Raw genomic sequence first — 46626 nt, 5'->3', positions numbered from 1 at the left:
GGGCGGGGGTGGGTGGAGTCAGACATATCCATTACCTCTGCTAGGTCAGACAGCTTTCTCAGGGCTGTTGGCGTCGGGAGTTAAGAAACCCCACCTAGAGGGCCGGACGTATTCCCCTTTCGGGTCTTGTATTAGTCCACTCCCGACATAACAGAGGTTTTTGCGTGCGCGAGTATGCCGCGAGCACAAAAAAGCCGCTGAACTTTCGGGAGCGGTCTAGCCGCTAGGTGATTGAGCGTTTCTTAGGCGCCGGGTACGGAGGCTATGGGCGCACCCGGAAAGTGGCAATGCAGTTACCGCGTGGGAAATGGCTGATCGGCGAGCGGAAACGTGAAGGCAGCGTAGGGTGGATGACGCTCTTTTCATCCACCAGATGAGGCCCGAACCCGCCTCATTCTCCCCAGCGAATAGCGTCGTCCACCAAGCCATCACCGGCCCAATCCAGCGGGTAAATGCCATCCCGCACCGCCCGGTGAAAACTCGAATACGGCCAATCGCACACCCGCCGCACATGCCCGTGTTTCACCGGGTTGATGTGGATGTATTCGAAGTGCCGTTGGTAATCGAGGTCGTCGCGGATCAGGTGTTCCCAATAGCGGCGTTGCCAGATGCCGCGTTCGCCCCGGGTGCGTTGAGCCTCGGTGCGGGATTCGGTGTTGGCCAGGCGTTTGGAGAAGGCGAATTTGATCGAGCGCCAGCGCATGGCGAAGTCGTCGTCGCCCGGTGGCAGGGTCCAGAGGCAGTGCATGTGTTCGGGGAGCACGACCCAGGCATCGATATGGAAGGGGCGGCGGTGTTTGACCGCCTGTACCACGGTGCGCAGCAGGTGGATTTCGCGGACCAGCAGGTCGCTGTGCCGGTTACGCAGGTTGACGGTGAAGAAGTAGGTGCCCCCGCGCATCCGGGCGCGACGGTAGTTGGACATGACCCCTCCTTGAGCCATTGGTGTTGCGGGTGGAAGAGCTGGTGGATGAGAAGAGCGTCATCCACCCTACGCGTTGAAATTGACTCTCAATATGGCTGTCAGAATATATATTTCTTCTACTATGGAACGTTCGTGAGTCGCTCTGAGCTTGAGTTTAGGATGGTTATTTTTGTGTTATTTATTTTGATGTGAGCTTTCTGGAATTGATGGGACTTGATCAATTGCTTTATTAATATGCCTGCTCTTTTTGGGTTTGTATTTTTGGGGCTGTAGAAAAAGGCTTCTAGGGGTAAGAGAAGTACCAATAGCAGGTAGCGTAGTATTGCGAAGAGAAATATGATGAATGCCGATATGGTGATGGTTGTTAGTAGTAATTCTAGAAAATCTTTCCCCTCAAAAAAAATAAAAATATCGTCAATTCTTGCTCCTCCTGCTATTGAGAGAGCTATTGTGCCTGCACAAAGAGCTATCAGCATTGCTAATGTCCTGTTTTTAGAGTCGCTTGAGAATATTAGTTCTGCTAGGTTTTTTTTGTTTATGTCAAGGCTTGGTCTGTATTTTTCTTGAAGCGTAATTATTTTATCAATTTCTTCTGCTATTTTTAGGTATGCGGTTCTGGGAGCGTTAAAGGTATATCCCAGCCACATTTCTTTAAGCTTGTCTATGTCATTTTCTTTTGTTCGAAATGCTTTTTGGCATCGTTTTATTACAGCTCGGTCTCTAAGTGTCTGTAGTCTGAGCCAGCAAATAATAGCAGCGACCTCGAAAATTATGCTTACCAAAAGTCTGTTACTTTGTTTGGTTTCTGCAAATGGCGCGGAATTCTTTACTGCATACCAATAAAAGGATAGAAAAAATAGGATGGTCGAAATGAAAGATAGCCAGGTCCATAAGGATTTTATGGTTATTATTCCTGAGTAAGATTCAAAGCACTGGTGGTATTGGTTGATTATCTGATTTGTATGGTTCATTTGCTTGATGGCTTTACATGCTTTTTGTTGGTTATTCCAAAAGGAATGTGAACTGATGGAAGGGCCGCTGACGCAGGGTCAAGATGAAGTCTTTGGTCATCAAAAAATATATGAGGTTTGAGAACCTCGAGGACAGATCTCTTTTCTATTCCACCCAAGAAGAATGCTTCATTTACTCGTATATTCCAATGGCGCATTGTGTTGATTACTCGCTCATGTGACGGTGCATTTCTCGCTGTAACGATGCTGATATTAAGAACAGGGGTGTAGGCCGGATTTTCTAGCTGCTCTTTTTGCTCAAGCTTTTGTATCACCGATATCTTTTTTAGAAATTCTGCTAATGGGCCGGGATTGTGAGGGGTATTCACAAGGCTTTGCTCGTGCTTATGGAAGTCTGAAAGATTTTGAGTTTTCTGAAATACAGATTCGGCTTGGTCGTCTGCGATCACACCGTCAAAGTCAAATGCAATTCTTAGCTCTTTATCGTCAGGCTCATCGTATGCAGATGTCTTCAATACTTGGCCGGCTGGATAGCCCGCTATCATTGCTTGTTTGACGTCGGTTTCATTTGCTGAGAGAAATAGGCTGATTTTTAACGCAGGGATGTAATTCTGAGGCGACCTACCTTGTAGGAACACAGCCCTGGTCATAGGCAGGGAATGATGCTCAATAGATTTCATCACTCTCATTCCGGTGTCGGGGTCATTTCTTGAAAGCAAAATCACTTCCACTGGTGGGTCTTTGGGGTTCAGCTTATTGAGAGATAGAAGTCTTCTAATGAACGAGAATGCAACGCCGTGAGGAAGAGGGTTGTTATGGTTTTTCCTTTGGTACTCTCGATAGGCGTCCTCTCCTTCAGTTCTAAAGACGTAATCAGACTCCTCTAGGTTAAATAGAGCGCTTGAGGCAAGCCCGATTACGAGTCTGTTATCAAGTTCATAAGGCATTGCAAACTCCAAAAAAAACCCCGCACAAAGGCGGGGTTTTGTCTTTCTTCGCTACCCCGAAAATCCGTATCAGGCAAAGCGTTTTATGTAGTCCTAATGGTTCGACCCGGAATCAATCCCAGCTCAGCGCACCGCCGGTCTGGTACTCGATCACTCGAGTTTCGAAGAAGTTCTTCTCTTTCTTCAGGTCCATGATCTCGCTCATCCAGGGGAACGGGTTGGTGGTGCCCGGGTATTCCTCTTTCAGGCCGATCTGGGTGAGGCGGCGGTTGGCGATGAACTTGAGGTAGTCCTCCATCATCGCGGCGTTCATGCCCAGTACACCGCGCGGCATGGTGTCGCGTGCGTATTCGATTTCCAGTTGGGTGCCCTGGAGGATCATCTGGGTGGCTTCGTCCTTCATGGCGGCATCCCACAGGTGCGGGTTTTCGATCTTGATCTGGTTGATCACGTCGATGCCGAAGTTCAGGTGCATGGATTCGTCGCGCAGGATGTATTGGAACTGCTCGGCGGTGCCGGTCATCTTGTTGCGGCGGCCCATGGAGAGGATCTGGGTGAAGCCGCAGTAGAAGAAGATGCCTTCCAGTACGCAGTAGTAGGCGATGAGGTTGCGCAGGAACTGGCGGTCGGTCTCCGGGGTGCCGGTCTTGAACTCGGGGTCGGAGATGGAGCGGGTGTACTTGAGGCCCCAGGACGCCTTCTTAGCGACGCTCGGGATCTCGTGGTACATGTTGAAGATCTCGCCCTCGTCCATGCCCAGCGACTCGATGCAGTACTGGTAGGCGTGGGTGTGGATCGCTTCCTCGAAGGCCTGGCGCAGGATGTACTGGCGGCATTCGGGGTTGGTGATGAGGCGGTAGACGGCGAGCACCAGGTTGTTGGCGACCAGGGAGTCGGCGGTGGAGAAGAAGCCGAGGTTGCGCATGACGATGCGGCGCTCGTCTTCGCTGAGGCCGTCCTTGCTCTTCCACAGAGCGATGTCGGCGTTCATGTTCACTTCCTGCGGCATCCAGTGGTTGGCGCAACCATCCAGATACTTCTGCCAGGCCCAGTCGTACTTGAAGGGTACGAGCTGGTTGAGGTCGGCGCGGGCGTTGATCATTTGCTTGTCGCCGACCTGTACGCGCGCGGAGGCGCCTTCGAGGTCGTCCAGGCCTTCCTGGATGTCGAGGGCGTCGAGGGCCTTCTTGGCGCGGGCGACGGCGTCGGAGTCAGCGGCGGATACGGCGCGGGCGTCCTGTACGGAGCCGGCGGCCTCGTCATCGAGCTTGTCGGCGCCGGCAGCGGCTGCGGCGTTGGTCGCGGCGTTGGGTTGGGCGGCGGCGGGTGCGGCGGCGTCTTCTTTGTCGAATTCGTCCCAGCTGAGCATCTGTCCTCTCTCCTGGTTGGTTCGGCCGTTCTCTGCCGGCCTGGGTAAATGGTGCGTGGGTGGGTGCACGCTGAAGCTTTTACTGCCGAACTGCTTGTCCGCCGGGGCCTGGTCACGGGCGTCTGTGTCAGCTGCCCGATGGATGCCGCGTTCGCGGTTGACGGTGTTCGGTCTTGCTGCGCGGCCTGGGCCTGCGCGTGTGGCTTCTCTCTATAAGGGAGCGGCCATGAAATTCGGTGGTGCTGTTACTGCTTCCCTGACTCCTCTCCCGGTGGGGGAGAGGAGAGGGCTACTGCGATCCAGCCTTAACGGTTCTCGGTGCGAGTCAGCGCTAGGCGGCTGCCAGGCCGGAGCCCCTGAGCGTACGGCTGTACGTGATGGGGGCCGGCCTGGTGGCCAACAACGCGATGGCCGCTCCGCGGACCGTTACTGGCAGGCTTCGCAGTCGGGGTTGTCGATCGAGCACGCTTGCGGCACCGGAGCCGGTACCGGCGCGGCGGCGGGCGCTGCGCTGAAGCCTTCATCGCTACCGGAGGAAACCGCGTTGAGCTTGCCGGTGTTGATGGTGGACTTCTCGGTGCTGGTGGCGGCCAGGGCACGGAGGTAGTAGGTGGTTTTCAGGCCACGGTACCAAGCCATGCGGTAGGTGACGTCGAGTTTCTTGCCCGAGGCGCCGGCGATGTAGAGGTTCAGGGACTGGGCCTGATCGATCCACTTCTGGCGGCGGCTGGCGGCGTCGACGATCCACTTGGTTTCCACTTCGAACGCGGTGGCGTACAGGTCCTTGAGGTCCTGCGGGATGCGCTCGATCTGCTGCACGGAGCCGTCGTAGTACTTCAGGTCGTTGACCATGACCGGGTCCCACAGGCCGCGGGCCTTGAGGTCGCGAACCAGGTAGGGGTTGATCACGGTGAATTCGCCGGAGAGGTTCGATTTCACGTACAGGTTCTGGTAGGTCGGTTCGATCGACTGCGACACGCCGGTGATGTTGGCGATGGTGGCGGTCGGTGCGATGGCCATGATGTTGGAGTTGCGGATGCCTTTCTGTACGCGAGCACGTACCGGGGCCCAGTCCAGGGACTCGGTCAGGTCGACGTCGATGTACTTCTGGCCACGGGCCTCGATGAGGATCTGCTGGGAGTCCAGCGGCAGGATGCCCTTGCTCCACAGCGAGCCGTCGAAGGTCTCGTAGGAACCGCGCTCGTCGGCCAGGTCGCACGACGCCTGGATGGCGTAGTAGCTGATGGCTTCCATGGACTTGTCGGCGAAGTCGATGGCGGCGTCGGAACCGTAGGGGATGTGCTGCAGGTACAGCGCGTCCTGGAAGCCCATGATGCCGAGGCCAACCGGGCGGTGCTTGAGGTTGGAGTTCTTCGCCTGCGGGACCGAGTAGTAGTTGATGTCGATGACGTTATCGAGCATGCGTACGGCGGTCTTGACGGTCTTGGCGAGCTTGGCGGTGTCCAGCTTGCCGTCGACGATGTGGTTCACCAGGTTCACGGAACCCAGGTTGCACACGGCGATTTCGTCTTTGTTGGTGTTGAGGGTGATCTCGGTGCACAGGTTGGAGCTGTGGACCACGCCCACGTGCTGCTGCGGGCTGCGCAGGTTGCACGGGTCCTTGAAGGTCAGCCACGGGTGGCCGGTCTCGAAGAGCATGGAGAGCATCTTGCGCCACAGGTCCTTGGCGGCGATGGTCTTGTGCAGCTTGATCTTGCCGTAGCCGGCCATGGCTTCGTAGTACTCGTAGCGCTCTTCGAAGGCCTTGCCGGTGAGGTCGTGCAGGTCGGGCACGTCGGACGGGGAGAACAGGGTCCAGGGGCCGTCGTCGAACACGCGCTTCATGAACAGGTCCGGAATCCAGTTCGCGGTGTTCATGTCGTGGGTGCGGCGGCGGTCGTCACCGGTGTTCTTGCGCAGCTCGATGAACTCTTCGATGTCCATGTGCCAGGTTTCGAGGTACGCGCAGACGGCGCCCTTGCGCTTGCCACCCTGGTTCACGGCAACGGCGGTGTCGTTGACTACTTTCAGGAAGGGCACGACGCCCTGGGATTTGCCGTTGGTGCCCTTGATGTAGGAGCCCAGCGCGCGGACCGGGGTCCAGTCGTTGCCCAGGCCACCAGCGAATTTGGACAGCATGGCGTTGTCGTGGATGGCGCTGTAGATGCCCGACAGGTCATCCGGCACGGTGGTCAGGTAGCAGCTGGAGAGCTGCGGACGCAGGGTGCCGGCGTTGAACAGGGTCGGGGTCGAGCTCATGTAGTCGAAGGACGACAGCAGGTTGTAGAACTCGATGGCGCGCTCTTCACGGTCCTTCTTCTCTTCGATGGCCAGGCCCATGGCCACGCGCATGAAGAAGATCTGTGGCAGTTCGAAGCGGATGCCGTCCTTGTGGATGAAGTAGCGGTCGTACAGGGTCTGCAGGCCCAGGTAGGTGAACTGCTGGTCGCGCTCGTGGTTCAGCGCGCGGCCCAGTTTCTCCAGGTCGTAGGTCTTCAGTTGCGGGTCGAGCAGTTCGAACTCGGCGCCTTTCTCGACGTAGGCCGGCAGGGCCTTGGCGTAGAGCTCGGCCATCTCGTGGTGGGTGGCGCTCTCGGCCACGCCGAGGAAGCCCAGGCCTTCGGCACGCAGGGTGTCCATCAGCAGGCGGGCGGTGACGTAGGAGTAGTTCGGCTCGCGCTCTACCAGGGTACGGGCGGTCATCACCAGGGCGGTGTTGACGTCTTTCTCGGCCACGCCGTCGTAGAGGTTCTTCAGGGTTTCGCGCTGGATCAGGTCGCCATCGACTTCGGCCAGGCCTTCGCAGGCTTCGCTGATGATGGTGTTGAGGCGGCCCAGGTCGAGCGGAACGACGCTGCCGTCGGCGCGGGTCACGCGGATGCTCGGGTGCGGCTGGGCGATGTCGGCGGCGCCGCTCTTGCGGGCCTGGGCGCGGGATTCGCGGTACAGGACGTAGTCACGGGCGACTTTCTGCTCGCCGGCGCGCATCAGGCTCAGTTCGACCTGGTCCTGGATCTCTTCGATGTGGATGGTGCCGCCCGAGGGCATGCGACGCTTGAAGGTGGCGGTGACCTGTTCGGTCAGGCGCGCGACGGTTTCATGGATACGCGAAGAGGCAGCGGCAGTACCGCCTTCCACGGCGAGGAACGCCTTGGTGATGGCAACGGTGATCTTGTCGTCGGTGTAGGGCACGACGGTACCGTTGCGTTTGATCACGCGCAGCTGGCCGGGCGCGGTGGCGGCCAGATCCTGGGTGGAATCGGCTGCCTGCGGCGCGTTGGCCTGCGGGTTCTCGCGAGTGGTTTCGGTCTGCATGGGGGTCTCCATGTTCTCTATTTGTTGAGTCGGGCGCGTGAGCGTCCGTCATTCCGTTTTACAAACGCCGCTGGCTCGGCCGGGGCCGGGTTCGTGGCGCTTACTACAAGGCAGGAAGGGCAGGGGACTCGAATGCCTCCCTGGCCCAGCAAGTCTAAGGTCGCTGTGTTAAGGCGCAGCGACAAACACAATACCTAGTGGTGCGACACCCTGGGGTGGTACACCGTTCTTCCGGTTCCAGTCACGTCATTCGTGTCCCGGGCCGGCACTGTCGGCCGGGGCCGCGCAGCGGGTTGGACTCCTAATGCATCACGGGGTTCGAAGCCTGCGAAAAAGGCATTTCGTGCTTGATTCTGATTGTGTCCCGTGATCTAGCCAAACCCAATATGTAGGGGTCTGGCGTGATGGGGGTACAAGATAATGCGCTCTGGGGGGTATTGCAAGGCGAGGGGAACTGGAAAAGCTGTGGATAACTTGTGGGTGAATTGTGGGTGAGGCGGGGAGAGTTTGCGGTAGCCCTCGTGGGGCCTGGCGTACGCCGTTCGTCGCGGCTGCGACACTCTGGAGCGGGCTGTTTCGAGGATGTCGGACGGTGCGCACGCTAACACAATATCTAGTGTTTCGTGGGGTTTTTGGCATGCACTGTGCAGAATGCGGGGCGTTGCTACAATGCCGCCCGTTTCACGGCCTTGATGCAGTCTATTAGGAGTACGTGGTGGAGCAAGAATCCTGGCGCATCCTCATCGTCGAGGACGACCAACGACTGGCCGAGCTGACCCGCGAGTACCTCGAGGGCAACGGCCTGAAAGTGGCCATCGAGTCCGATGGTGGCCAGGCCGTGGCGCGCATTCTCAAGGACCAGCCCGACCTGGTGGTGCTGGACCTCATGCTGCCCGGCGAGGATGGCCTGTCCATCTGCCGCAAGGTCCGTGGCCGCTACGACGGCCCCATTCTCATGCTCACCGCGCGCACCGACGACATGGACCAGGTGCTGGGCCTGGAGATGGGCGCGGACGACTACGTGTGCAAGCCGGTGCGCCCGCGCGTGCTGCTGGCGCGCATCCGCGCGCTGCTGCGGCGCAGCGAGGGCGGCCTGTCCGAGCCTGTCGAGGAGAACGTGCGGCGCCTGGAGTTCGGCCCGCTGGTGATCGACAACGCCATGCGCGAGGCCTGGCTCAACGAGCGCAGCATCGAGCTGACCAGCGCCGAGTTCGACCTGCTCTGGCTGCTGGCGGCCAACGCCGGGCGCATCCTCTCGCGCGAGGAGATCTTCAACGCCCTGCGCGGCATCGAGTACGACGGCCAGGATCGCTCCATCGACGTGCGCATCTCGCGCATCCGCCCGAAGATCGGCGACGACCCCATGCACCCGCGCCTGATCAAGACGGTGCGCAGCAAGGGCTATCTATTCGTCAGGGAGGCGGCCGAAGGCCTGCTTTGAGCCTTATATAAGGAGGCGCCGCTCCGCTTCGGGACGAAGGCGCTCCATTCTCCAGCCGAGAGCGCCATGTTTCCCACCCTAGAAACCACCCGATTCCGCCTGCGGGAAATTGGCCGGGCCGACACCCGCGCCATCTTCCTGGGCCTCTCCCACCCGGATGTGATCCGTTACTACGGCGTCTCCTACGGCAGCCTGGAGGCCACCCGGGTGCAGATGGACTGGTACCGCTCGCTGGTTCGCGAGCGCACAGGCCTCTGGTGGGGCATCTGCCGGCGCGACAACCCCCAGCAGTTGCTCGGCGCCTGCGGTTACCACGATTGGGACCACAGCCATCGCCGTGCGGAGCTCGGCTACTGGCTGATGCCCGAGCACTGGCGCAGCGGGGTGATGCGCGAATGCCTGGAGGCGGCGATCGGCCACGGCTTCGATGCCATGCGCCTGCACCGCATCGAGGCGGTGGTGGACACCGACAACGGTGCCAGCAGCGGCCTGCTGCGCCGCCTGGGCTTCGTCCACGAGGGAGTGCGCCGCGAGTGCGAGTACAAGGACGGGCGCTACCTCAGCCTGGATTGCTTCGGCCTGCTCGAACGTGACGGTGGGCGTCGATGAACTCGATCTTCCTGCGCATCTACGGCGGGCTGCTGATCACCCTGGTGCTGGTGGCGCTGCTGGGCGTGTTCACCTTCCACCAGGTCAACGAGGTGCGCGCCGACCAGTACCGCGAGAGCCTGGCGCGCGGCACCTTCCGCCTGATGTCCGACAACCTCGAGCCCATGACCGCCATCGAGCGGCGTCGCGCCCTGGTGCTGTGGAGCCGGCTGATGGGCATCCCCCTGGCGCTGCAGGACCTGGACGAGGATCGCCTCGACAGCGGCGTGCGCAGCCGCGTGCTGCGCAAGCAGGTGCTGGTGGAGCAGACCGGCCCCCACGCCGCCAAGGTCTACAGCCTGGTCAGCGAGCAGGAGCACCTGGTGCTCACCGGCGAGGTGCAGCAGATCAGCGAGCAGCTGGCGCGCGCCACCGTCTACCTGCTGATCGACGAGCTGGTGCGCTTCCCGGTGCGCGAGCAGCCCCAGCGCCTGGCGGCCTTGAAGGAGGGCAAGGAGTTCGGCTTCGACCTGCACCTGATCACCCTCAAGGACGCCGACCTGGATGAGGACCAGCGTCGCCGCGTGGACGAGGGCGACACGGTGATGGCCCTGGGCAAGGGCGGCGATTCGGTGCGCATCTTCGCCGGCATCGTCGACACGCCCTGGGTGCTGGAGATCGGCCCGCTGTACCTGATGAACCCCTACCCGCCGGAGCTGCTGGTGCTGATCGGCCTGCTCGGCCTGAGTTTCATCGGCCTGACCATCTACCTGCTGGTGCGTCAGCTGGAGCGCCGCCTGCTGGGCCTGGAGAGCGCCGCCACGCGTATCGCCCACGGCAAGCTGGATGCCCGCGTGCCGGCCAGGGGCGCCGACTCGGTGGGGCGCCTGGCGGCGGCCTTCAACGGCATGGCCGAGCAGTTGCAGCAGCTGTTGTCGGTGCAGCGCGAGCTGGTGCGGGCGGTCTCCCATGAGCTGCGCACACCGGTGGCGCGCCTGCGCTTCGGTCTGGAGATGATCGCCGACGCGGAGACCGAGAGCGCCCGGCGCAAGTACATGGAGGGCATGGACGGCGACATCCAGGAGCTCGACAAGCTGGTGGACGAGATGCTGACCTACGCCCGCCTGGAGCAGGGCACGCCGGCGCTGAACTTCCAGCGCGTGGACCTGGATGCGCTGTTCGACCAGGTGATCGCCGAACTCGCCCCGCTGCGCGTCGCCGTGCGCGTGGAGCGCGGCCAGTGCCTCACCGCCAGCGGCGAGGGCGCCTGGGTCGAGGCCGAGCCGCGCTACCTGCACCGCGCCCTGCAGAACCTGGTGAGCAATGCCATGCGCCACGCCGAATCGCGGGTGCGGCTGAGCTACCAGATCGGCCACAAGCGCTGCCGCATCGATGTCGAGGATGACGGCCCCGGCGTGCCGGAAAGCCACTGGGAGCGCATCTTCACCCCCTTCCTGCGCCTCGACGACAGCCGCACCCGCGCCTCCGGCGGCCACGGCCTGGGGCTCTCCATCGTGCGGCGGATCATCTACTGGCATGCCGGCCGCGCGCAGATCGGCCGCAGCGATGGTCTCGGTGGCGCACGTTTCAGCCTGGTCTGGCCCCGCCGCCAGGGCGATGGGGATTTGCCGCCGTAGATTGCACACAGCCCGTAGGATGGGTAGAGCTTCGCGAAACCCATCACCTCCGAAACGATGGGTTTCGTACCTCGCGGAACGCCGCCCGCCCCATCCTGCGTCGAGGCCGGGTCGGGCTTTTGTGAGAGTGGTTCAACCGCACGAGGAAGCCGATCAAGAAAAAGGGACGAAGCCCGCAGGCTCAGGCGCTGATCAGCGCACCGCCACCAGGCTCAGCAGCCGGTCGTCATACAACTGGAAATGCCCCTCCAGCTCGCTGCCCGTCATCCACTCCCCAGCCAGGTCGATCAGCAGCCGCAGTCGCGCGGTTTGTGTGGTGCCGTCCACCGCCAGCAGCTCGGCGTCGTGGAAGTAGAAGCGCTTGCCCACCAGCGGGTAGAGCGCCTTGAACAGGCTTTCCTTGAGGGAGAAGGTCAGGGTCACGCGCTCGGCCTGTTCTTCGGCGGGAAGCAGGGCGAGGCGTTGCAGCTCGGCAGGGGTGAGGATCTCCTCGGCCAGGCGCAGGGCGCGCTCGGTTTCCAGGCGCTGCTCCATGTCCAGGCCCAGGCCGCGCCAGTCCGCCTGGCGCGCCACCAGCGCCGCGGCCCAGCCGGCGCCGTGGGTGATGGAGCCGCTGATGCCCGCCGGCCAGATTGGCGCGCGGTCCTCGCCGGTGCCCGGCACGTCCGCCCGGCCGGTCAGCGGCAGCAGCGCCGCCCGGGCACAGAGGCGGCCGGCCAGGTACTCGGCGCGGCGCTTGGCCACCGAGCGCTGGATGTTGGCGGGCGCCGCGATGGCGCAACGGTCGAAGTCGTGGTCGGCGAGCTGCGCCGGGTCGAAGCGGCAGGCGCGCAGGGCGATGCCGGGCAGCGCGGTGGCGAAGGGCCAATCGGCATCCAGCGGGGTGCAGAAAGCGGGGAGGGCAGGCGTCATGGGCGCATTCTGCCGTGCCGGCCCGACGGGAGCCAGCGCCCGTGCCGGTTACATATGTTTGCAATCGGGTTACCAAAGCTAAACGGATGCCTGGCGGCCTATTTGCCAGACTAGCGGCGCGTTTCTTCTGGAACGCAGGTGAGGTTGTAGCTTGGAGTCCTGGCCACTGGTCGACTCCGGGCGTTTTCTCTGAATCGAGAACGGGAGCCCTTTTGGGGCTCCCGTTTTTTTTTGCCCCGGGCGGCGTATTCAGTGGGTCCCCGCGTTCGCGGGGATGACGGTTTGTGCCGAGGACTTTCCGCCAACCCGTCACTCCCGCGCGCGTCCTCGTGTCCATTGCAGATCGTTCAGCCGAGGTTCAGTGAGGGTTCAGGGGCGGTTCAGTGCCCCGCCGGCAAGATGGCTCCCGTGTTCAAGCACGAATCGAAATCCATCGGAGGAACGCCTCATGAAAACCATCCTGACTCCTATCGCTCTCGCCGCCGGCCTGGCCTTCGCCGCCACTTCCGCCCAGGCTGCCGACCCCTTCGTCGGCCTCACCTGGGGCCAGACCAACAACAACATCCAGAACTCCTCGGCGCTGAATGCCAACCTCGGTGACCCGAGCCTGGACAAGGTGATCCACAAGACCGGGACCTGGGGCGTACGCGCCGGCCAGATGGATGACAACGGCCGCTACTACGCCACCTACGAGAACTTCTCGGACACCGACCGTGGCAACAAGCTGCGCCAGCAGAACCTGCTCGGCAGCTACGACGTCTTCCTGCCCCTGGGGGACAACAACACCAAGCTGTTCGGTGGCGCCACCCTGGGCCTGGTCAAGCTGGAACAGGACGGTGTCGGCATGCGCCGCGACAGCGACATCGGCTACGCAGCGGGCCTGCAGGCCGGTATCCTCCAGCAGCTGAACAAGAACACCTCCATCGAGGCCGGCTATCGTTACCTGCGCACCAACGCCAGCACCGAAGTCGCGCCCCATGGTGGCGAGAAGCTCGGCTCGCTGGACCTGCACAGCAGCTCGCAGGCCTACCTGGGCGCCAGCTACAAGTTCTGACCAGTGCCACGCACGGCCGGGCCCAGCGCCCGGCCCTTGCCTGAGGAAATGCAGATGAAATTGCTGGTTGTGGAAGACGAGGCGCTGCTGCGCCATCACCTCCATACGCGCCTCGGCGAGCAGGGGCATGTGGTCGACGCGGTGGCCGACGCCGAAGAGGCGCTGTACCGCGCCAAGGAGTACCACCACGACCTGGCGGTGATCGACCTCGGCCTGCCCGGCATGAGCGGCCTCGATCTCATCCGCCAGCTGCGCAGCAGCGACAAGGTCTTTCCCATCCTCATACTCACCGCGCGCGGCAACTGGCAGGACAAGGTCGAAGGCCTGGCCGCCGGTGCCGACGACTACGTGGTCAAGCCGTTCCAGTTCGAAGAGCTGGAGGCGCGCCTCAACGCCCTGTTGCGGCGCTCCTCGGGCTTCGTCCAGTCCACCATCGAGGCCGGCCCGCTGCTGCTGGACCTCAACCGCAAGCAGGCGCAGATCGACGGCGCGCCCATGGCGTTGACCGCCTACGAATACCGCATCCTCGAATACCTCATGCGCCATCACCAGCAGGTGGTGGCCAAGGAGCGGCTGATGGAGCAGCTCTACCCCGGCGACGAGGAGCGCGACCCCAACGTCATCGAGGTGCTGGTGGGGCGCATCCGCCGCAAGCTGGAGGGCGAGCACGGCTTCAAGCCCATCGAGACGGTGCGCGGCCAGGGCTACCTGTTCACCGAGCGCTGCCGTTGAGCCACGCGGCCAGCCCCCGCCGTCGCGCCGGGTTTTCCCTGCGCCTGCGCCTGATGCTGGGCGCCACGGCGCTCGCGGTGCTGTTCATGCTGGTGCTGCTGCCCCTGCTGCGCAGCGCCTTCGACTACGCCCTGGACCAGGCCATCGAGAAGCGCCTGGCCGCCGACGCCAGTGCCCTGATCGCCGCCGCGCGCATCGTCGATGGCCGCCTGGACATGCCGGACAAGCTGCCCGACGAGGAATTCGACAACCTCGACGCCACCCAGCTCGGCTACATCTACGACAGCGAAGGCCGGCTGGTCTGGCAGTCGCGTTCCTCTGCCGATGAATCCGTGCACTACGAGCCGCGCTACGACGGCCGTGGCCACGAGTTCACCCGCGTGCACGATGTGCGCGGCCGCGAGTTCTTCGTCTACGACGTGGAGATCGACCTGCTGCGTGGCCAGGCCGCCGCCTTCAGCGTGGTCACCATGCAGCCGATGAGCGACTACCAGGTGATGCACGACGGCTTCGTCCACCAGCTCTACCTCTGGCTCGGCGCCGCCCTGGTGCTGCTCCTGACCCTGCTCTGGTTCGGCCTCACCTGGGGCTTCCGCAGCCTGCGCCGGCTCAGCGAGGAGCTGGACCAGGTGGAAGCCGGCGCCCGCGACTCCCTCAGCGAGGAGCACCCGCGCGAACTGCTGCGCCTCACCGGTTCGCTCAACCGCCTGCTGGAAAGCGAGCGCCAGCAGCGCGAGCGCTACCGCAATTCCCTCGACGACCTGGCCCACAGCCTGAAGACCCCGCTCTCGGTGTTGCAGGGCGTCAGCGAGACCATCAACAAGTCGGCCAACCCCGAGCAGGCGCATGTGCTGCGCAGCCAGATCGAGCGCATGAGCCAGCAGGTCGATTACCAGTTGCAGCGCGCCACCCTGCGCAAGAGCGGCCTGGTGCGCCACCGGGTGCGCCTGGCGCCGCTGCTCGACCTGCTCTGCGAGGCGCTGGACAAGGTCTACCGCGACAAGAAGGTGCAGGTCGAACGCGCCTTCGACCCCGCCCTCGACGTGCCGGTGGAGCAGGGCGCGTTGCTGGAGCTGCTCGGCAACCTGCTGGAGAACGCCTACCGCCTGTGCCTCGGCCGCATCCGCGTCAGCGCCGTGCAGGGCGCCGGCTTCTGCGAGCTGCGGGTGGAGGACGACGGCCCGGGCGTGCCGGTGGACCAGCGTGCGCGCATCCTCAAGCGCGGCGAACGCCTCGACGCCCAGCACCCCGGCCAGGGCATCGGCACCGCCGTGGTCCGCGACATCGTCGAGAGCTTCGACGGCGAGCTGGCGCTGGACGACTCCAGCCTCGGCGGCGCCGAGTTCCGCATCCGCCTGCCGCTGCACTGAGGGGTGGCGGGTTTTCCCCGCTCATCCGGCTTTCTTCCTGGTGGCGGCTGTTCGCGGCGCTGGCAGGGGGCTCCTGGTGCTCATCCACGGGGCGCCGTCCGGCGTTCCGTCCCTCCTGTCACCTGCGTGATTCCGAAGACCCACTAAGCTGTGATGCGCCTCCGCGCCCGCGTGCATCCACGTGGGGGGCGATGCGCGCGAATTTTTTTCGACGGGTTGTCGAAACCGGCGAAGCCCGTTCGACTAATGGACAGAACCGCCAGCCTGGCGGGCATGAAACCTGACAGAAGGAGCGACACGATGCGATTCATGGTGATGGTCAAGGCGACGAAGGAATCCGAAGCCGGCGAAATGCCCAGCGAAGAGCTGCTCGCCGCGATGGGCGCGTACAACCAGGAACTGATCGACGCCGGCATCATGCAGGCGGGCGAAGGGCTGCACCCCAGTTCCCGGGGGGCGCGGGTGACCTTTTCCGGCAGCAGCCGCACGGTGACCGACGGTCCCTTCGCCGAGACCCGCGAGCTGGTGGCCGGCTACTGGATCTGGGAAGTGGAATCCCTGGAGAAGGCCATCGAGTGGGTCAAGCGTTGCCCCAACCCGATGAGCGGCGAGTCGGACATCGAGATCCGCCAGATCTTCACCGCCGAAGACTTCGGTGCCGAATTCACCCCCGAGCTGCGTGAGCAGGAAGAACGCCAGCGCGCCCAGATGGCCGCCAGCCAACAACAATAAGGAGACGACCATGCGTATCAATGCCTACCTGATCTTCGCCGGCAACTGCCGCGAGGCCTTCGAGTTCTACCACCAGACCCTGGGCGGCGAGCTGCAGGTGATGACCTTCGGCGAATCCCCGGCGGCCGAACACGTGCCCGCAGAGTTCCACGACCGCGCCATCCACGCCTGCCTCTGCGTCGGCGACCAGTCGCTGATGGCCTCGGACACCACGCCGGAACACCCCTACGACGGCATCCGTGGTTGCTCGGTGTCGCTCAACGTCGATTCCATCAAGGAAGCCGAGCGCGTGTTCGCCGCGCTTTCGGCCGGTGGCAAGGTGCAGATGCCGCTGGAGGCGACCTTCTGGGCCGCCCGCTTCGGCATGCTCGAAGACCGCTTCGGCGTGCCGTGGATGGTCAACTGCGAGAAGGATCAGTAAGCCGCGCAAACGCGCAGCGACTGTGTCGGGCGTCGGTTTCGTCGGGCGCTGTCACTCGTCCTCGGCGGACTCGAGCAATTGCTTCGGCACTTCGCTGCGCAGCATCAACTGGCATTGCTGGCTGTCCGGGTCGAAGACGATCACCGCCTGCTTCTTCTCCAGGGCATGGCGGACGCGGGCGACGCGGGTTTCCAGCGGGGTTTCGTCGCCGTTGTCGGTGCCGTCGCGGGTGACGAAGTCCTCGATCAGGCGGGTCAGGGTGTCGGCTTCGAGCAGGTGGTGGGGAATCAGCATGGTGGACCTCGGGGGCAGGCGGCGATCCTAGCGCGATGACCGCCGCGACGCCATGCGCGGGCGTCGGCTCAGGCCGAGTGCTCCTGGCCCTGGCGCACCAGCAGGCGGTCGAGGGTGGCGAAGAGCAGGGCGCTGTCCAGCGGCTTGCCGAGGAAGTCGTCCATGCCGGCCTCGGCGCCGGCGTCGCGGTGTTCGTCGAGGATGTGCGCGGTCAGCGCGACGATGGGCACCGCCGGCAACTGGCGGCTGCGCTCGAACTGGCGGATGCGCCTGGTCGCCTCGAAACCGTCCATCTCCGGCATCTCGCAATCCATCAGGATCAGTTGCACGCCGGCCGGCTCGCGCTCGTATTCGTTCACCGCGGCCACGCCGTTGGCCACGGTGCGCACGCGGTAGCCGCGCTTGCGCAGGAAGCCCTGCACCACCAGCTGGTTCACCGGGTTGTCCTCGGCCACCAGGATGCAGGGCGCCGAGCCCGCGTCGCTGAAGGCCTCGCTGAGGATCGGGCGCGGCTCCTGGCGGCGTTCCTGGTAGAGGTCGGCGAGGGCTTCGCGCAGGGGCACCACGGCCAGCGGCTGGGCCATGGCGATCAGGCGCAGGCCGTTGCTCTGGGGCAGGTTCTGGCACTGCTCGGGCGGGCACAGCAGGAGGATGCGCTGCCCCGGCTCCAGGCGCGGGCGCAGGGAGTCGAGCCAGTGCGCGGCGCTGCCCGGCCAGGGCGCCACCAGCACCAGCAGCGGCGGCACGGCGAAGTCGTCGAGGTACTCGTGCAGGCGCTCGGGGGTCTGGCAGCGCTCGGTGCGCATGCCCCAGCGACCCAGCAGGCGGCTCAGGGCGTCGAGGCCGAGGCCGTCGAGGGAGGTGAGCAGGGCGGTCTTGCCCTTGAGCAGGCGCAGCAGTTCGTCGTCTTCCTCGGTGCCTTCCTGCAGGGGCATGTCGAAGGCGAAGCGGGTGCCCTGGCCTGCGGTGCTCTGCACTTCGATGCGCCCGCCCATCATTTCCACCAGCTCCTTGCTGATGGCCAGGCCCAGGCCGCTGCCGCCGTAGCGGCGGGTGGTGCTGGAGTCGCCCTGGGCGAAGGAGTCGAACAGCTGGGACAGCGCCTCGTTGCGGATGCCGATGCCGCTGTCGCTGATGGCGAAGATCAGGTGCGGCTCGCCGAGTGAGTTGGAGCGGCGGCAGACGTTCAGCGCCACATGGCCCTCGGCGGTGAACTTGAGGGCGTTGCTCAAGAGGTTCATCAGCACCTGCTTGAGGCGCGTGGGGTCGCCCTTGATGCGCCGTGGCACGCCACTCTCCAGGCTGATGTAGAGGCGCAGGCGCTTGTCCAGGGCCTGGGCGGTGAACAGGCTGAGGGTGTCGGAGAGCAGTTGCTCCAGGTCGAACTCGATGTGTTCCAGGGTCAGCTTGCCGGACTCGATGCGGGCGTAGTCGAGGATGTCGTTGATCACCGCCATCAATGCGCTGCCGGAGCTGGAGATGGTGTCGACGTAGAAGCGCTGGCTGCGGTCCAGCGGGGTTTCCTTGAGCAGTTGCAGCATGCCCAGCACACCGTTGAGCGGGGTGCGGATCTCGTGGCTCATCTTGGCCAGGAAGCGGCTCTTGGCGCGGCTCTCGACATGCGCCTGCTCGGCGGCCTGGCGCGAGCGGAAGCCTTCTTCCTTGAGGGTGTTGATGCGGTCGGCGAGGCCGATGGAGAGGGTGATCAGCTCGATGGTCACGCCGATCTTCACCACCGTGGCGCCGAAGATGCCCAGCACCTCCACGCCCAGCGAGCCGGTGGTGGCCTGGATGAAGGCGAACAGCAGGATGCCCCAGGCCAGGGTGTAGTGGGAGCCGTAGCGCACGCCCCGGCGCCAGACGTAGATGCCGGCCAGCAGCAGCAGCAGCGAGACGGCCGAGACGGTGAGGCTGGCGAGGATGTTCCAGGCCTGCAGGCCGATCACCGGTGCCGAGACGAACACCGCCAGGGTCGCCAGCATCGCCACCCGCAGCGTCGTGTCCAGGCGCGGGAAGTACTGCTTGGCGTGGAGGAAGTGGCGGCTGAACTGCACGGCGGTGAGGCAGTGCAGGTACATGAGGATGTAGATGCTCACCGACTGGAAGGCCACGTGTTCGGGCAAAAGCTTGAACAGCATGCCGTCGAAGCAGGCGGCCAGCAGGCCGACGTTGAGGTTGTAGGCCAGGTACCAGAGGTAGGCCGACTCGCGCAGCGAGATGTAGAGGAACAGGTTGTAGAAGAACATGGCGAACAGCACGCCGTAGAAGGCGCCGTTGAACCCCATGAGGTTTTCCTGCGCCGCCGCGCTGGCGCCGTAGGTGCTGAAGAACAGCGGCACGAAGAGGGTGCTGGTGCTTTCCACCCGCAGCAGCAGGGTGTTGGTGCCCGGCTGCAGGTCGAGGGGGAACCAGAAGTTGCGCACCTGCACCGGGCGCTGGGCGAAGGCGAAGCTGTCGCCGCTCTCCTGCTCCTGCAGGTGGCCGTCGGGTTCGAAGAGGAAGACCTTGATGTGGTCGAGCAGCGGGTAGTTGGCTTCCAGGTAGCCCGACAGCGGGTGCTGGCGGCTGTTGACCAGGCGCACCTTGAACCACCAGACCGAGCTGTTCTTGCCCATGTTCGCGTGCTCGCCGTGCACCGGGGTGAAGGCTTCGTCCGGCAACTGGCGCAGGTCGGCGAGCTGCAGCTTGCCCTCGGGGTCTTCCAGGTAGCCCATGAAGGGGCTCAGCGACAGGCGCAGGTCCTCGCGGTCCAGGGGTGCGCTTTGCAGCGCCCAGACCTGGCCGGTGAGGCAGAACAGCAAGAGCGCCAGACAGAGGCGAGGCATCCTTTCACCCCATTGTTTTTATTCACCCGTGGCCTGGCACTTTGCCTTTATGTGAGGTGGCCTTCAAGCGTCGCTTTCGCCCTTGCCCACGAGACTTCCGACAGTCGGTACGCGGGTGTCGTTTTCCATCTGCGCGGTGTGTTCCAGCTGGTGGCTGAACGGCTCCAGGGAGTTCTGCGCGGCGTCGGCGTCGCTGGCGAACACCGGCGGGCTCATCATGTAGGCGCCCAGCAGGCGGGCCATGGCTTCCAGGCTGTCGATGTGGGTGCGCTCGTAGCCGTGGGTGGCGTCGCAGCCGAAGGCGAGGAGGGCGGCGCGGGTGTCGTGGCCGGCGGCGATCGCCGACTGGGCATCGCTGTGGTAGTAGCGGAACAGGTCGCGACGGACGGGGATGACGTTCTTCTCGGCGAGCTTCAGCAGGTGCCGCGAGAGGTGGTAGTCGTAGGGGCCGGCGGAATCCTGCAGGGCGACGCTGACGGCGTGCTCGCTGGACTGCTGGCCGGGGGCGACCGGGGCGATGTCGATGCCGACGAATTCGCTGACGTCCCACGGCAGCGCGCCGGCGGAACCGGAGCCGATCTCCTCGGTGATGGTGAACAGCGGGTGGCAGTCGATGGGCGGCACCAGCTTGGCTTCGGTGATGCCCTTGAGCGCGGTGAGCAGGGCGGCGACGCCCGCCTTGTCGTCCAGGTGGCGGGCGCTGATGTGGCCGCTCTCGGTGAACTCGGGCAGCGGGTCGAAGGCGACGAAGTCACCGATGCACACGCCGAGGGATTCGCAATCGGCGCGGGTCGAGCTGTAGGCGTCCAGGCGCAGTTCGATGTGGTCCCAACTGATGGGCATGCTGTCCACTTCGGTGTTGAAGGCGTGGCCGGAGGCCAGCAGCGGCAGCACGCTGCCACGGATCACCCCGGTGTCGGTGAACACGCTGACGCGGCTGCCCTCGGCGAAGCGGCTGGACCAGCAGCCCACCGGCGCCAGGGCCAGGCGGCCGTTGTCCTTGATCTGGCGGACGATGCCGCCAATGGTGTCCAGGTGCGCCGCCACCGCGCGGTCGGGGCTCTTCTGCCGGCCCAGCAGGGTGGCGCGGATGGTGCCGCGACGGGTCAGCTCGAAGGGGATGCCCATCTCCTCCAGGCGCTCGGCGACGTAGCGCACGATGGTGTCGGTGAAGCCGGTGGGGCTGGGGATGGCGAGCATCTCCAGGAGCACCTGGCGCAGGTAGTTGATGTCGGGTTCGGGGAGTTTTCTGGCAGTCATGGCGTCTCCTTTGCGAGGTGCCGGGCCCATGGGCCCGGGACTCAGGACAGCGGCTGGCTGAGGGGGAACAGCAGGTCGATGAAGCGCTCGGCGGTGGGCTGCGGCTGGTGGTTGGCCAGGCCGACGCGCTCGTTGGCCTCGATGAACACGTAGTCGGGCTGGTCGGCGGCGGGCACCAGCAGGTCCAGGCCCACCACGGGGATGCCCAGGGCGCGGGCGGCACGGACGGCCGCCTCGCCCAGGCGCGGATGGAGGATGCCGGTGACGTCTTCCAGGGTGCCGCCGGTGTGCAGGTTGGCGGTGCGGCGCACGGCGAGGTGGGTGCCCTCGGGCAGCACGTCGTCGTAGCTATAGCCGGCGTCCCTGAGGGTGCGTTCGGTCTCCTCGTCGAGGGGGATGCGGCTTTCGCCTCCGGTGGCGGCCTGGCGCCGGCGGCTCTGCGCCTCGATCAGCGAGCGGATGCTGCGCTGGCCGTCGCCGACGATCTCCGCCGGGCGGCGGATCGCCGCCGCGACCACCTCGTAGCCGATCACCACGATGCGCAGGTCATGGCCCTGGTGGAAGCTCTCCAGCAGCACGCGGCTGTCGAAGCGCCGGGCGTTGTCGATGGCCGCTTCCACCTCGGCGGCGCTGCGCAGGTTCACGGCCACGCCATTGCCCTGCTCGCCGTCCACCGGCTTGACCACCAGGGCGCCATGTTCGGCGAGGAAGGCGGCGTTCTCCTCCGGCGTGCCGGCCAGGCGCTGCGCCGGCAGACTGAGGCCGGCGCGGGCCAGGGTGCTGTGGGTGAGGGTCTTGTCCTGGCACAGGGTCATGCTGACGGCGCTGGTCATGTCCGACAGCGATTCGCGGCAGCGCACGCTGCGCCCGCCCTGGCTGAGGCTGAAGAGCCCGGCGCGGGCGTCGTCGACGCGCACCTCGATGCCGCGGCGGTGGGCCTCGTCGACGATGATGCGCGCGTAGGGGTTGAGGTCCTCTTCCGGGCCGGGGCCGAGGAACAGGGTCTGGTTGATGCCGTTCTTGCGCTTGATGGCGAAGGTCGGCAGGTCGCGGAAGCCCAGCTTGGAGTAGAGCGCCTTGGCCTGGCGGTTGTCGTGCAGCACCGAGAGGTCGAGGTAGGCCAGGCCACGGCTCATGAAGTGCTCGATGAGGTGGCGCACCAGGGCCTCGCCGACGCCGGGGCGGTTGCATTGCGGGTCCACCGCCAGGCACCAGAGGCTGGAGCCGCCTTCCGGGTCGTGGAAGGCCTTGCGGTGGTTGAGGCCCATCACGCTGCCGACCACCTGGTTGCTCGTCGAGTCCTCGGCCAGCCAGTATACCGGGCCGCCCTGGTGGCGCGGGGTGATGGCGTCGTGGTCCACCGGCAGCATGCCGCGGCTGCGGTACAGCTGGCTGATGGCCTGCCAGTCCTCCTCGCTGTGGGCGCGCCGGATACGGAAGCCCCTGAAGGCCCGGCGCGCCGGGCGGTAATCGGTGAACCACAGGCGCAGGGTGTCGGAGGGGTCGAGGAACAGCTGTTGCGGCGCCTGGGCCAGCACCTGCTGGGGGGCGGCCACATAGAGGGCGATGTCGCGCTCGCCGGGGCTTTCGGCCAGCAGCTCGCGGGCCAGGCTGGCCGGGTCCGGGTAGGTGTGGCCCAGCAGCAGGCGGCCCCAGCCGCAATGCAGCACCTGGACCTGCTCGGCCTGTTCGTCCTTGTGCTCTTCCGCCAGGCGTGCCTGCAGGCGCTCGTAGGAGGGCGCCTGGCCGCGCAGCAGACGCTGGCTCTGCACGTACTGCTGGCTGGTAAAGAATTTCATCGCGAATCTCTCCTTAGAGTCCCTGCTCGTTGAGCCAGAGGTTGAGCGCCGCCATCTGCCACAGCTTGGAGCCGCGCAGCGGGGTCAGGTCTTCGCCGGGGTTGGCCAGCAGGCGTTCGAGGGTGGCGGCGTTGAACAGGCCGCGATCCTGGCTCGGGTCCAGCAGCAGTTCGCGCACCCAGTCGCGGGTCTTGCCCTGCAGGTGCTTGAGGCCGGGCACGGGGAAGTAGCCCTTGGGCCGGTCGATCACCTCGTGGGGGATGACCTGGCGGGCGACTTCCTTGAGCACCTGCTTGCCGCCATCGCCCAGCTTGAAGCGCGAGGGGATGCGCGCGGAGAGCTCGACGACGCGGTAGTCGAGGAACGGCACCCGCGCCTCCAGGCCCCAGGCCATGGTCATGTTGTCGACGCGTTTGACCGGGTCGTCCACCAGCATGATGGTGCTGTCCAGGCGCAGGGCCTTGTCCACCGGGTCCTCGGCGCCGGGGCGGGCGAAGTGCTCGCGGACGAAGTCGCCGGCCACGTCCCCGGTGAGCCAGGCCGGCTGCACGGTGTCGCGGTAGTCGGCGTGGCTGCGGTCGAAGAACGCGGCGCGGTAGGTGGCGAAGGGGTCGGTCGTGTCGGCCAGTGGCGGGTACCAGTGGTAGCCGCCGAACAGTTCGTCGGCGCCCTGGCCGCTCTGCACCACCTTGCAGTGCTTGGAGACCTCGCGGGAGAGCAGGTAGAAGGCGATGCAGTCGTGGCTGACCATCGGCTCGCTCATGGCGCGGAAGGCCGCCGGCAATTGCTCGATGATCTCGTGCTCGCCCACCCGCAGCTGGTGGTGGCGGGTGCCGTAGCGGCGGGCGATGAGGTCGGAGTATTCGAACTCGTCGCCGCGCTCGCCGCCGGCGTCCTGGAAGCCGATGGAGAAGGTCAGCAGGTCCTCGACGCCGGCCTCGGCCAGCAGGCCCACCAGCAGGCTGGAGTCGACGCCGCCGGAGAGCAGCACGCCCACTTCGCGGGCCGCGCGCTGGCGCACGGAAACGGCGTCACGCAGGCTGCCCAGCAGCCGGTCGCGCCAGTCGGCCAGTTCCAGCCCGGCGTCCTCGGCGCCGTGGCCGTAGTCGAGGGTCCACCAGGTGCCCTGGTCGGTGTTGCCCTCGGCGTCGATCATCATCCAGCTGGCCGGCGGCAGCTTCTCGATGCCCTTGACCAGGGTGCGCGGGGCCGGCACCACGGCGTGGAAGCTGAGGTAGTGGTTGAGCGCCTCGGCATCCAGGGTGCCGTCGATGTCGCCGCCCTTGAGCAGCGCCGGCAGGCTGGAGGCGAAGCGCAGGCGGCTGGCCGTGCGCGACAGGTACAGCGGCTTGATGCCGAGGCGGTCGCGGGCCAGGAACAGGCGCTGGCTGCCCGGCTCCCAGATGCCCAGGGCGAACATGCCGTTGAGCTTGGGCAGCATGTCCTTGCCCCAGGCGTGCCAGGCCTTGGCCAGCACCTCGGTGTCGCCGCCGGAGCGGAAGCGGTAGCCGAGGGCCTGCAGCTCTTCACGCAGCTCGGGGAAGTTGTAGATGGCGCCGTTGAAGCTCATGGCCAGGCCCAGGTCGGGTTCGACCATCGGCTGCGCCGAGCCGTCGGACAGGTCCATGATCTTCAGCCGGCGGTGGCCCAGGGCGACGGGGCCCTGGCTATGGAACCCCCAGGCGTCGGGGCCGCGAGGGGCGAGGTGATGGGTGATGCGTTCGACCGCTGCCAGGTCGGCGGGTCGCTTGTCGAAACGTAACTCTCCAGAAATGCCGCACATAGTTCCTTACCGGTTCTGCCGTTGGGGATACCACCCGCTTTATGCAGGTAGTAAGAGTCCGACCGGTATCTTTGCGGATGGTTTAGATCAAATAGTTATGAGGGGACGGGGCGCTTTCCGCCCCTGGGGCGCGCCTCAGGGGCGGCCGCAGGCGCGGTTGGCGGGCACGGCGATGTCCATCAGGCGCGGGTTGGGCAGGCGCAGGCTGGCCATCAGCGCCGCATAGGCCTCGGCGTCCGCCACCTGCAGGCGCGGGTTGTGGGCACGTTCCTCGGCGATGCTCGAACGGGTCCAGCCGCGATAGTCGTGGCCGGGGCACACCTCGGTGTCGCCGGCCAGCGCCAGCAGGCGCTGCAGGCTGGCCCACTGGGCGCGGGCGTCGCCGTTCTGGAAGTCGGTGCGCCCGGTGCCGCGGATCAGCAGGGTATCGCCGGTGAACACCCGCGCCGGAGTGCCGTCGACGGGGTCGGCGGGCAGCAGGAAGCAGTAGGAGTCCGCGGTGTGCCCGGGCGTGTACCAGGCGATCAGCTCGCGGGTGCCGAAGCGCAGGCGCGCGCCGTCGGCGAAGGTGAAGCTGGCGCAGGTGCTGCCGCTTTGGGCACCGAATCCGCTCTGGCAGCCGGTGGCCTCGCGCAGGTCGCCCAGGGCGGTGATGTGGTCGGCGTGGGTGTGGGTATCGAGCGCCAGCACCAGGCGCAGCCCGAGCTCATCGAGCAGGCGCAGGTAGGCGTCGAGCTGTTCCTTCACCGGGTCGATCAGCACCGCCTCGCCGGCGTCGGCGAGCAGGTAGGTGTAGGTGGAGCTTTGGGCATCGAAGAGTTGGCGCAGCAGCATGGTGCAATCTCCTCAGATCAGTTTCTGCAGGGCCACCGACAGGCTGGTGATCACCAGCAGCACCGCGAACAGGCGTTGCAGCGCCGGGCCGCCGAGGCGGTGGGCCAGGCGGTTGCCGACCAGCATGCCGAGCGCGCCGCCGACTGCCAGGGCACCGAGCAGCAGCGCCGGAGGCTGGGCCTGGCCCAGGTAGAGCAGGAAGCCACCGCCGGACACCACCACGACCACCGCCAGGGAGGTGGCGGTGGCGGCCAGTACCGAAAGCGGCGTGAACCAGAGTAGCGCCGGAACCACCAGGAAGCCGCCGCCGACGCCCATCAAACCCGACAACACGCCGACGCCCAGACCGATGGCCAGCAACGGCAGGTAACGCAATGGGCCCGTGCCGGGGCGCGGCTGTTCGGCACCGTGCCACAGGCGCCACGCGGACCACAGCACCAGCAGGCAGAAGCCGGTGATCAACAGGCCCTCCGGCACCCGGTGGCCGAGCCACTGGCCCAGGGCGTTGCCGGGCAGGCCGGTGGCGGCGAGCAGCAGCACCGGGGGCCAGGCCACCAGGCCCTGGCGCAGGCGCAGCAGGGTGCCGACCAGGGCGGTGAGGGCCACCGCGCCGAGGCTCACGCCGACCGCGTCGCGCAGCGGCAGGTGCAGGCTGAGCAGCAAGGGCAGGGCCACCAGCGAGCCACCTGCGCCGGTCAGCCCGAGCAGCAGGCCGAGCAGGGTGCCGATGGCGAGGGCTTCGAGAAGCATCAGCGGTTCCAGGGCATGCGGGCGAGCACCAGGGCCAGGCCGCAGGTCCCGCTCAGCCCGGCGAAGGTGAGGCCGGCACCGACGAAGCCGCTCAGCAGGTACCAGCCGGGATGCAGCCAGGTACCGAGGAGGACGCCCAGCAGCACCAGGCTGCCGGCGGTGATCTGCACCTGGCGCTGCAACTCCAGGCCGCCGCCGCTGCCTTCGCGGGGCATGCCGCAGGCCAGGCAGGCATCGGTGCCGCCCTCGATCACCTGCACGCCCGGCAGCAGGGCGCTCAAGCGCTCGGCCGCCTGCCGCGCACGCTGGCCTTTCTGGCAGATCAGGTAGAGCTCGTCGCCGGTGCCGAGGCCTTCGCCACGCAGGCGTTCGGCCAGGCGGGCGGGGTCCAGGTTGCCCAGCGGTTCGTTGCGGGCGCCGGCGATGTGCCCGGCGCGGTATTCCGCCGGGCTGCGCACGTCGACGAGGAAGCGGGCGCCTCCCCGCTGGTGGAGTTCGGCGAAGCGCGGAGCGTCGATCAGGCGGATGGCGTCGTTCATGTCGGGTACTCCCTGGGAGTATGGGTCAGGTGTACTTGGTGAAGATCGCGCGGACCCGCGCCAGGGTCTCGGCATCGTCGCGATCCGGGTCGAGTACGGTTTCCTCGACCAGGCAGGCGAGCATCTCCTGGTAGGCCTTGTCGAGCGCCTTGCGGGCAGCCGAGAACTGCTGCGCGATGGCCTCGCAGGGCTCGCCGCGGCGGATCATCGCCTGGATGCCGCGCACTTGCCCCTCGACCCGGGCCAGGCGCTTGAGCATGGCGTCCTGGCGTTCCGGCGTGGGGCCGCTCATGGCGCCAGCGCCTCTGCCAGCGGCGGATGGAGTGCGATGGGCATGGTGGGTACTCCCGTGGTTTTATACAGGGGGGAGTATAGGATCGGCTCGACGGGTTGTCAGCTGCGGCAGGTTGCCGCCTTGCGGATAGCCGGGCGGCTAGCGCCCGCGTACCAGACGGCGCAGGGGGAAGCGGTTGGGGTGGCAGGCTTCGGCGACATCGCGGGGCACGGGCAGCGGCTCGCCCTCCAGCCAGGCGGCCAGCAGTTCGCCGGCCAGCGGCGCGGTGATCAGCCCGCGCGAGCCGTGGCCGCTGTTGACGTAGAGGCCATCGAGCCAGGGCGCGGGTACGTCCGGCACCTGGCGTGCGTCGCGGCCGAGCACCGCATAGGCCTCGGCGAAGGCATCGGCATCGCACAGCGGGCCCACCAGCGGCAGGTAGTCGGGTGTGGTGCAGCGGAAGGCGGCGCGGCCTTCGAGCACGGCGGGGTCGAGCCGGTCGGCCTGCAGGCGCGCGGCGAGGTCGGGGGAAATCTCCCGCAGCAGGTCGAGGTTGCCGGCGTGTTCGGCGGTGGTCGGGGCCAGGTCCTGGCTGTGGAAGTCGAAACTGGCACCCAGGGTGTGCTCGTCGTTGCGCACCGGCGCCACGTAGCCTTCGGCGCAGACCACGGTCGCCAGGGCGCGGCTGCCCTCGGTCGCCGGCAGGCGGGTGATCTGCCCACGGATGCGTTTGAGCTGCATCCCGTTGGCCTGGGGAAAGCGCAGGACTTCGGCGGCGCCGGCGAGCACCGCGACCGGTGCCTCGGCGATCACCCGCTCGCCATCCAGCGCCTGCCACCGGCCGTTCTCGCGACGCAATTGCAGGGCCTCGCTGTGGGGCAGCAGGCGGATGCCGGGCCGGGCGGCCAGCCAGCGGCACAGGGCCGGTGGGTGCACCCAGCCGGCCTCGGGGTAGAACAGCCCGCCGGCGGGCAGGGGAATGCCGGCGATGGCTTCGGCCTGCTCGCGGTCGAGGTGGCGCAGCAGGCCGGCGGGGAAGGCTTCGGCGAGGCGCGCCTGGCGCTCGGCTTCCTTGGCTTCGAAGGCCAGTTGCAGGACGCCGCAACCTTGCCAGTCCTGATCCGGCTGCAGGTGCTGGAGCAGGCGGCGGGTGTGGCCGAAGCCGCTTACGATCAGCCGCGACAGCGCGGTGCCGTGGGCGGAGAGCTTGAGGTACAGCACCCCCTGGGGATTGCCCGAGGCCTCTTCGGCGACGCCGGCATGGCGCTCCAGCAAGGTCACCTGCCAGCCCCGTGCGGCGAGGCTGGCGGCACTGGCGCAGCCGGCGAGGCCGGCGCCTATCACCAGGGCCTGGCGCTCGCCGGCATGCGCGGCGGGCCGTGCGAACCAGGGCTTGGCGGCCGGCGCGGGCTCGCCCAGGAAGTGCCCCCGGCTCATGTGCCACTTGTTGCCGAAGCCCTGGGCGCGGCGGATCTGGAAGCCCGCCTCCTTGAGTGCGCGACGCACGAACCCGGCGCTGGTGAAGGTGGCCAGGGTGGCACCCGGCGCGCTGAGCCGTGCCAGTTGGGCGAAGAGTTCGGGGGACCACATCTGCGGGTTCTTGGCCGGGGCGAAGCCGTCGAGGAACCAGGCGTCGATGCGCGCGTCCAGTTCGGGCAGGCACTCCAGCGCATCGCCCACCAGCAGCGTCAGGGTCACGCGGCCGCCGGCGAGCGAGAGGCGCTGGAAGCCGGGGTTGATGGCGCGGTACTGGTCCAGCAGTGCGTCGGCGAACGGCGCCAGTGGCGGCCACAGCGCCAGGGCGCGGGCCAGGTCGTCGCGGGCCAGGGGGAATTTCTCGATGCTGACGAAGTGCAGCCGCGCATCGGCCGGCGCGTGCGCCTCGAAGAGTTGCCAGGTGCAGAGGAAATTGAGCCCGGTGCCGAAGCCGGTCTCGCCCACCACCAGGCGTCCACCCGCGCCGAGTTCGGCGAAGCGGCGCGGCAGGTCGTTGCCGTCGAGGAACACGTGACGGGTCTCATCGATGCCCGAGGCGGGGGAGAAGTAGACGTCGTCGAACTCGCGCGACAGCGGCTGGCCCTGCTCATCCCAGTCGAGCAGTGCGTGGTGGAAATCGGACATGGAGGACCCCGGCGGAACGAAGCGCGAATAGTAGCCGATCACGGTGCCGCGGCGCGTGCGACAGGGGGCCGCTCGGGGCGGCGGGCGAGCAGCTGGAGGCTTCGCGAGCCGCGCCTCGCAAAGCCGTGGCATCTTGGGCCATCTCTACATTAGCCGTTGTGGGCTTGATGCGAAGCGCAAGCACAGCGCTTTCTGGGGCATGTAGTGCCCACCGCGTGGGTTTCGCTTCGCTCTACGCCACCCTACGCCACCCTACGCAAGCCATCGCGCCCCCGCACACCGATGAAGCTGCTGGCGACACTTGGTGCAGACAGAGTCGAATCTTTCACCCCGCAGCGGTGCGTCTTCCGCTATTTTTTCTCCACCAACCAGGGAGAGTCGCATGTTCGAATCTGCGGAAATCGGTCATTCCATCGACAAGGAAACCTACGATAAAGCCGTGCTGGAATTGCGCGAGGCGTTGCTGGAGGCGCAGTTCGAGCTCAAGCAGCAGGCGCGTTTCCCGGTGATCATCCTGATCAACGGTGTGGAAGGAGCGGGCAAGGGCGAGACGGTGAAGCTGCTCAATGAGTGGATGGACCCGCGCCTGATCCATGTCGAGAGCTTCCTCATGCCCACCGACGAGGAGCTGTCGCGCCCGCCGCAGTGGCGCTTCTGGCGCAAGCTGCCGCCCAAGGGGCAGACCGGCATCTTCTTCGGCAACTGGTACAGCCAGATGCTCCATGCGCGGGTCGAGGGCGACATCAAGGACGCGCGCTTCGACCAGGCCATCGAATCCGCCGAGCGCTTCGAGCGCATGCTCTGCGACGAGGGCGCGCTGATCTTCAAGTTCTGGTTCCACCTGTCCAAGAAGCAGCTCAAGCAGCGCCTCAAGGACCTGGAGAAGGACCCGCAGCGCAGCTGGAAGCTCAACCCGCTGGACTGGAAGCAGAGCCAGACCTACGACCGCTTCGTGCGCTTCGGCGAGCGCATGCTGCGCCGCACCAGCCGCGACTACGCGCCCTGGTACGTGGTCGAGGGCATCGACGAGAACTACCGCAGCCTCAGCGTCGGCCGCATCATCCTCGAGGGCCTGCAGGCCGCGCTCAAGCGCAAGGACCGCCCGGTGCCGCAGCCCCATGCGGCGCCCCTGGTCTCCAGCCTGGACCACCTCAGCCTGCTCGACAGCCTCGACCTCAGCCTGAAGCTCGACAAGGACGACTACAAGGAACAGCTGGCCACCGAGCAGGCGCGCCTGGCCGGGCTGATGCGCGACAAGCGCATGCGCGGACACGCGCTGATGGCGGTGTTCGAGGGCAACGACGCGGCCGGCAAGGGCGGGGCCATCCGCCGCGTCACCGGCGCCCTGGACCCGCGCCAGTACCGCACCGTGCCCATCGCCGCGCCCACCGAGGAAGAGCGCGCCCAGCCCTACCTGTGGCGCTTCTGGCGGCACGTGCCGCCGCGCCGGCAGTTCACCATCTTCGACCGCTCCTGGTACGGCCGCGTGCTGGTGGAGCGGGTCGAGGGCTTCTGCTCGGAGGCCGACTGGCTGCGTGCCTACAGCGAGATCAACGACTTCGAGGAGCAGCTGCACGACCACGGCATAGTCGTGGTGAAGTTCTGGCTGTCGATCGACAAGGACGAGCAGATGGCGCGCTTCAAGGAGCGCGAGGAAACCTCGTTCAAGCGCTACAAGATCACCGAAGAGGACTGGCGCAACCGCGACAAGTGGGACCTCTACGTCGACGCGGTGGGCGACATGGTGGACCGCACCAGCACCGAGCTGGCGCCCTGGACCCTGGTGGAGGCCAACGACAAGCGCTATGCCCGGGTGAAGGTGCTGCGCACCATCAACGAGGCGCTGGAGCAGGCGTTCAGGAAGGGCTGAACCGGTGGGCGATGGCCGCGCATACGCAGGATGAATGATCGTCGCCCACGGACATTGGGTGGATTTATCCTCGCCCTCATCGTCAATGGACACCCGTCCTCAAACCGACAAGAAAGAGGTGCGTCATGCGTGAAGTGGTGATAGTCGACAGCGTTCGGACCGGCCTGGCCAAGTCCTTCCGTGGCAAGTTCAACATGACCCGGCCGGACGACATGGCCGCCCACTGCGTGAACGCCCTCCTGGCGCGCAACGACCTGGACCCGGCGCTGGTGGACGACTGCGTCGTCGGTGCCGGCTCCAACGAAGGCGCCCAGGGCCACAACATCGGCCGCAACGTGGCCGTGCTGTCCGGCCTGGGCATCGGTGTCGCCGGCATGACCCTGAACCGCTACTGCTCCTCGGGCCTGCAGGCCATCGCCATCGCTGCCAACCAGATCGCCTCCGGCTGCAGCGACGTGATGGTCGCCGGCGGCGTCGAGTCCATCACCCTGACGCTGAAAAGCATCAACCAGGACAACTTCGTCAACCCGCGCCTGAAGCTGGAACACCCCGGCATCTACTACCCGATGGGGCAGACCGCCGAGATCGTCGCGCGCCGCTACAACGTCAGCCGCGAGGCCCAGGACCTGTACGCCCTGCAGAGCCAGCAGCGCACCGCTCGCGCCCAGGCCGCCGGCCTGTTCGACGACGAGATCGTGCCGATGAACGTGAAGTACGGCGTCGAGGACAAGGCCACCGGCGAGAAGAAGATCCTCGAGGGCGTGGTCGACCGCGACGACTGCAACCGCGCCGATACCACCCTGGAAGGCCTGGCTTCGCTGAAGCCGGTGTTCTCCGAGGACGGTTCGGTCACCGCCGGCAACTCTTCGCAGCTCTCCGACGGCGCCTCCATGACCCTGCTGATGAGCCTGGACAAGGCCATCGAGCTGGGCCTCAAGCCGCGCGCCTTCTTCCGCGGCTTCACCGTGGCCGGCTGCGAGCCGGACGAGATGGGCATCGGCCCTGTGTACTCGGTGCCCAAGCTGCTCAAGGCACGCGGCCTGTCGGTGGACGACATCGACCTGTGGGAACTGAACGAAGCCTTCGCCTCGCAGTGCCTGTATGCCCGCGACCACCTGGGCATCGACAACGAGAAGTACAACGTTAACGGCGGCTCGATCTCCATCGGTCACCCCTTCGGCATGACCGGTTCGCGCCAGGTCGGCCACCTGGTGCGCGAGCTGCAGCGCCAGGGCAAGCGCTACGGCATCGTCACCATGTGCGTGGGCGGCGGCATGGGCGCCACCGGGCTGTTCGAAGCGGTGCGCTGATCCGCTCCACGGACGCCGCAATGACAAAACCCGCAACGGCCTGGCTGCTGCGGGTTTTTATTTGGGCGCTGCGTACCCTGGGGCGGCGGCGTTTTTTGTAGGGGCGACTTCAGTCGCCAAGCGGCGCACAGCGCCGCCCTGCGGGAGCGAATTCATTGGCTCCGTCGGCGTTAGCTGTTGTGGTTTTAATGCAAGCGCTCAAGCACGGCTATTTTCGGGCACCCAAGGGTTCGTTCCCCCCCACCGCATGGGTTTCGCTTCGCTCTACACCATCCTACGAAAGCCCGTGCGCACCACATGGCGATGCGCTGGACGAAGAAAGGTGGGGCAGCCGCCAACGCCCCTCCAGGAGGCCGAACGCAGTCGTTGCGCCGGGGGACGAGCGGCATGGATGCCGCGAGAGGCGCGCCAGGCCATGGATGGCCCATCGCGCCGGCCCCCAGAGCAACGATGGAGTGAGGGAACCCCGGCGAAGCCGGGGCCGGATGATGGGGCAAGCCCTTTTGGTTTCTTTTGGGTGGTTCGGCACCCCGACGACTGCCAAAAGAGACTCGCCCGGGGGGGCGAAACCAGAAACATCACCAGAGCTCGGCAATCAGCTGGACTCAAATCCTCTAGCAACACTTAACGCAGACAGAGCCAATTCATTCGCGATGAGAAGCCGCCGGGGCTGCGCTTGCGGTCGTATGTGCGGCGCTCAGAGGCGGCTGGCGATGATGTCGTCGGCCTGCATCATGCGGCGGATGTAGAAGGCGATCTCGCGCTCGGCGTCGGCGCGGGTGAAGTAGGGGCCTTCCAGGGTGCCTTCGCGGGTGGCGAAGAAGTACTGCCCATTCACCGCGCTGACGCGGTCGCTGCGGTAATGGGTGCTGGCTGCGGCGTCCACGGTGCGTTGCCCGAACATGCTGATTACTCCGGGGTGAATGGGTCGGATGATTGTTGAGTCTAATCCGCGTCCCGGTGCCTGCGCGCTCAGGCGATAGGCGGTACGAATCGGCGCCTGATCGCGACCGTTCGCTGCATTTCCATAAAAATGGCGCTGGAAACCTGACGCTTGGCGGCGGTGCGACCGGTACAGTTGGGCGTCGCTCGCGCAGGTAATTGTCGCTGTGTGCGTCGCAGGGCAGGTTCTAGAATGAGCGGCCCGCCGCCTTGCCGGCCGGGTCCCTTCCGCTTCGAGGTCTTCATGCACATTTCTTCCGGCCGTTGGCTCTACGGCCTGTTCCTCGCCCTGGTCACCGCCGTGCTCTGGGGCATCCTGCCGATCAAGCTCAAGGAAGTACTGAAGGTGATGGACCCGGTCACCGTGACCTGGTTTCGCCTGCTGGTCTCAGGCTCGCTGTTGTTCGTCTGGCTCGCCGCGACCCGCCGGCTGCCGCGCTTCCGCCCGTTGGGGCGCAAGGGGGGCGGGCTGGTAGCGCTGGCCATCGCCGGGCTGCTGGGCAACTACGTGCTCTACCTGATCGGCCTGAAGATGCTCAGCCCCGGCACCACGCAGCTGGTGATCCAGGTGGCGCCGATCCTGTTCCTGATCGGCAGCCTGTTCATCTTCAAGGAGAGTTTCAGCATCGGCCAGGCGCTCGGGCTGGCGGTGCTGGTGCTGGGCTTCGGGCTGTTCTTCAACCAGCGCCTGGATGAGCTGCTCACTTCCCTCGGCACCTACACCACCGGGGTGCTCATCGTGCTGGCGGCGGCCTTCGTCTGGACCTTCTACGGGCTGGCGCAGAAGCAACTGCTGACGGTGTGGAATTCCATGCAGGTGATGATGGTGATCTACCTCGGCTGCGCCGCGTTGCTGACGCCCTGGGTGGCGCCGCTGGAGGCGCTGCAATTGTCGCCGCTGCAGGGCTGGCTGTTGCTGGCCTGCTGCCTGAACACCCTGGTGGCCTATGGCGCCTTCGCCGAGGCCCTGGCCCACTGGGAGGCTTCGCGGGTCAGCGCGACCCTGGCCATCACCCCGCTGGTGACCTTCGCCTCGGTGGCCCTGGCCGCCAGCCTTTGGCCCGATCACGTGGTGCCCGAGCAGCTCAATGGCATCGCCTACGGTGGCGCGCTGCTGGTGGTGCTGGGCTCCGCGCTGACCGCCCTCGCGCCCTCGCTGGTGCGCAGCTGGAGGGCGCGCCAGGTTCGCGCGCTGTAGAGGGGGCTTGCGGGGGCGCTCCGTGCCGCCGCTTTCCCGGGCTGAAGCCCGGGCTACGTTGGAATCCTTAAGACACCCCTCGCTGGGCCTCGCTGCGCTCGGTGCCGACCTACGCCGGTTGGCGCCGAGCTAGTTGCGGGTGCCCAGGGTTTCCGCCTTGCGCAGCCAGGCCTGGCGCTGTTCCTCGGAGGAGGTGCGCACCGGGGCGAATTCGGCCAGGCGGCGGGTCTTGATGCCGCAGAAGCCGAGGATGGTGTGGGTCATCTGCCGGTGCCCGGGAGCGCCGTAGATCCAGCGGAAGTACCAGGGCGGCGTGTCCAGGGTCACCAGCAGGTCGGCGGTGCGGCCTTCCAGCAACTTTTCCCAGGAGCGCGCGCCGCGGTAGCGGAAGGCGAAGCCGGGGAGGAACACCCGGTCGAAGAAACCCTTGAGCAGGGCCGGCACGCCGCCCCACCAGACCGGGTAGACGAACACCAGGTGCTCGGCCCAGTGGATCTGCCGCTGGGCCTCCAGCAGGTCGGGCTCCAGGGCCTGGCTCTGGTCGTAGCCCTGGTGCAGCACCGGGTCGAACGCCATCTCGCCGAGCTTGAGCAGGCGCACCACGTGGCCTTCGCTGCGGGCGCCCTGGGCATAGGCTTCGCCGAGGGCGTTGCACAGGCTGTTGTCCTTGGGCGAGCCGAAGATCATGAGGATGCGCTTGCCGTCGCCTTCCAGGGGCGTGGCGCCGTGCTTGGTGGCTTCAACCATGCTGGCCGGCCTCCAGCATGGTTTCCGGGCGGACCCAGGCGTCGAAGTCCTCGGCGCTGACGAAGCCCAGCGCCAGCGCCGCCTCGCGCAGGGTGGTGCCCTCGCCGTAGGCCTTCTTGGCGATCTGCGCGGCCTTGTCGTAGCCGATGTGGGTGTTGAGCGCGGTGACCAGCATCAGCCCGCGCTCCAGGTGCTCGGCCATGCGCGCCGCATCGGGTTCCATGCCGGCCACGCAGTGGCGCTGGAAGTTGCGCGAGCCGTCGGCCAGCAGGCGGATGGATTGCAGCAGGTTGTGGGCGATCACCGGCTTGAACACGTTGAGCTGCAGGTGGCCCTGGCTCGCGGCGAGGCTGATGGTGGTGTCGTTGCCGATCACCTGGCAGGCGAGCATCGACAGCGCCTCGCACTGGGTCGGGTTGACCTTGCCGGGCATGATCGAGCTGCCCGGCTCGTTGGCCGGCAGCCTCACTTCGGCCAGGCCGCCACGGGGGCCGGAGCCCAGCAGGCGCAGGTCGTTGGCGATCTTCATCAGCGCCACGGCGAGGGTCTTCAGCGCGCCGGAGAGCGCCACCAGCGGTTCGTGCCCGGCGAGGGCGGCGAACTTGTTGGGCGCGGAGACGAAGGGCAGCCCGGCCAGTGCCGCCAGCTCGGCCGCCATGGCCTCGGCGAAGCCGTGGGGCGCGTTGAGCCCGGTGCCGACGGCGGTGCCGCCCTGGGCCAGTTGGTAGACCGCCGGCAGGGCGTTGCGGATGGCGCGCTCGGCGTAGTCGAGCTGGGCGACGAAGGCGGAGAGCTCCTGGCCGAAGGTGATGGGCGTGGCGTCCATCATGTGGGTGCGCCCGGTCTTCACCAGGTGGGCATGCCGCGCGGCCTGCTCGGCGAGGCCGCCGGTGAGTTCGGCGAGGGCCGGCAGCAGCTCGTCGTTCACCGCCCGGGCCACGGCGATGTGCATGGCGGTGGGGAAGCTGTCGTTGGAACTCTGCGCATGGTTGACGTGGTCGTTCGGGTGCACCGGGCTCTTGCCGCCGCGCTGGCCGCCGGCCAGTTCGTTGGCGCGGCCGGCGATGACCTCGTTGACGTTCATGTTGCTCTGGGTGCCGCTGCCGGTCTGCCACACCACCAGGGGGAACTGGTCGTCGTGGCGGTGGGCGAGCACTTCGTCCGCCGCCTGTTCGATGAGCCGGGCGATGTCCGGGGCGACGGTGCCGTTGCGGCCGTTGACCCGTGCGGCGGCCTTCTTGATCAGGGCCAGGCCGTGCACCACCGCCAGCGGCATGCGTTCGACGCCGATGGCGAAGTTCTCCAGGGAGCGCTGGGTCTGGGCGCCCCAGTAGGCGTCTTCGGCGACTTCGACCGGCCCCAGGCTGTCTGTTTCGGTACGGCTCATTTGCACATGCTCCAGAAAGGATTTTCCGCAGTTTAGGCCGCGGATGGAGCATGGGGTTCCGCCGGGGCGTTATTACCAGCGTGCGTGGGTGGTGCCGAGCCAGCCCAGGGCGTTGTCCACCGGCACGCGTTCGCCGGTGGGGCCGCGCAGCACGCCGTCGAAGCGGCCGAACCACTGGCGGGTGTCGGCGTAGAGCGGCCCGAGGCGGGGGTTGGCCTGGTGCAGCTGGCGCGGGGTGAAGGTGAGCTGCACGCGGTTGCACTCGGTGCCCAGCTGCCAGGGCGCGAGAGGGTTGCTCGGGGCCTGCTCGATGCGTACCGGGCGGTCCAGCTTGGACAGCTCGCCGCCGAACCACAGGGCGTTCTCGGTCAGGCCGCTGGCGTCGGTCCAGCCGGCGCCGAAGTTGCCGGCGATGCCGCCGCTGGTGGCGAAGGCGGCGCGGGTCCACTGGCTGTGCAGGGGCCAGACGCCACGGCCGAAGTCGAGGGCGGCGAAGCTCTGCCCCGCCTGGCAGTCGAAGTGGCGGTTGCCCAGCTGCACGCTGCCGCTGGCGGGGAGGCCGAGCTGGCGGCTGCTGGCGTGGAAGCCGTGGCCGGGGAAGGGGGCGACGAGGTTCACCGAATCCAGGTGCAGGGGGCGCAGCACGTCGAGCGCGGCCTGCAGCGGCTGGCCGCCGATATCGGGCACGGCGACGGTGATGCGCGCCCGCCCCGGGTGCTCGTCCACTTTCAGGTGCAGGCGCGGGTGCTGGAATTCGTAGCTTTCCAGGGGCGTGTCGGGCAGGCGGCAGCCCCGGCCGAACAGGCGCAGCTGGGAGTGATTCACTGCGAGGCCGGTTTCCATGTCGAGGAAATAGGCCGCGCAATAACCGATGTAGTCGAGGTCGGCGAGGGTCAGCGACAGCACCCATTGCGGGGTGGTGATGCACCAGTGGTTCCAGCGTTTGCGCCGGCCGACGTTGCCGGGCATCGCGCAGTCCAGGCGCGGGCGGTTCGACCAGCCGATGGCGGACGGGTCCAGCCGTCCCTGGGGGTCGCACAGCGTAGCCGACCCGTGCGGCACCAGTGCGGAGATGTGGCTAGTCATCGGACACGTCCATGTAGGGATGCAGCTTTCCAGTTTCGGGGGCGAGGGAACAATGCGCGCGACAGGTGGCCCAATGGGGCGATGTGTCGGTGGGCTGGCAGCGTTTTATTGACGCGCAAGGATGCCCAGAGGCCGCTAGCATGAGCAAGTGATGGCATTTTGACAATAGATCGTTGGAGTGCACCGATCCACAGTTCGGCCGTGATCCGGCACACGTCCTCGTCGCTTGAGCTCCCCATGGGCTCGGGCGCAGAATGACCCGCCCTCGGGTAACCCCCGTAACCGCTCAGACAAAGGAATACCGATGACCAAGCTTCGCGTACTTTGCACCGCCGTCCTGATCGCCTGCGCCAGTGGCCAGGCGCTGGCCGATGCCGCCAGTCATGCCGCCAACGCTGAGCGCTTCCTCAAGCTCGCCCACGCCGACAAGCTCACCGTGCCGGTCTACGGCCAGGTGCAGCAGATGTTCGCCCAGCGCTTCGAGCAGAGCGGCGCCCCGGCGGACAAGAAAGCCGCGCTGGAGAGCTACCAGGCCAAGGCCAACACCGCCCTCGACAAGGCCGTGGGTTGGGACAAGCTCAAGCCCGAGCTGGTGAAGATCTACACCACCAACTTCACCGAGCCCGAACTGAAGGACCTGATCGCCTTCTACGAATCGCCCCTGGGCAAGAAAGTCCTGGAGAAGATGCCGACCCTGACCGCGCAGTCCGCCCAGCTGACCCAGTCGCGCCTGGAAGCGGCCGTGCCGGAAGTGAACAAGCTGCTGGCCGACATGACCAGCGAACTGGCCCCCAAGGACCAGAAGAAGAAGTAAGCGGAGCCCTGCATGAGCATGCGTGATCGAATCCTCGCCGCGTTCGCGGCCCTCGAGCCCCAGCACCTGGAGGTGCTGGACGAGAGCCACATGCACAGCCGCGGCCCGGAGACCCACTACAAGGCGGTGATCGTCAGCCCGGTGTTCGCCGGGCTCAACGCGGTCAAGCGGCACCAGAAGGCCTATGGCTCGCTGGGTGAGCTGATGGGGCAGTTCCATGCCCTGGCCCTGCACACCTACACCCCCGAGGAGTGGGCCGCGCAGGGCGCCGCGCCGGATTCGCCCACCTGCAAGGGTGGCAGCAAGCACGATCTCTGATCGGTGCTTATCCGGGCACGGCTTCGTGCCCGGTTGCCTTTCTTCAGCCCACCGCCCTCCCGGTTTGAGCCCCGCTTGAAGCTGCCTGGTTCGGTGCGTGCACCCTGCGCGGCACACCCCCTGGCATGAGCGCGTGCCTCGCTCGACTCCGCCTGGTGGAGGTAAAGAGCGACCTCCACCCTACAGGTCATGTCCAGCCGGAGGCTTGGCGGGACTCGTGCCTTCCGTGAAGTCTCTCTCCCCTGGCTGAAGACGCCGTCCCGCACCACAAGTCGCCTGAGACCTTTTCACGCAGCCGTCCGGTTGCGCTTTTTGCTAGAATCCGCCCCCAGCGCCGGCCCAGCCGGCGCTGTCGTTTCTGTCACCCGGTCCGCCCTTTGCGTGGGCGACCACTGGAGGAAGTCCCCATGTCCCGGATCGTCGTCGCGGCGCTCTACAAGTTCGTCTCCCTGAAAGATTACGTCGCCCTGCGCGAACCCCTGCTCAAGACCCTGGTCGAGAACGACATCAAGGGCACGCTGCTGCTGGCGGAGGAGGGCATCAACGGCACCGTCTCCGGCACGCGCGAGGGCATCGATGCGCTGCTGGCCTGGCTCAAGGTCGACCCGCGCTTCGCCGATCTCGACCACAAGGAGTCCTACTGCGACGAGCAGCCGTTCTACCGCACCAAGGTCAAGCTGAAGAAGGAGATCGTCACCCTGGGCGTGCCCGGCGTCGATCCCAACCAGCGCGTCGGCACCTACGTCGAGCCGCAGGACTGGAATGCCCTGATCAGCGACCCCGAGGTGCTGCTGATCGACACCCGCAACGACTATGAAGTGGCCATCGGCACCTTCGAGGGTGCGGTCGATCCGAAGACCAAGTCCTTCCGCGAGTTCCCCGACTACATCCGCGAGCACTACGACCCGGCGGTGCACAAGAAGGTCGCGATGTTCTGCACCGGCGGCATCCGTTGCGAGAAAGCCTCGGCCTACATGCTGGGCGAAGGCTTCGAGGAGGTCTTCCACCTCAAGGGCGGCATCCTCAAGTACCTGGAAGAGGTGCCCGAGGCCGAGACCCTCTGGCGCGGCGACTGCTTCGTCTTCGACAACCGCGTCACCGTGCGCCACGATCTTTCCGAGGGCGACTTCGACCAGTGCCACGCCTGCCGCAACCCGATCTCGGTCGAGGACCGCCAATCGCCCCATTACGCCCCCGGCATCAGCTGCCCGCATTGCTGGGACAGCCTGAGCGAGAAGACCCGCGCCGGCGCCCGTGAGCGCCAGAAGCAGATCGAACTGGCCAGGCAGCGCAACCTGCCGCACCCGATCGGTCGCAACCCGCGCCAGCCCCTGGAGAGTTGAGAGAAACGATGGCCAGGACCCGCCTGCTCTACGTGATGGACCCGATGTGCTCCTGGTGCTGGGGGTTCGCCCCGGTCGCCGATGCCCTCGCCGAGCAGGCCCGCGCGGCCGGCGTACCCATGCACCTGGTGGCCGGTGGCCTGCGGACCGGGCAGGGCGCCTCGCTCGATCCCAACACCCGGCGCTACATCCTCGAGCACTGGCACGCGGTGCATGACGCCACCGGCCAGCCCTTCCGTTTCGACGGGGCGCTGCCGGACGGCTTCGTCTACGACACCGAGCCGGTGTGCCGGGCGCTGGTGGCCGCTCGCAGCCTGCACGAGGAGGCGACCTGGCCGCTGGTCAAGCTGATCCAGCACGCCTTCTACGCCGAGGGCCGCGATGTGACCCAGGCGGCGGTGCTGGTGGCGCTGGCCGAGACGGCCGGCATCCCGCGCATCGAGTTCGCCGAGGCCTTCGATGGCGCCGCCGCGCACCAGGCCACCGCCGAGGACTTCACCTGGGTGCAGGACCTGGGCATCGCCGGCTTCCCCACGCTGCTCGCCGAGCGTGACGGCCAGCTGGCGCTGCTGACCAACGGCTACCAGGGCCTGGATGCGCTCGCGCCGCTGCTGGCCCGTTGGCTGGAGCGTGCGACCCATGCCTGACCGCCTCAGCTGGGCGGAGATCCGCCGCCTCGCCCTGCGTCACAGGAAGGCCCTGTGGCTGGCCAACCTGGTGGCCGTCTTCGCCACCCTGTGCAGCGTGCCCATCCCGCTGTTGCTGCCGCTGCTGGTGGACGAGGTGCTGCTCAAGCAGGGCGACGCCGCGCTGAAATTCATGGACCGCTTCCTGCCCGACGGCTGGCAGGTGGCCGCCGGCTACATCGGCCTGATGCTGGTCACCACCCTGCTGCTGCGCAGCCTGGCGCTGGTGTTCAACGTGTTGCAGGCCCGGCTGTTCGCGCGGTTGTCGAAGGACATCGTCTACCGCCTGCGCATCCGCCTGATCGAACGCCTCAAGCGCATCTCCCTGGGCGAGTACGAGAGCCTGGGCGGCGGCACCGTCTCCGCCCACCTGGTCACCGACCTGGACACCCTCGACAAATTCATCGGCGAGACCCTCAGCCGCTTCCTCGTGGCCATGCTCACCCTGGCCGGCACCGCCGGCATCCTGGTGTGGATGCACTGGAAGCTGGCGCTGCTGATCCTGCTGTTCAACCCGCTGGTGATCTGGTCCACGGTGCAGCTGGGCAAGCGCGTGAAGCACCTGAAGAAGCTGGAGAACGACAGCACCTCGCGCTTCACCCAGGCGCTGACCGAAACCCTGGAGGCCATCCAGGAGGTGCGTGCCGGCAACCGCCAGAGCTTCTTCCTCGGCCGCCTCGGCCTGCGCGCGAAGGAGGTGCGCGACTACGCCGTCGCCTCGCAGTGGAAGAGCGACGCCGCCGGGCGCACCAGCGGCCTGCTGTTCCAGTTCGGCATCGACGTGTTCCGCGCCGCGGCCATGCTCACCGTGCTGTTCTCGGACCTGTCCATCGGCCAGATGCTGGCGGTGTTCAGCTACCTCTGGTTCATGATCGGCCCGGTGGAGCAGTTGCTCGGCCTGCAGTATTCCTACTACGCCGCCGGTGGTGCCCTGGCGCGCATCAACGAGCTGCTGGCGCGTGCCGACGAGCCGCAGTACGCCGGGCGCATCGACCCCTTCGCCGGGCGCGACACGGTGGGCGTGCAGGTGGAAGGGCTGCGCTTCGGCTATGGCCGCGACGAGCCGGTGCTCGATGGCCTCGACCTGTCCATCGCCCCGGGCGAGAAGGTCGCCATCGTCGGCGCCAGCGGTGGCGGCAAGAGCACCCTGGTGCAGCTGCTGCTGGGCCTCTACACCGCCCAGGCCGGGACCATCCGCTTCGGCGGGGCCAGCCTGGAGGAGATCGGCCTGGAGCGCGTGCGCGAGCACGTCGCGGTGGTGCTGCAGCACCCGGCGCTGTTCAACGACAGCGTGCGCGCCAACCTCACCCTGGGCCGCGAGCGCAGCGACGAGGCCTGCTGGCATGCGCTGGAGATCGCCCAGCTGGCCGACACCATCCGCGCGCTGCCGCAGGGGCTGGACAGTGTGGTCGGCCGTTCCGGCGTGCGCCTTTCCGGCGGCCAGCGCCAGCGCCTGGCGATCGCGCGCATGGTGCTGGCGGACCCGCGCGTGGTGATCCTCGACGAAGCCACCTCGGCCCTCGACGCCGCCACCGAGTACGCCCTGCACCAGGCCCTGGCGCGCTTCCTCGAAGGGCGCACCACGCTGATCATCGCCCACCGCCTGTCTGCGGTTAAGCAGGCTGACCGGGTGCTGGTGTTCGACGGCGGGCACATCGCCGAGGATGGCGACCACCAGCGCCTGATCGCCGACGGCGGGCTCTACGCCAAGCTCTACGGCCACCTGCAGCACTGAGCCCGGTGCCGCCGCGTCAAGCCGGCGCACCGCGCTGTCAACAATTCATTACGCCAGCGCCCGCCGGCTCCGCGCCGGCCGTGGGGAGGCCGCAGGCGTAAGGAAAAGCTTCCGCCGCCCAGCTCGGCCCACACAGTTTCGGCACGCAACTGTGCCTTGTCTCGGGGCGCCCGGGCGGGTGTGATGGCCCCGCCACGCGTGCCGGCCATCGAGCACGCCCATGACAACAACACCCGGAGGTCCTCGATGACCCCAGCCTTGCAACCCGGCGCCCGTGCGCCCGGCCTCCCCGTATCCGCCATCGCCTGTGACCTGCCGGCCCCGGCGTGCATCCCTGTCAACGCGACGCGTCGCGCCCATCCCCCCCGTTCCCCTGGGGAGGTGCCGCCCGACGCCCGCTGAAAGGTCCACCCGCCTTGCCATTCCGTCGCGCCACAAGCGCTGCGGGTCCGATTTCCGTCACGAAAACAACAAAAGGTGACGCCATGCACGACACGCAATCCCAGGGCACGCTCCAGCGCGGCCTGAAGAATCGCCACATCCAGCTGATCGCCCTCGGGGGCGCCATCGGCACCGGGCTCTTCCTCGGCTCGGCCGGGGTGCTCAAGTCCGCCGGCCCCTCGATGATCCTCGGCTACGCCATTTGCGGCTTCATCGCCTTCCTGATCATGCGCCAGCTCGGCGAGATGATCGTCGCCGAGCCGGTCGCCGGCTCTTTCAGCCATTTCGCCCACAGGTACTGGGGCGGCTTCGCCGGCTTCCTCTCGGGCTGGAACTGCTGGGTGCTGTACATCCTGGTCGGCATGTCCGAACTCACCGCTGTGGGCAAGTACATCCACTTCTGGTGGCCCGAGGTGCCCACCTGGGCCACGGCGGCGGCCTTCTTCGTGCTGGTCAACGCCATCAACCTGGCCAACGTGAAGCTGTTCGGCGAGGCCGAGTTCTGGTTCGCCATGATCAAGGTGGTGGCCATCGTCGGGATGATCGTGCTCGGCTGCTGGCTGCTGTTCAGCGGCTCCGGTGGCGAGCAGGCGACCGTGTCCAACCTCTGGGCCCATGGCGGCTTCTTCCCCAACGGCGTCGGCGGGCTGGTGATGGCCATGGCCTTCATCATGTTCTCCTTCGGTGGGCTGGAGATGCTCGGCTTCACCGCCGCCGAGACCGAGAAACCCGGCCAGGTGATCCCCAAGGCGATCAACCAGGTGATCTGGCGCATCCTCATCTTCTATGTCGGTGCCCTGGTGGTGCTGCTTTCGCTGAGCCCGTGGGACGCGCTGCTGGCCAGCATCAACAGTGCCGGCGATCCCTACAGCGGCAGCCCGTTCGTGAAGATCTTCGCGCTGATCGGCAGCGACGCCGCGGCCCACCTGCTGAACTTCGTGGTGCTCACCGCCGCGCTCTCGGTCTACAACAGCGGCACCTACTGCAACGGCCGCATGCTGGTCGGCCTGGCGGAGCAGGGCGATGCACCGAAATCCCTGGCGCGGGTCGACACGCGCGGCGTGCCGGTGCGTGCCCTGGTGGTCTCGGCGCTGGTGACCTTCCTCGCCGTGGTGGTGAACTACGTGGTGCCGCACAACGCGCTGGAGCTGTTGATGTCGCTGGTGGTGGCGGCACTGGTGATCAACTGGGCGATGATCAGCTACTCGCACCTCAAGTTCCGCCAGCACATGGACCGTGAAGGCACCCGCACCGCCTTCCGCGCCCTCTGGTCGCCCTTCGGCAACTGGCTGTGCCTGGCCTTCGTGGTCTTCATCCTCGGCGTAATGCTGCTGATCCCCGGTATCCAGGTGTCGGTCTACGCCATTCCGGTGTGGCTGCTGGTGATGGCGGGCTGCTACCGCCTGAAGCTGTCCAGCGCCGCGCGGGCCAAGCAGGCCTACGCCGCCGGCTGACCTCGCCACGCCTCACCCGGGCCCGGCCCTCGCGCCGGGCCTTTTCATGGGTGGCGTGCACCGAGCGTGGCGCGCTGCCGGGCGATCTGCGAGCATGTCGCGCCGCCTGTCCATGGAGGGTGCATCCGCAATGATCTTCGGCCCCGATCCCACCTTCATCCTGATCTTCGGCATCGCCGTGCTGCTGGCCGTGCTGTCCGTGCCCGGCCTGCTGGCCCTGTCGCTGGCGCTGGCGTTGCCGCGCTCGCGTCGTCACGTCCTGGCGCGGCCCTGGCGCTATGGCGTGCTGGGCGTGCTGCTGCTGTGTTTCGCCGCGCTGGGCGTGCTGATTCTCTGGCAGGAGCGGCAGATGGAAGCCGAGATGCAGGCCGAGCACGACGCCCTCAACCCGCGCCTGGAGCAGGACCTGCAACTGGGTGAGCTGCTGTTCCCCGCCGGCAGCCAGGTGCGCCTGGATACCTTCGAGCCCCTGGACTGGCAGGACCAGCCGCAGCCCCATGGGCTGGACAGCCTGATCGAGGCCTGGCTGCCCAGGCCGCAGCGCGTGCTGGGCCTGGAGGTGGACGCCCTGGAGCTGCCGCTGCACCACTATTTCTCGCGCATGCGCCTGGTGCACGACAGCGTCGTCGAGGGCTGGCCCTGCGCGGGCAACGACTGGGTGGAGTACCGCCGCGAGGTCGAGGAGCGCTTGCAGCCGTCGCGCTGGCGCTTCGACCGCTGCCCGCTGGTGCCCGGCAGCCGGCTGTTCGGGCTGGAGTGGCCGCTGGGCAGCCTGGTCTACGGCAACGGTTACGGCTGGACCCTGCGGGTTTCCGACAGCGCCGGGCCGCTGTCGCTGGAGGGCATGAGCCTGCTGGAGCTGAACCTGATGCTCGATGGCGAGCGCAACCTGCTGCGCTGGGATGGGCGATTGGCCGCGCCCTACTCGCTGGGCGACTGGGACTACCCCGCCGGCACCCGCGTGCGCCACCTCGACGAGCAGCGCCTGTTGCTCAGCCCGACCCGCGACGCCCCGGCCCACAACCGCGTGAATGGCGAACAGGTGGCCTTCGGACAGTCGCTGGTGCAGGCACGCGATGGGCGTGAGCTGGGGCGTGAAAGCAACGAGCGGATGGGGGTGAACGACGTCTGGGAGTGACGGCCTACGGCGATCGCCCCTGTGGATGTCGGCAATCTCCGAATCCCCGCTCGCATCCCGGGCATCCCCTGGCCTTGCCCTGACGGGGACGGACGTTATGGTTGTCCGTCGCCCCGAGGAGGAAGCCAGAAGGAGTCCCCAGATGAAGCTTGCTCTGCAATTCGACGCATCCGTCGGTATCAACGTCCTGCGCCAGGTCATCCAGGCGGCGGGCGAGAACACCACCATCGCCTTCAACGCCGCCCACGGCCTGGACATCGGTGACCTGCTCTCGGTGGTCAGCGCCGCCGGCAGCGACAAGCAGCTGGTGCTGGGCTTCGACGGTGCCCGGCTGACCCCGCGCAACCTGCAACAGGCCACCAGCTTCGCGGGCGAGCGCACCGCCATCGAGATCGGCAAGGCCCAGAACGTCAACACCAGCGCGCTGCTCGCGGTCATCAACGCCGCCGGCCACGGCAAGCAGGTGAAGGTCAGCTTCAACGGCGCGCAGGCCGACGACGAGGCGCTGCGCCAACTGGTCGACGCCGCCGGGCGCCAGGTCGGCATCGACATCAATGCGGGCCACGCGGTGCCCATCGAACGCCTGCTCGGCATCATCGATGCCGCGTCCAGGGAGGGTGGGCTGGGCCTGGAGTTCAACGGCGCGCAACTGCTGGAGGCCAATATCCTCCAGGCCGTGGAGCGAGCCGCCGGCAGCACCGCCATCGGCATCAACTCCGCCCACGCCGTCAAGCAGGAGACCCTGCAGGCGGTCATGCAGGCCGCAGGCGACGGCACCCACCTGGGGCTGTCCTTCCATGGCGGCCAGCTCGACGACAAGGGCCTGCTCGCCGCCATCGAGGCCGCGGGCACCAATACCCAGATCAAGGTCAACACCGCCCAGGCGATGGGCGCCGGGGCGTTGCTGCTGAGCATCAACGCGACCGCCAACACCAAGCGCTTCAGCGTCGAGTTCAACGGCGCCGAGCTGCCGTTCGGCAACCTGCAGCAGGCGGTGGAGGCGGCCGGTATCAACACCGCCATCAGCGTCAACACCGCCCAGGCGATGGACCCCCATGCGCTGCACTCGGCCATCGAGGCGGCGGGTGACCTGAAGCGGCTGGATGCACAGTTCAATGCCACGCAGATGGCCGCGGAAAGCCTCGGCCAGTGGGTCGGCGCCGCCGGCAGCCGCGTGGGCCTGACCATCGCGGCCGCCCAGGCGCTGCCGCTGCCGACGTTGCTGGAGGCGGTGCAGGCCGCCGGTTGAGCCCCGGCACTGCGC

39 protein-coding genes are annotated in these 46626 nt (G+C 66.6%); 19 read left to right on the top strand and 20 right to left on the bottom strand.

Going from position 1 to position 46626, the window contains the following annotated elements:
- Positions 1-391 precede the first annotated feature (391 nt).
- The 5 genes from DMX10_RS23595 to DMX10_RS23580 all read right to left on the bottom strand — a co-directional run bounded on the left by DMX10_RS23595 (position 392) and on the right by DMX10_RS23580 (position 7527).
- On the bottom strand, positions 392-925 hold the full coding sequence (locus DMX10_RS23595; protein ID WP_111263369.1) for a transposase: 534 nt from the start codon (positions 923-925) through the stop codon (positions 392-394).
- Positions 926-1044: 119 nt separating this feature from the next.
- A complete protein-coding gene (locus tag DMX10_RS32600; protein ID WP_158545622.1) occupies positions 1045-1707 on the bottom strand; it encodes a hypothetical protein in 663 nt (220 codons plus the stop codon).
- Positions 1708-1892: 185 nt separating this feature from the next.
- Complete coding sequence (locus DMX10_RS23590) at positions 1893-2843, bottom strand: 5'-nucleotidase (RefSeq protein ID WP_111263368.1); 951 nt, start codon at positions 2841-2843, stop codon at positions 1893-1895.
- A gap of 112 nt (positions 2844-2955) precedes the next feature.
- Positions 2956-4212, bottom strand: a complete 1257-nt coding sequence (locus DMX10_RS23585; protein ID WP_111263367.1) for a ribonucleotide-diphosphate reductase subunit beta — start codon at positions 4210-4212, stop codon at positions 2956-2958.
- Positions 4213-4638: 426 nt separating this feature from the next.
- Complete coding sequence (locus DMX10_RS23580; protein ID WP_111263366.1) at positions 4639-7527, bottom strand: ribonucleoside-diphosphate reductase subunit alpha; 2889 nt, start codon at positions 7525-7527, stop codon at positions 4639-4641.
- Positions 7528-8242: 715 nt separating this feature from the next.
- On the opposite strand from DMX10_RS23580, the gene DMX10_RS23575 reads away from it, so the two are divergent.
- The 3 genes from DMX10_RS23575 to DMX10_RS23565 all read left to right on the top strand — a co-directional run bounded on the left by DMX10_RS23575 (position 8243) and on the right by DMX10_RS23565 (position 11193).
- Positions 8243-8968: a response regulator gene (locus DMX10_RS23575; protein WP_111263365.1), complete on the top strand. Its 726-nt coding sequence runs from the start codon at positions 8243-8245 to the stop codon at positions 8966-8968.
- Between the two features lie 66 nt (positions 8969-9034).
- Positions 9035-9577 carry a GNAT family N-acetyltransferase gene (locus DMX10_RS23570; protein ID WP_111263364.1) on the top strand — a complete coding sequence of 181 codons (543 nt, stop codon included), beginning with the start codon at positions 9035-9037 and terminating at the stop codon, positions 9575-9577.
- A complete protein-coding gene (locus tag DMX10_RS23565; protein ID WP_111263363.1) occupies positions 9574-11193 on the top strand; it encodes an ATP-binding protein in 1620 nt (539 codons plus the stop codon). The genes DMX10_RS23570 and DMX10_RS23565 overlap by 4 nt, the downstream gene beginning before the upstream one ends.
- A 192-nt stretch (positions 11194-11385) precedes the next feature.
- On the opposite strand, the gene DMX10_RS23560 is transcribed toward DMX10_RS23565, so the two are convergent.
- The gene (locus DMX10_RS23560; RefSeq protein ID WP_111263362.1) at positions 11386-12105 is read right to left on the bottom strand and encodes a 4'-phosphopantetheinyl transferase; all 720 of its coding nucleotides are present in this window, start codon (positions 12103-12105) and stop codon (positions 11386-11388) included.
- 448 nt (positions 12106-12553) lie between these two features.
- On the opposite strand from DMX10_RS23560, the gene DMX10_RS23555 reads away from it, so the two are divergent.
- The 5 genes from DMX10_RS23555 (at position 12554) to DMX10_RS23535 (ending at position 16414) form a co-directional block, all read left to right on the top strand.
- Positions 12554-13159, top strand: a complete 606-nt coding sequence (locus DMX10_RS23555) for an outer membrane beta-barrel protein (protein WP_111263361.1) — start codon at positions 12554-12556, stop codon at positions 13157-13159.
- Between the two features lie 54 nt (positions 13160-13213).
- A complete protein-coding gene (locus DMX10_RS23550; protein WP_111263360.1) occupies positions 13214-13891 on the top strand; it encodes a response regulator in 678 nt (225 codons plus the stop codon).
- A 53-nt stretch (positions 13892-13944) separates the two neighbouring features.
- Positions 13945-15261, top strand: a complete 1317-nt coding sequence (locus DMX10_RS23545; RefSeq protein ID WP_111263372.1) for an ATP-binding protein — start codon at positions 13945-13947, stop codon at positions 15259-15261.
- 300 nt (positions 15262-15561) lie between these two features.
- Positions 15562-15993 carry a YciI family protein gene (locus tag DMX10_RS23540; RefSeq protein ID WP_111263359.1) on the top strand — a complete coding sequence of 144 codons (432 nt, stop codon included), beginning with the start codon at positions 15562-15564 and terminating at the stop codon, positions 15991-15993.
- Between the two features lie 10 nt (positions 15994-16003).
- A complete protein-coding gene (locus DMX10_RS23535; RefSeq protein WP_111263358.1) occupies positions 16004-16414 on the top strand; it encodes a VOC family protein in 411 nt (136 codons plus the stop codon).
- 51 nt (positions 16415-16465) lie between these two features.
- On the opposite strand, the gene DMX10_RS23530 is transcribed toward DMX10_RS23535, so the two are convergent.
- The 10 genes from DMX10_RS23530 to mnmC all read right to left on the bottom strand — a co-directional run bounded on the left by DMX10_RS23530 (position 16466) and on the right by mnmC (position 28893).
- Positions 16466-16708 carry a YheU family protein gene (locus DMX10_RS23530; RefSeq protein WP_111263357.1) on the bottom strand — a complete coding sequence of 81 codons (243 nt, stop codon included), beginning with the start codon at positions 16706-16708 and terminating at the stop codon, positions 16466-16468.
- Between the two features lie 68 nt (positions 16709-16776).
- Complete coding sequence (locus tag DMX10_RS23525; RefSeq protein WP_111263356.1) at positions 16777-19533, bottom strand: hybrid sensor histidine kinase/response regulator; 2757 nt, start codon at positions 19531-19533, stop codon at positions 16777-16779.
- A gap of 63 nt (positions 19534-19596) precedes the next feature.
- Positions 19597-20793, bottom strand: a complete 1197-nt coding sequence (locus tag DMX10_RS23520; protein WP_111263355.1) for an osmoprotectant NAGGN system M42 family peptidase — start codon at positions 20791-20793, stop codon at positions 19597-19599.
- Positions 20794-20834: 41 nt separating this feature from the next.
- Complete coding sequence (gene ngg / locus DMX10_RS23515) at positions 20835-22592, bottom strand: N-acetylglutaminylglutamine synthetase (protein WP_111263354.1); 1758 nt, start codon at positions 22590-22592, stop codon at positions 20835-20837.
- Positions 22593-22605: 13 nt separating this feature from the next.
- Complete coding sequence (locus DMX10_RS23510; RefSeq protein WP_111263353.1) at positions 22606-24375, bottom strand: N-acetylglutaminylglutamine amidotransferase; 1770 nt, start codon at positions 24373-24375, stop codon at positions 22606-22608.
- 135 nt (positions 24376-24510) lie between these two features.
- Positions 24511-25209: an MBL fold metallo-hydrolase gene (locus DMX10_RS23505; protein WP_111263352.1), complete on the bottom strand. Its 699-nt coding sequence runs from the start codon at positions 25207-25209 to the stop codon at positions 24511-24513.
- Between the two features lie 12 nt (positions 25210-25221).
- Positions 25222-25959 carry a sulfite exporter TauE/SafE family protein gene (locus DMX10_RS23500; RefSeq protein ID WP_111263351.1) on the bottom strand — a complete coding sequence of 246 codons (738 nt, stop codon included), beginning with the start codon at positions 25957-25959 and terminating at the stop codon, positions 25222-25224.
- Positions 25959-26498: a rhodanese-like domain-containing protein gene (locus DMX10_RS23495; RefSeq protein ID WP_111263350.1), complete on the bottom strand. Its 540-nt coding sequence runs from the start codon at positions 26496-26498 to the stop codon at positions 25959-25961. The genes DMX10_RS23500 and DMX10_RS23495 overlap by 1 nt, the downstream gene beginning before the upstream one ends.
- A gap of 25 nt (positions 26499-26523) precedes the next feature.
- Positions 26524-26790 (bottom strand): metal-sensing transcriptional repressor, encoded by a 267-nt coding sequence (locus DMX10_RS23490; protein WP_111263349.1) that lies wholly within the window; start codon positions 26788-26790, stop codon positions 26524-26526.
- A 141-nt stretch (positions 26791-26931) separates the two neighbouring features.
- Positions 26932-28893, bottom strand: coding sequence for a bifunctional tRNA (5-methylaminomethyl-2-thiouridine)(34)-methyltransferase MnmD/FAD-dependent 5-carboxymethylaminomethyl-2-thiouridine(34) oxidoreductase MnmC (mnmC, locus tag DMX10_RS23485; protein ID WP_111263371.1), 1962 nt, complete (start codon positions 28891-28893; stop codon positions 26932-26934).
- Positions 28894-29275: 382 nt separating this feature from the next.
- Between mnmC and pap the strand changes: the two genes are divergently transcribed.
- Entirely contained in the window at positions 29276-30763 is a 1488-nt protein-coding gene (gene pap, locus DMX10_RS23480; RefSeq protein WP_111263348.1) for a polyphosphate:AMP phosphotransferase, read from the top strand.
- A 125-nt stretch (positions 30764-30888) separates the two neighbouring features.
- Positions 30889-32073 carry a thiolase family protein gene (locus DMX10_RS23475; RefSeq protein ID WP_043247020.1) on the top strand — a complete coding sequence of 395 codons (1185 nt, stop codon included), beginning with the start codon at positions 30889-30891 and terminating at the stop codon, positions 32071-32073.
- A gap of 697 nt (positions 32074-32770) precedes the next feature.
- On the opposite strand, the gene DMX10_RS23465 is transcribed toward DMX10_RS23475, so the two are convergent.
- A complete protein-coding gene (locus tag DMX10_RS23465; protein WP_021218429.1) occupies positions 32771-32977 on the bottom strand; it encodes a DUF6316 family protein in 207 nt (68 codons plus the stop codon).
- A 282-nt stretch (positions 32978-33259) separates the two neighbouring features.
- Between DMX10_RS23465 and DMX10_RS23460 the strand changes: the two genes are divergently transcribed.
- Positions 33260-34213, top strand: a complete 954-nt coding sequence (locus DMX10_RS23460; protein WP_111263370.1) for a DMT family transporter — start codon at positions 33260-33262, stop codon at positions 34211-34213.
- 129 nt (positions 34214-34342) lie between these two features.
- Here the strand turns inward: DMX10_RS23460 and DMX10_RS23455 are convergent, their stop codons facing one another.
- The 3 genes from DMX10_RS23455 to DMX10_RS23445 form a co-directional block, all read right to left on the bottom strand.
- Positions 34343-34960 carry an NAD(P)H-dependent oxidoreductase gene (locus tag DMX10_RS23455; RefSeq protein ID WP_111263346.1) on the bottom strand — a complete coding sequence of 206 codons (618 nt, stop codon included), beginning with the start codon at positions 34958-34960 and terminating at the stop codon, positions 34343-34345.
- A complete protein-coding gene (locus tag DMX10_RS23450; protein ID WP_111263345.1) occupies positions 34953-36347 on the bottom strand; it encodes a class II fumarate hydratase in 1395 nt (464 codons plus the stop codon). Before DMX10_RS23450 ends, DMX10_RS23455 begins: the two co-directional genes overlap by 8 nt.
- Positions 36348-36419: 72 nt before the next feature.
- A complete protein-coding gene (locus DMX10_RS23445) occupies positions 36420-37433 on the bottom strand; it encodes a DUF2804 domain-containing protein (RefSeq protein ID WP_111263344.1) in 1014 nt (337 codons plus the stop codon).
- Positions 37434-37737: 304 nt separating this feature from the next.
- Between DMX10_RS23445 and DMX10_RS23440 the strand changes: the two genes are divergently transcribed.
- The 8 genes from DMX10_RS23440 (at position 37738) to DMX10_RS23405 (ending at position 46611) form a co-directional block, all read left to right on the top strand.
- Positions 37738-38247, top strand: a complete 510-nt coding sequence (locus DMX10_RS23440) for a DUF2059 domain-containing protein (RefSeq protein ID WP_043247034.1) — start codon at positions 37738-37740, stop codon at positions 38245-38247.
- A 12-nt stretch (positions 38248-38259) separates the two neighbouring features.
- The gene (locus tag DMX10_RS23435) at positions 38260-38565 is read left to right on the top strand and encodes a BolA family transcriptional regulator (protein ID WP_111263343.1); all 306 of its coding nucleotides are present in this window, start codon (positions 38260-38262) and stop codon (positions 38563-38565) included.
- A 407-nt stretch (positions 38566-38972) separates the two neighbouring features.
- Complete coding sequence (locus DMX10_RS23430; protein WP_111263342.1) at positions 38973-39908, top strand: rhodanese-related sulfurtransferase; 936 nt, start codon at positions 38973-38975, stop codon at positions 39906-39908.
- Positions 39909-39952: 44 nt separating this feature from the next.
- The gene (locus DMX10_RS23425; protein WP_178083002.1) at positions 39953-40555 is read left to right on the top strand and encodes a DsbA family protein; all 603 of its coding nucleotides are present in this window, start codon (positions 39953-39955) and stop codon (positions 40553-40555) included.
- Positions 40548-42329 (top strand): ABC transporter ATP-binding protein, encoded by a 1782-nt coding sequence (locus DMX10_RS23420; RefSeq protein WP_111263340.1) that lies wholly within the window; start codon positions 40548-40550, stop codon positions 42327-42329. Before DMX10_RS23425 ends, DMX10_RS23420 begins: the two co-directional genes overlap by 8 nt.
- A gap of 485 nt (positions 42330-42814) precedes the next feature.
- Entirely contained in the window at positions 42815-44224 is a 1410-nt protein-coding gene (locus DMX10_RS23415) for an amino acid permease (RefSeq protein ID WP_111263339.1), read from the top strand.
- A gap of 94 nt (positions 44225-44318) precedes the next feature.
- Positions 44319-45362 (top strand): hypothetical protein, encoded by a 1044-nt coding sequence (locus tag DMX10_RS23410; protein WP_146603052.1) that lies wholly within the window; start codon positions 44319-44321, stop codon positions 45360-45362.
- Between the two features lie 142 nt (positions 45363-45504).
- Entirely contained in the window at positions 45505-46611 is a 1107-nt protein-coding gene (locus DMX10_RS23405) for a hypothetical protein (protein WP_111263337.1), read from the top strand.
- Positions 46612-46626 lie beyond the last annotated feature (15 nt).

Source organism: Pseudomonas sp. 57B-090624, assembly GCF_003234055.1.
Classification (GTDB): Bacteria; Pseudomonadota; Gammaproteobacteria; order Pseudomonadales; family Pseudomonadaceae; genus Metapseudomonas; species Metapseudomonas tohonis.
The sequence above is the reverse complement of the archived record's forward strand: the minus strand, read 5'-3'. Positions and strand labels throughout refer to the sequence as shown.

Coding starts and splice junctions, on each gene's coding strand:
- DMX10_RS23595 (WP_111263369.1), bottom strand. CDS start 925: ATGTCCAACTACCGTCGCGCCCGGATGCGCGGGGGCACCTACTTCTTC.
- DMX10_RS23590 (WP_111263368.1), bottom strand. CDS start 2,843: ATGCCTTATGAACTTGATAACAGACTCGTAATCGGGCTTGCCTCAAGC.
- DMX10_RS23585 (WP_111263367.1), bottom strand. CDS start 4,212: ATGCTCAGCTGGGACGAATTCGACAAAGAAGACGCCGCCGCACCCGCC.
- DMX10_RS23580 (WP_111263366.1), bottom strand. CDS start 7,527: ATGCAGACCGAAACCACTCGCGAGAACCCGCAGGCCAACGCGCCGCAG.
- DMX10_RS23570 (WP_111263364.1), top strand. CDS start 9,035: ATGTTTCCCACCCTAGAAACCACCCGATTCCGCCTGCGGGAAATTGGC.
- DMX10_RS23565 (WP_111263363.1), top strand. CDS start 9,574: ATGAACTCGATCTTCCTGCGCATCTACGGCGGGCTGCTGATCACCCTG.
- DMX10_RS23560 (WP_111263362.1), bottom strand. CDS start 12,105: ATGACGCCTGCCCTCCCCGCTTTCTGCACCCCGCTGGATGCCGATTGG.
- DMX10_RS23555 (WP_111263361.1), top strand. CDS start 12,554: ATGAAAACCATCCTGACTCCTATCGCTCTCGCCGCCGGCCTGGCCTTC.
- DMX10_RS23550 (WP_111263360.1), top strand. CDS start 13,214: ATGAAATTGCTGGTTGTGGAAGACGAGGCGCTGCTGCGCCATCACCTC.
- DMX10_RS23545 (WP_111263372.1), top strand. CDS start 13,945: ATGCTGGGCGCCACGGCGCTCGCGGTGCTGTTCATGCTGGTGCTGCTG.
- DMX10_RS23540 (WP_111263359.1), top strand. CDS start 15,562: ATGCGATTCATGGTGATGGTCAAGGCGACGAAGGAATCCGAAGCCGGC.
- DMX10_RS23535 (WP_111263358.1), top strand. CDS start 16,004: ATGCGTATCAATGCCTACCTGATCTTCGCCGGCAACTGCCGCGAGGCC.
- DMX10_RS23530 (WP_111263357.1), bottom strand. CDS start 16,708: ATGCTGATTCCCCACCACCTGCTCGAAGCCGACACCCTGACCCGCCTG.
- DMX10_RS23525 (WP_111263356.1), bottom strand. CDS start 19,533: ATGCCTCGCCTCTGTCTGGCGCTCTTGCTGTTCTGCCTCACCGGCCAG.
- DMX10_RS23520 (WP_111263355.1), bottom strand. CDS start 20,793: ATGACTGCCAGAAAACTCCCCGAACCCGACATCAACTACCTGCGCCAG.
- ngg (WP_111263354.1), bottom strand. CDS start 22,592: ATGAAATTCTTTACCAGCCAGCAGTACGTGCAGAGCCAGCGTCTGCTG.
- DMX10_RS23510 (WP_111263353.1), bottom strand. CDS start 24,375: ATGTGCGGCATTTCTGGAGAGTTACGTTTCGACAAGCGACCCGCCGAC.
- DMX10_RS23505 (WP_111263352.1), bottom strand. CDS start 25,209: ATGCTGCTGCGCCAACTCTTCGATGCCCAAAGCTCCACCTACACCTAC.
- DMX10_RS23500 (WP_111263351.1), bottom strand. CDS start 25,959: ATGCTTCTCGAAGCCCTCGCCATCGGCACCCTGCTCGGCCTGCTGCTC.
- DMX10_RS23495 (WP_111263350.1), bottom strand. CDS start 26,498: ATGAACGACGCCATCCGCCTGATCGACGCTCCGCGCTTCGCCGAACTC.
- DMX10_RS23490 (WP_111263349.1), bottom strand. CDS start 26,790: ATGAGCGGCCCCACGCCGGAACGCCAGGACGCCATGCTCAAGCGCCTG.
- mnmC (WP_111263371.1), bottom strand. CDS start 28,893: ATGTCCGATTTCCACCACGCACTGCTCGACTGGGATGAGCAGGGCCAG.
- pap (WP_111263348.1), top strand. CDS start 29,276: ATGTTCGAATCTGCGGAAATCGGTCATTCCATCGACAAGGAAACCTAC.
- DMX10_RS23475 (WP_043247020.1), top strand. CDS start 30,889: ATGCGTGAAGTGGTGATAGTCGACAGCGTTCGGACCGGCCTGGCCAAG.
- DMX10_RS23465 (WP_021218429.1), bottom strand. CDS start 32,977: ATGTTCGGGCAACGCACCGTGGACGCCGCAGCCAGCACCCATTACCGC.
- DMX10_RS23460 (WP_111263370.1), top strand. CDS start 33,260: ATGCACATTTCTTCCGGCCGTTGGCTCTACGGCCTGTTCCTCGCCCTG.
- DMX10_RS23455 (WP_111263346.1), bottom strand. CDS start 34,960: ATGGTTGAAGCCACCAAGCACGGCGCCACGCCCCTGGAAGGCGACGGC.
- DMX10_RS23450 (WP_111263345.1), bottom strand. CDS start 36,347: ATGAGCCGTACCGAAACAGACAGCCTGGGGCCGGTCGAAGTCGCCGAA.
- DMX10_RS23445 (WP_111263344.1), bottom strand. CDS start 37,433: ATGACTAGCCACATCTCCGCACTGGTGCCGCACGGGTCGGCTACGCTG.
- DMX10_RS23440 (WP_043247034.1), top strand. CDS start 37,738: ATGACCAAGCTTCGCGTACTTTGCACCGCCGTCCTGATCGCCTGCGCC.
- DMX10_RS23435 (WP_111263343.1), top strand. CDS start 38,260: ATGAGCATGCGTGATCGAATCCTCGCCGCGTTCGCGGCCCTCGAGCCC.
- DMX10_RS23430 (WP_111263342.1), top strand. CDS start 38,973: ATGTCCCGGATCGTCGTCGCGGCGCTCTACAAGTTCGTCTCCCTGAAA.
- DMX10_RS23425 (WP_178083002.1), top strand. CDS start 39,953: ATGTGCTCCTGGTGCTGGGGGTTCGCCCCGGTCGCCGATGCCCTCGCC.
- DMX10_RS23420 (WP_111263340.1), top strand. CDS start 40,548: ATGCCTGACCGCCTCAGCTGGGCGGAGATCCGCCGCCTCGCCCTGCGT.
- DMX10_RS23415 (WP_111263339.1), top strand. CDS start 42,815: ATGCACGACACGCAATCCCAGGGCACGCTCCAGCGCGGCCTGAAGAAT.
- DMX10_RS23410 (WP_146603052.1), top strand. CDS start 44,319: ATGTCGCGCCGCCTGTCCATGGAGGGTGCATCCGCAATGATCTTCGGC.
- DMX10_RS23405 (WP_111263337.1), top strand. CDS start 45,505: ATGAAGCTTGCTCTGCAATTCGACGCATCCGTCGGTATCAACGTCCTG.